Raw genomic sequence first — 57150 nt, 5'->3', positions numbered from 1 at the left:
GCTCGACCTGCCGGACGTCGAGCACGACGCCGAGCCCGTGGTCGTCGGCGACGAGCACCGGCTGCGCCAGGTCTTCGCGAACCTGCTCGCCAACGCGCGCCTGCACACCCCGCCCGGCACCACGGTCACCGTTCAGGTGCGGACCGTGGGGCCCGACGTCGAGGTCCGCGTCACCGACGACGGCCCCGGCATCCCCGAGGAGCTGCGCGACCGGCTCTTCCAGCGGTTCACGCGCGGCGACGAGTCGCGCACGCGCGGGACCGGCTCGACCGGGCTCGGGCTGGCGATCGTGGACGCCGTTGTCGGCGCGCACGCGGGCACGATCACCGCCGACCCGGGCCCGGACGGCGGCACCACCTTCACGGTCCGCCTCCCGGCAGCCTGATCAGCTCGAAGACGTGGTCACGCCGGGCGTGACGAAGTCTTCGACAAGCAGTCCACGCGCTCGAAGGGTCAGAGCGGGAACGCGTTGTACGCGTCGAGGACGTCCGCGACGGCGGTCGTCAGGCGGAAGACGGATGTGCCGTTGGTCCACACCGCGACCCCGGTCCCGTCGCCCGCGTCGTGCACGACGAACGTGCCGACCTTCTCCCCGCCGGCGGTGACCTCGCCCGCAGCCGGGAGGCCGAGCGCCGCGTTCGCGGTCCCGTCGCCCTTGAGCAGCGTCTTCGCGAACGCCGTCGCCTCCTTCGCGGTCGCGAACTGCCCCGCGTCGACCACGAGCGTGCCCGAGCCGCCGTCGGTGTAGGTGTCGGTCACGGCCTCGAGCGCGTCGGCCTTGATCCAGCCGTCGGCCTTCTTCTCCTCGCTGAACGCGTACTGCAGGACGCTCGCGGGCAGCGCGGAGGTGAAGGCCGTGGGGTCCGGGCGCTCGGCGGGCGTCGCCGTGGGCGTCGGGCTCGGGATCACGACGGTCGGCGTGGCGACGGGGGCCGCGGCGGTGTCGTCGCCGCCCGACGTCACGATGGCGACGACGATGCCGCCGACGACCACGACGCCCGCGACGATCGCCGCGGGGATCAGCCAGGCGGGACGGGGCTTCTTCTCGGCCGCGGGGGCGTCGCCCTCGGCGGCCGGCGCAGGCTCAGCGGCGGTCGCGCCCGTCGTCGCCCACGCCGGCTTGTCGGCGGAGGTCGACTCGGGTCCGTCGGTCTCGCTCATCGCTGTCCCCCGTCGTCGTGACGCCCGGCGCGTCCCGGACGTCGGCAGCCTATCCAGCGCGCGCCCGTCAGCCCTGCAGGTCTCGCCGCCGGAAACCCTGCGTGCCGACGAGCACGAGGACCAGCCCCACGACCGTGCAGCCGACCACGGGCGTCCAGGTCATCGGCTCGGCGGGCAGGGCCGGAAGGTAGGTGAACGGGGAGGCCGCGTCGGCGCCGTCGGGCAGCAGGTCCCCGAACATCGCCATCACGCCCACGTACGCGACGTACGCCCACACCGCGGCGAACGCGCGCGGCGCCACGCCGAGGAGCAGCACCGCGACACCGAGCACGACGAGCACCCCGGGGATCGTCACGGCCGCCGCGCCGACGAGGGTCCGGACCTGGGACGGGTCGTCGAGGCTCGCGGCCGCGGTCAGGCCCATGACGAGGCCCGCGACGAGCAGCATGACGACGGCCGCCGCCCCCGCGAGCGCGAGCTGCGAGCCGAGCCAGCGCGCGCGAGAGACCGGCAGCGCGAGCAGCGTCTCGGCCCGGCCGGAGGTCTCCTCGTGCCGCGCGGCGCCGACCGCCGTGGTGACGTACGCGAACGCGAGCACCGCGAGGAAGACGCTGTACAACGCGAACGCCGCCGCGGTCGCTCCCCCGACCCCGCCCGGGAACAGGTCCTCGAGCGAGGGCTGGTCGGCCACGAAGTCGGCGATCTGCGCGGCGAGCACGCCGACGAGCGCCCCGGACAGCACCACGGCAGCGCCCCAGGACCAGATCGCGGTGCGCTGCCGCCGCCACGTCAGCCCGACGACCCCGCGGATCCGCCCGTGCTCGCGGCCGGGCCGCTCGGCGAGCAGGCCGGTCCCGAGGTCTCGTCGACCGGCCAGCGCGAACGCGAGCGCCACGCTCACGGCCGTGGCCGCGACGCCGACGAGCAGCGGCCACCACCGGTCCTCGGTGTACGGCGCCGTGGCCTGCGACCAGCCGAACGGCGAGAGCCACGTCCACACGCTCGTGCTCCGCGGCCCCCGCACGTCGCCGACCGCGCGCAGCAGGAACGCGACCCCGATCGCGGCCATGCCCAGCGACGAGGCCGTGCGCGCGTGCGCGGAGAGCTGACTCGCCACTGCCGAGGCACCGGCCAGGACGAGCGCGACGACGACGACCGACGCGCACATCAGCGCCGAGCCGGCCGGGTCCAGGGACGTCGCGAGCAGCCCGACGAACGTGAGCGTCCCGACCGCGAGCACGGCGAGCGCGGCCGCGACGAGCCCCGCGACCACGGGCGCCGCGGACCCGACGGGCTGCGAGCGGACCAGCTCGAGGCGGCCGTCCTCCTCGGGCGCGCGCAGGTGCCGGGTCACCGCGAGGACCGCCATGATGCCGACCGGCAGCATGATCCACAGCGCGAGCTCGTTGGCCGTCATCGCGCCGATCGTGTAGTCGTCGAGCCCGTAGCCCGGCCCGGCCAGCGCGGTCGCGGCGGGCGAGGCGATGAGCTCGGCGCGGGCCGCGCGCGAGGTGTCGCTCGCGTAGAGGTCGTCGAGCGCGCGCACCGAGACGACGGTCAGCCAGGCGACCGCCACGGCCCAGATCACGATGCGCCAGCGGTCCGCACGCAGCACCAGCCGGACCAGTCCGCGCGTGCCCGCGAGCGCGCCGCCCCGCGCGGTCGCCACGGTGGTGGTCATCGGGCGGCCTTGATCTCGGCCAGCTCCTCGCCGTACTGGCGCAGGAACAGGTCCTCGAGCGTGGGCGGGTGGGCCACGAGCGACGAGACGCCGAAGGCCGGCAGCGCGGCGAGCACGGCGTCGAGCGCGTCGGTGTCGACGTCGAACGTCACGTGGCCGTCGTCGCGCCGCGGGTCGTGCACGCCGGTCGTCGTGCCCAGCGTCCGCACCGCGCCGTCCGCGTCGCGCAGCCCGACCGTGACCGTGGTGCGCGTGAGCGAGCGCAGCTCCTCGAGCGACCCGCTGAGCACCGCCTTCCCGGCGCGGATGATCGTCACACGCTGGGCCAGCGCCTCGACCTCGGCCAGGATGTGGCTCGACAGCAGCACCGTGCGACCGTCGGCCGCCGCCTCCCGGACCACCTCCTGGAACAGGGCCTCCATGAGCGGGTCGAGCCCGCTGGTCGGCTCGTCCATGAGCAGCAGCTCGACGTCGGCCGCGAGCGCCGCGACGAGTGCGACCTTCTGCCGGTTGCCCTTGGAGTACGCGCGGCCCTTGACCTTGGTGTCGAGCTCGAACCGGTCGACGAGGTCCGCGCGCCGCGCCGGGTCGATGCCGCCGCGCAGTCGGCCCAGCAGGTCGATCGACTCCCCGCCGGACAGCGTGGGCCACAGCGTCACGTCGCCCGGGACGTAGGCGAGCCGTCGGTGCAGCGCGACCGCGTCGCGCCACGGGCCGCCGCCGAGCAGGCTCACCTCGCCGCCGTCTGCCCGGAGCAGCCCGAGCAGCACGCGGATCGTCGTCGACTTCCCCGCGCCGTTGGGGCCGAGGAAGCCGTGCACCTCGCCGGTCGCGACCCGCAGGTCGAAGCCGTCGAGCGCGCGCTTCGGGCCGAACGTCTTGACGAGTCCGGCCGCGGTGATGGCGTCGGTCATGGGTGCCCCTCCAGGTACGCGTCGAGGTAGGACGAGTCGGTGAACAGGCCGTAGGTGTAGAGCTCGAGGCCGGGCAGCACGGTCGCCTCGGCCATCGCGACGATGGCCTCGCCGGGGCGGTCGGTGGGCGCGACCGCCCGCCCGGCCGCGGCGTCGAGCTGGGTCATGAGCAGGGTCCCCACGCTGCTCGCGACGAGCGCGCGGGCCCGCCCGTGCGGGTCGCGGCTGGGCCGCACGGTGCCGGCCGCGACGCCCGCGGCGAGGTAGGACTCGGCGTCCTCGACGAGTCCGTCGACGAACTGTGCGGCCGCCGGGCCACCGTCCATGAGGCTGCGCACCATGTAGGCGAACACGGGTGCGTACTGCTCGATCGTCGCGAGCTGCCCGATGACCTGCGCGGGCGACTCGTCGCGCATCGCCTCGCTCTTCGCCCGCCGGATCGTCGCGTGGACGTGAGCGTCGCACGCGGCGCGCAGCGCGTCCTTCGAGCCGTAGTGGTGGATCACGAGCGCGGCGCTGACCTGCGCGTCCAGGGCGATGGCCCGGAGGCCCGCCCCGAACCCCTCGCGCCCGAACCGCGCGATCGCTGCGTCCCGGATCCGCTCCCGGGCGTCGACGTCCACGACTCGACTAAACACCCGTTCAGCCGCCGTGACAAGGCGCGCCCGGAGCGCCGAGCCCGGTCGTGTCGGTGTCGGCGGCTACCGTCCGGGACATGAGCACCACCGCCGCCCGTCGCGCCGAGAAGGCCGCGCGCCCCGGCTTCCGCTGCACCGAGTGCGGGTGGACCGCCGCCAAGTGGGCCGGCCGGTGCGGCGAGTGCCAGGCGTGGGGAACCGTCCTCGAGGACTCCGGCCCGGGTGGCGGCGCCCCCAAGACGGTCGCGGCCGCCCCGACCCGCGCACCCGCTCGCCCGATCAGCGAGATCTCGGTCGAGTCCGCGCTCGCGCGCGCCACCGGGGTCGACGAGCTGGACCGCGTGCTCGGCGGGGGCCTCGTGCCCGGGGCCGTGGTGCTGCTCGCGGGCGAGCCGGGCGTCGGCAAGTCGACCCTGCTGCTCGACGTCGCGGCACGCACCGCCCGCGGAGGTCGCCGGGTCCTGTACGTGACGGGCGAGGAGTCCGTCGCCCAGATCCGGCTGCGCGCGGGCCGGATCGGCGCGCTCGACCCGAACCTGCTGATCGCCGACGAGACCGACCTCGCGACGGTCCTCGGCCACATCGAGCAGGTCGACCCGGACCTGTTCGTCCTCGACTCGGTCCAGACGATCGCCTCCGCGGCGATCGAGGGCACGGCAGGCGGCGTCGCGCAGGTCCGTGAGGTCAGCGCGGCGGTGATCCAGGCCGCCAAGTCCCGGGACATGCCCGTGGTGCTGGTCGGCCACGTCACCAAGGACGGCTCGGTCGCCGGCCCGCGCACGCTCGAGCACCTGGTGGACGTGGTCTGCCAGTTCGAGGGCGACCGCCACTCGCGCCTGCGGATGCTCCGCGCCACCAAGAACCGCTACGGCCCCACCGACGAGGTCGGCTGCTTCGACCTGTCCGAGCAGGGCATCGTCGGCCTCGCCGACCCCTCCGGCCTGTTCATGTCCCAGTCGCACAACCCCGTGCCGGGAACCTGCCTCACCGTCACGCTCGAGGGCCGCCGCCCGCTGGCCACCGAGATCCAGGCGCTCGTCGCCCCCTCGCAGGTGCCCAACCCCCGCCGCACGACGAGCGGCGTCGACTCCTCCCGCCTGGCGATGGTGCTCGCGGTCCTGCAGCGCCGGCTCGGCGCCCGGCTTGCCGACCAGGACGTCTACGTCTCCACCGTCGGCGGCGCGCGCGTCGTCGAACCCTCCGCCGACCTCGCGCTCGCGCTGGCCGCGGTCGGATCGCGGGAGAACACCTCGCTGCCGCGCGGGCTCGTGGCCATCGGCGAGGTGGGCCTGGCCGGGGAGATCCGGAACGTGTCCGGCGTGGGCCGCCGCCTGGCCGAGGCCGCGCGGCTCGGGTTCACCCGCGCGATCGTGCCGCACGCGTCCGTGGCCGGGTTGGCGGTGCCGAAGGGGATGACCGTGCTCGGGGCGTCCGACCTGGCTCGGGCCGTGCAGGTGGCGAACATGACGGACAACGTGGTGCCGATCCGCCGGGGCTGAGGCCCAGCGACGTTCTGGTCGCGTTCGCGAGTCAGCGTGCCCCGCGGCCGAGGTCCCGAGGCTGTCGGCTCGGGCGTCCGCGACCGACGGGTCGAAGCAGACCGAGCGGAGCGGACCGGGCGGCCGCGTGCGTGGCCGCCCGGTCCGCGGGTCAGGGGGCTTCGTCGCCCTCGACGACCTCGGACGTCTCGCCGTCGTCGAGGACCTCGTGCTTGCCGTGCTCGTGGTGCTCGTGGTGCTCGTGGTGCTCATGGGTCGTGGTCTCGCCCTCGACGACGCGCGAGGTCGCGCCGTCGTCGAGGACGTCGGGGGTGCCGTGGCCGCTGTCGGTGCTCATCGTGTACTTCCTCTGTCTCGAAACCGGCGCCCCGGGTGTGAGCGCACTTCAATGTGCGCCCCGCGGGCCGGTCCCGCCCGCCGAGAGCCCTTGTTCGCCCCCGGCGCCGGTGCGAGGGTGGGTCGATGGCACACCCCGACGGGCCGGCCGGGATCTTCGACCGCGTCGCCGACACCTACGACGCCGTGGGCGTCCCGTGGTTCGAGCCGATCGCCGCCGGGCTGGTCGACGAGCTCGCCGTGCGACCCGGCGAGAGCGTGCTCGACATCGGCTGCGGCCGTGGCGCCGCGCTGCGCCCGCTCGCGCTCGCGACCGGCCCCGACGGGCGGGCCGTCGGCATCGACCTCGCCCCCCGCATGGTGGAGCTGACCGCGCGCGACCTCGCCGACCTCCCGCAGGTCACGGTCGCCGTGGGCGACGCCCGCGCGCCCGACTTCGCGGCGGCCTCGTTCGACGTGGTGTCGGCGTCGCTGGTGCTGTTCTTCATGCCCGATCCCGCAGCGACGCTGAGCGTGTGGGCGTCGCTCGTCGTCCACGGCGGTCGCCTCGGGACGACGACGTTCGGAGCCCAGGACGAGCGGTGGCGGCGGGTCGACGAGCTCTTCTTTTCCTACCTGCCGCCCGCCCTGCTCGACGCCCGGACCAGCGGGCGCAGCGGCCCCTTCGCGTCCGACGCGGGCATGGCGGACCTCTTCGTCGGCGCCGGTCTGACGGCGATCCGGACCGTGACCCGCACCGTGGAGGCCGTGTTCCGCAACCCCGAGCATCTCGTGGCGTTCACGCAGTCCCACGGCCAACGGGCCATGTGGGACGCGGTCCCGGCCGACGAGCACGACGCCATGCGCGCCCGGATCCTGGAGCTCGCGGCGTCGATCACCGACCCGTCGGGCCACCTCGCCCTGGCCCAGGAGGTCCGCTACACGCTCGGGGTCCGCGGCCCGTCATAGGCGGCCGGCTCCGTCAGATGTCCGGAGTTCGACCGCCTCGTCGCGGGTCGCATGCCCGCTGCGTCGCCGGGCGTCGTTACGATGCTCGCGTGCCGAACACCCCGCACGCCCCCGACGACCTCATGCGGTCGACCCTCGCTGCCGTCGCGCCCGGCGGCGACCTGCGGGACGGGCTCGAGCGGATCCTGCGCGGACGGACCGGCGCGCTGATCGTCCTCGGCTTCGACAAGACGGTCGAGTCCATCTGCTCGGGCGGCTTCGTCCTCGACGTGGAGTTCTCGGCGACCCGCCTGCGCGAGCTGGCCAAGATGGACGGTGCCGTCGTCGTCGACCAGGACATCTCCAAGATCGTCCGTGCGGCCGTGCAGCTGCTGCCCGACGTGACGATCGAGACCACCGAGTCCGGCACGCGCCACCGCACCGCCGAGCGCGTCGCCAAGCAGACCGGCCTGCCCGTGATCTCGGTGTCCGCCTCGATGCGGATCATCGCGCTGTACGTCGGCGACCAGCGGTACGTGCTCGAGGGCTCGACGACCATCCTGTCCCGCGCCAACCAGGCCCTCGCCACGCTCGAGCGCTACAAGTCGCGCCTCGACGAGGTCAGCGGCACGCTCTCCGCGCTCGAGATCGAGGACCTCGTCACGGTCCGGGACGTGTCCGCCGTCGTCCAGCGACTCGAGATGGTGCGGCGCATCTCCGAGGAGATCGAGGGCTACGTCGTCGAGCTCGGCACCGACGGCCGCCTGCTCACGCTGCAGCTCGACGAGCTCGTGGGCGGCATCGGCTCGGACCGCGAGCTCGTCATCCGCGACTACGTCGACACCATCCGCCGCGACCTCGACTCCGTGCAGGCCGAGCTCGCCGAGCTGGACTCGACCGAGCTGCTCGACATCGCGCACATCGCGCGCGTGCTCGGACTGCCGGGCGGGGGCGACGCGCTCGACGCGGCCGCCGGTCCGCGCGGCTACCGGCTGCTGTCGAAGGTGCCCCGCCTGCCGGGTGCGATCGTCGACCGCCTCGTCGCCCACTTCGGCGGCCTGCAGAAGCTGCTCGCCGCAGGCATCGACGACCTCATGGCCGTCGACGGCGTGGGCGAGCAGCGGGCCCGCGCGGTGCGCGAAGGACTCTCCCGCCTGGCCGAGTCGTCGATCCTCGAGCGGTACGTCTGACGCCTGCGCTCAGCCGAGCGTGAAGACCTCGGGCGCCGCGTTGACGCCCGAGAGCGTGTACGTGGCCGCATAGGTCCCCGACTTGGGGGCCGGCAGGTCCTTGGGGCACTGCTCCTCCGAGCGCACCCGCTTCCACGTGACGGAGTCCTTGACGCTCTCGCCCGCGGCGAGCAGGAGCGGGCGGTACGCGGACGCCTCGCTCGCGCAGTCCTGGCTCGACCAGACCCGGTCGTCGCCCGAGGTGATGACCAGGGCGGCCTCGTCCGTGCCCGCGTCGACCAGGCACGCCTCCTTGCCCTGGTTCGTGATCGTCGTGGTCAGCTTGGGGTTCTGGCCGGCCGCGTACGACGCGTCGTCGGCGCTGACCTTGAGCTTCAGGTCCGTGCAGTCGGGGACGCCGGTCGTGGCGGTGGGGGTCGGCGTGGACTTGGGGGTGGCCTTCGGCGTGGACTTCGTGGTCGTCGTCGCCGTCGTCTTCGGGGCCGACGAGGGCTCGTCGGCCGAGCCGCGGCCCGCGACGAGCCAGACGACCAGCACGACGACGAGCAGCGGGATGCCGAGCACGACGAGCCGGCGACGGCGGTACACGGCCGCCGAGGGGCGGGGTGCGGGCCTGGGTGCGGACACGTTCCACCTCCTTGTTCGATCGACCGTCTCCACGGTACGAGGGGCGGGCGGCCGTCCGGGCGAGCCTGACCGGCGCGCCGCGGGATCCGTTCGCCGCGGACCGCCGGGCGGGGCACGATGCTCCCGTGCCGACCGCCCCCGCCGACCCCGCGCTCGTCGGGACTGTCGTGGCGTGGTTCGACGAGCACGCGCGGGACCTGCCGTGGCGCGCGCCCGACCGCACCCCGTGGGGCGTGCTGGTCAGCGAGGTGATGCTGCAGCAGACGCCGGTCGTCCGCGTCGAGCCCGCGTGGCGCGCCTGGATGTCCGCGTGGCCGACGCCCGCCGACCTCGCCGCGGCCCCGACCGCCGACGTGCTGCGCGCGTGGGACCGCCTCGGCTACCCGCGCCGCGCCCTGCGGCTGCAGGAGTGCGCGCGGGCGATCGTCGCGCGGCACGGCGGCGAGGTGCCCGACGACGAGGACGCGCTGCTCGCGCTGCCCGGCATCGGCTCCTACACGGCGGCCGCGGTGCGGGCGTTCGCGTTCGGGCGGCGGTCGGTGGTGCTCGACACCAACGTGCGCCGCGTCCTGGCGCGCACCGTCGGCGGCTCGGCCCTGCCGGCGCCGTCGCTGACCGCCGCGGAGGTCCGCACCGCCTCGGCACTCGTCCCCGCGACGGACGACGGGGCCGCGCGCTGGGCTGCCGCGTCCATGGAGCTCGGCGCCCTGGTGTGCACGGCCCGCGCTCCGCGGTGCGAGTCGTGCCCGGTCGCCTCGTCGTGCGCGTGGCTCGCCGCCGGGCGCCCGGGCGACGAGCACCACGCGCGCCGACGCACCCAGGCCTGGGCCGGCACCGACCGGCAGGTCCGCGGCCGCATCATGGCCCTGCTCCGCGAGGCCCTCGGGCCCGTGCCGCAGCACGCGGTCGACCAGGTCTGGCCGGACGCGGCCCAGCGCGCGCGGTGCGTCGACTCGCTCGTCGCCGACGGCCTCGTCGCGCGCCACGACCCACCGTCCCCGGACGCCGAGCCCACGTACTCGCTCCCCCGCTGAGCAGCGCGGACGGGGGTCAGCACGGTGGTTCCGCTTCATCACGGGGGTTGCGATCCCCGTGATGTAGCGGGATGCCCGTGATGTCAGCCGCCCCGGGCGCCCGGGCGGACGCGCGGCGGCAGGATGGGGGGATGGAGATCGCCGCGATGCCCTCGTACGCCGTCGAGCGGTTCTCGAGCGTGGGGGTCGTGATGGACGCGCTGCCTCCGACCGTGGACGGGGCGTTGACGCAGGTGCACGTGGCGCGCGTCGCGGCGGGCGGGACCATAGGCCGGCACCCGGCGGTGCGGAGCCAGGCGTTCGCGATCGTCAGCGGCCGGGCGCGGGTCGGGGCGGGCGACGAGAGCCGCGAGGTGGAGCCCGCCGCGGTCGTCGTCTGGCAGCCGGGCGAGGACCACCAGACCTGGGCGCTGACCGACCTGGTGGCGGTCGTCGTCGAGACCGACGGCACCTTCGACCTCACGCACCACACCCCGCTCCCCTGACGGCGCGGCTGGCTCCGTGCCCGGATGGTTGCACCGAACGTTGCAGCCCGCGCGTCGTTGACCAGCGCGTCCGCTGCGACGAGAGCTGCGTTCACGAGATGGACGTCGACGAGATGGCCGCGAGAGCGGCGCTCGCAGGCGGGGGTCGAGCCGCCTACAGCTCGATGAGCATGCGCGTGTTGCCCAGCGTGTTGGGCTTCACGCGCGCGAGGTCGAGGAACTCGGCGACGCCGTCGTCGTGCGAGCGCAGCAGCTCGAGGTAGACGTCCTGCGTGACCGGCGTGCCCTCGATGACGTGGAACCCGTGGCCCTCGAAGAACGGCACCTCGAACGTCAGGCAGAACACGCGGCGCAGGCCCAGCTCGCGAGCCCGGACCAGCAGCGCATCGAGCAGCGCGTGCCCCACGCCGGCTCCCCGCCACGCACGGTCGGCCGCGAGCGTGCGGATCTCGGCCAGGTCCTGCCACATCACGTGCAGCGCACCGCAGCCGATGACCGCGCCGTCCTCGGCCTCGACGACCAGGAACTCCTGCACCGCCTCGTAGTAGCCGACCCACTCCTTGGCGAGCAGGATCCGCTCGGCGGCATACGGCTCGACGAGCCCACGGATGGCGCGGACGTCGGCCGGCAGCGCGGGTCGCACGCGGAAGGTTGAGGTCGCCACCGGGCCAACCTAGCGGCGGCCCGACCGCGAGCAGCCAACCGGCCCGGTCGCCGAGATGGCGCCGGGCCGGTCGTCCTGCGGGCTCAGACTGGGGTGCTCAGACTGCGGGGCTCAGAGAGCGGGCTCCGGCTCCCGAGGAGCGGGGGCGGTCTCGTCGGGCATGCCGTCGGCGATCGCCCACGCCTCCTCGGTGACGCTGCGCGGCCAGATCGCGGCGGCGACGACGTACGCGACGATCGAGGCGCCGAACGCCCAGAACGTCGGCCAGCCGTCGAACGAGGCGTCGACCAGCGTGTTCGGGATGTACCAGACGTCGTTCGGCACGCCGTAGATCGTGGGCGTCAGGACGAACAGCACGATCCGCACGCCGACGCCGATCGACAGCGCCGCGACGGCCGCGCGGGTGCCGCCGCGCTTCCAGAACAGGCCGAGGATGAACGGCACGAGGAGGCCTGCGAGCATGAGGTCGAACGCGAGCGTGAGCAGGATGCCGGTCTGGGCGACCTTGAGCGCGATCGTGATGCCGAGCGCGACGATCGGGACCATCGCGACGCGCGTCCACAGCAGCAGCGGGTCGCGGACGCCCTCCTCCTTCGCGGACACCACGCGGCGGACGCCGAAGATGTTGCGCACGGCCACGGCCGACGTCGCGAGGATCGCGCCCGAGGCGGTCGAGAAGGACGCCGCCACGATGCCGGACAGCACCAGCACCGTCAGGCCGGAGGGCGCGTAGTCGTCGAGCAGCTGGAACAGGATCGGGCCCGCGTCCGTCGTCAGGCCGAGCACCGACGAGGCGGACAGGGCGACCATCGCGAAGGCGACGCCGATGATGGCGGTGCCCGCCGCGCCGGTCAGGCACGACCGGCGGGCGGTCTCGGGGTTGCGCGCGGCGAAGATGCGCTGCATGAAGTCGATCGCGACGATGTCGCCGATGCCGAGCGCGATGAGCGTGGCCCAGTTGATCGGCGCGCCGGCGCTGGTCTGGGTCAGCTGCTCGAGGTCGAACGGGCCCATGCCCTCGTCGACGTGGAACCCGTAGGTGACGCCGAACCAGATCACGAGGCTGACGGTCGCGACGATCGTGATGACGATCTGGATCGCCGCGGTGTAGGCGTCGGAGAACATGCCGCCGCCGATCGTGTAGAGCAGGACGAGGCCGACCGCGATGAGCACGCCCACGGTGTAGTCGATGCCGAGGAAGCGCTCGAGCAGGAACCCGCAGGCCACGAGGTTGCCGGCCATGAGGATCGCGAACGCGAAGATCATGAACACCGACGACGCGACCTCGACGCCCCGCCCGTACCGCAGCCGGTAGAAGTCGGCGAGCGTGAACAGCTTCATGCGGTTCATCGGCTTGGCCAGGAACAGGCCCGTGAGCAGCAGGCACAGCGCCAGACCGAGGGCGAGCGACGCCCCGGCCCAGAACCCGAACGACGCGGTGAGGTCGGTGTTGCCGACCGTCGCGTTGGAGTCGACGGCCGCGGCCATGAGCGAGGCCGCGACGAGCGGCACCCCCAGGCGCCGGCCCGCGACGAGGTAGTTGGCGCTGTCGCCGTCCACCTTGCGCGCGACGAAGATGCCGACGAGGACGACGGCGAGGACGGACAGACCGACTCCGGCGATGATCATGGAGGCTCCGAGGGGAGAGGCGGGCCAGGGGGGACGGACGAAGCGGCCGAGTTTCTGTCGGCCGACAGGTTCATTGACCACCCGAGCCGTGTCGGGCCGGAGGCGCGCACGAAACGCTTGTGTTAAATCCGCGCCTGCAGCACTCGCGTCACCCGCGCCCCCGCGCGCGCGACCCGCGCCCGCCCGATCAGGAGGGCGTCGAGGCGGCGGCGATCTGCGTCGGGGTGCAGCCGATCAGGCGCAGGACGGCGTCGGCGACCGAGCGCTGGACGACCGGGACGTCGAGGTCCGGCGTGTCACGGCGACGCAGGATCACCGACTCGACGAGGCCGAGGACGAGGGCCCCGCGGTCGTCGGCCTCGCTCCGTGCCGCGGCGGCGTCGGCCAGCTCCGAGTAGCGCGCCCGCAGCCGGGCCCGCAGCACGTGGAACGGCGCGAACTGCTCGGCCGCGACCTCGGGCAGCACGTAGAGGACCCCGAGGTTGACCGGGCCGCCCGCGAGCAGCGCGACGTCGGCGTGCACGAGCGACCACAGCCGGGCGGGCGCGGGCTCGGGTGCGGCGACGAGCGCGTCGGCGAGCTCGAGCGACGGCTGGACCGTACCGAGCAGCAGCTCGAGCAGGATCGCGTCCTTGCCGGCGAAGTGGTGGTAGATCGAGGCCTGCCGGACACCGGCGGCGTCGGCGATGGCGCGCGTGCTCGTGGAGGTGAACCCGACCGAGCAGAAGAGGGCCGCGGCGGCGTCGAGCACGTCCTGGCGGGTGTCCCGCTCGCCGTGCGGGTCGCCGCTCGCGCGCGGTCGACCGGGTCTGCGTGCCATAGCCAGCCGAACGTACCAGGGCCCGCGTTACACAAGGTTTACCTCCGGGTGACGGCCGCGGAACCTCGGGCGCCGACGCTGTTTCTGTCAGTCGACAGAAATCGAGGACGCCATGACGACCACCTGCACGGGGACCGGCACCACGGCCGGGGCACGCGCCCACGCCCGGGCCCAGGAGGCGGCCGCGCTCGACGCGACCCCCACGCAACCCACCCGCCCCGCCTCCGCCTGGCCCGCCCCGCCCGAGGGGATCGACGCCACCGCGATGGTGCACGCCGAGGTCGTCGCGGGAGGCGGGTACACGCACCTCGCCGTGGCGCGCGGCACGCACGTCATGCTCACGGACCTGGTCGGCGACGCGTGCGCTCACGTCCTGGCCTACCGCCTCGACCGCCCGTGGGAGCGCCTCAACGTCGCGGACACGGTCAAGGTCCAGTGGCAGGTCTACCTGACGGCCGGGCACCTGCTGCTCAGCGACCAGGGCAGGGTCCTGGCGAGCATCGTCGGCGACACCTCCGGCCGCCAGGACGCGCTGTACGGCACGACGACGAGGGCGCGCAACGAGGAGCGCTACGGCGACGGCGCCGCCCACGGCGAGAGCCCGGCCGGCCGGGAGCTGTTCGCCCTCGCCGCCGCGAAGCACGACCTGGCCCGCCGCGACCTGCCGCCGAGCATCTCGTTCTTCCAGGGTGTCCGCGTCGACGACGAGGGGCGCCCGGTGTTCGAGGGCTCGGCCGGAGCGGGCGCCGCGATCACGCTGCGCGCCGAGGTGCCGCTGCTGCTGCTCGTCGCGAACACGGCCCACCCGCTCGACCCGCGCCCGTTCACGAGCACACCGCTCGAGGTCGTGGCCTGGCGCGGGGAGCCGACGGCCGACACCGACGAGCTCTGGACCGCCACCCCCGAGGGCCGCCGCGCCTTCGTCAACACCGTCACCGACCTCACCGCCCGGGGGATCGCATGAGCCTGATCGACACCGTCGTCCCCGCCCGCGCCCCCTGGTCCGCGGTGGTCCACGCGGGCGAGGTGCTGACGATCATCGACCTCGGCGGCAACCAGGCCGTCGACTTCCTCGTCTTCGACGCCGCCGACCCGAGCCTGCGCTACAGCGCGCCGGACACCATCCAGGGGCAGGACTCCGTGTTCCTGACCACGGGCTCGATCCTGCGCGACTGCGAGTACGGCCCGCTGATGACGGTCGTCGCCGACGAGGTCGGGCGCCACGACACCCTCGGCGGCGCGTGCTCGAAGGAGTCGAACACGTTGCGCTACGGCCAGCACACGTGGGCGCAGCACGCGTGCGTCGAGAACTTCCTCGTCGAGGGCGGCAGGCATGGCCTGGGCAAGCGCGACCTGGTCTCGAACATCAACTGGTACATGAACGTGCCCGTGGACCCGGACGGCGCGCTCGGGATCGTCGACGGCATCTCCGCGCCCGGCCTGTCGCTGTCCCTGCGCGCCGAGCGCGACGTGCTCGTCGTCGTCAGCAACTGCCCGCAGATCAACAACCCCTGCAACGGGTTCGACCCGACGCCCGTCCGGATGGTCGTGACCCGATGACCTTCGACACCCTGCTGGTCGCCAACCGCGGCGAGATCGCGGTCCGCATCCTGCGCACCGCCAAGGAGCTCGGCCTGCGCACCGTCGCGGTCTACTCCGACGCCGACGCGGGCGCCGCGCACGTGCACCTCGCCGACACGGCCGTCCGGCTCGGCCCGGCCCCCGCCACGCAGTCCTACCTGCGCGCGGACGTCATCCTCGAGGCCGCCGCGGCCACCGGCGCCGGGGCCGTGCACCCCGGTTACGGGTTCCTCTCGGAGAACGCCGACTTCGCCCGCGCCGCGGAGGCGGCAGGGGTGGCCTTCGTCGGCCCGACGCCCGCGCAGCTCGAGCTGTTCGGGGCGAAGCACACCGCGCGGGACGCCGCCCGTGCGGTGCGGATGCCCATGCTCGCCGGCACCGGCCTGCTCGACTCCCTCGAGGAGGCGCTCGCCGCGGCCGAGTCGATCGGGTTCCCGGTCATGCTCAAGGCGACCGCGGGCGGTGGCGGCATCGGCATGCGCGCCTGCGCCGGGCCCGACGAGCTCGTCGCCGCGTGGGAGGCGGTCCGTCGCACGGCGGGCGCCGCCTTCGGCTCGGCAGGCGTGTACCTGGAGCGGCTCATCACCGCGGCCCGTCACGTCGAGGTGCAGGTGTTCGGTGACGGGCTGGGCCGCGTCGTCACGCTCGGTGACCGCGACTGCTCGCTGCAGCGCCGCCACCAGAAGGTCGTCGAGGAGGCGCCGGCACCCGGTCTGCCCGACGAGGTCCGCGCGCAGATCGCCACCGCGGCCCGGACCCTGGCCGAGTCGGTCGACTACCGCTCCGCGGGCACCGTCGAGTACGTCTACGACGCCGAGCGCGAGGAGGCTGCCTTCCTCGAGGTGAACACCCGCCTGCAGGTCGAGCACCCCGTCACCGAGGCCGTCTACGGCGTCGACCTCGTCGCCTGGATGATCCGGCTCGCGCAGGGCGACGCCTCCGTCGTCGACACCCCGCTCGTCGCGCGAGGGGCTGCCGTCGAGGCGCGCGTCTACGCCGAGAACCCGGACCGCGACCACCTGCCCAGCGCGGGCACGGTCGTCGCGTTCGAGCCGCCCGCGAGCGCGCGCGTCGACGCGTGGGTCGAGCCCGGGACCGAGGTGTCGACGCACTACGACCCCCTGCTGGCCAAGGTCATCACCGCGGGCGACGACCGAGCGGCGGCGTGGGCCGCGCTCGGCGACGCCCTGGCGGTCACGCGCCTGGGCGGCATCGCCACCAACCTGGGCCTGCTGCGCACGATCGTGCACGCGCCCGCCGTCGCGGCCGCGCTGCACCACACGGGCACGCTCGCCCACCTGCACGACGAGACGCCGCGCGTCGACGTCCTGCGTGCGGGCCTGCTCACCACCATCCAGGACTGGCCGGGCCGCACGGGTCTGTGGCACGTCGGCATCCCGCCGTCGGGTCCGATGGACGACCTGTCCTTCCGCCTCGGCAACGTCGCGCTCGGCAACCCCGAGGGCGCGCCCGGCCTGGAGTGCACGATGGCCGGGCCGGAGCTGCGGTTCGTCACCGGTGCGACGGTCCTGGTCGCGGGAGCCCCTGCGCCGGTCACGATCGACGACCGGCCCGTCCCGCAGTGGGAGCCGGTCGATGTCCCGCCCGGCGGCGTGCTCGCGATCGGCGCCCCGACGGCGGGGATGCGCACGTACGTGCTGGTGCGCGGAGGCCTGGACGTGCCGCTGGTCCTGGGCTCGGCCGCCACCTTCGACCTGGGCAAGATCGGCGGCACCACGGGCCTGCCGCTGCGGCCGGGCGACCTGCTCACGGTCGCCCCCTCCGGCCCGACCCGGCCGCGCGCCGTCCCGCTCGACGACCGCCCGGACATCACCAGCTCGTGGGCGATCGGCGCGCTCGAGGGTCCGCACGCGGCTCCCGAGTTCTTCACGCCCGACGACGTCGCCGAGTTCTACGCCTCGACGTGGGCGGTGCACTTCAACTCGGCGCGCACGGGCGTGCGCCTCGTCGGCCCCAAGCCGACCTGGGCCAGGCCCGACGGCGGCGAGGCCGGCCTGCACCCGTCCAACATCCACGACACCCCGTACGCCGTGGGCGCGGTCGACTACACCGGCGACCTGCCGATCCTCCTCGGACCCGACGGCCCGTCGCTCGGCGGCTTCACGTGCCCCGCCACGGTCGCGCTCGGCCAGCTCTGGAAGCTCGGGCAGCTGCGCCCCGGCGACAGCGTGCGGTTCGTCCCGGTCGACGAGGCGGGGGCCGACGAGCTCCGCCGCCGCCCGCAGGCGATCCCGCTGGTCTCCCGCGCGGCGCACACCGACGGCGGCATCCTGGCCCGCCACGAGAGCGGCGTCACCTACCGCCGCAGCGGCGACGACAACCTGCTCGTCGAGTACGGCGCGATGACGCTCGACCTCGCCTCCCGCATGCGCGTGCACGCCCTCGCGCAGGAGGTCCAGGCCCGCGTCGACCACGACGGGCTGCGCGGCATCGTCGACCTCACGCCCGGCATCCGGTCGCTGCAGCTGCACGTCGACCCGGACCGCCTGCCGCTGCGCACCGCGCTCGACCTGGTGCGCGAGATCGAGGACACGCTGCCGGCGACCACCGACCTCGTCGTGCCGAGCCGCACGGTCCACCTGCCGCTCAGCTGGGACGACCCCGCCACGCGCGAGGCCATCGAGCGCTACATGGCGGGCGTGCGCGACGACGCCCCGTGGTGCCCGTGGAACATCGAGTTCATCCGGCGGATCAACGGGCTGGGATCCGTCGACGACGTCTACCGGACCGTGTTCGACGCGCAGTACCTGGTCATGGGCCTGGGCGACGTCTACCTCGGCGCTCCTGTGGCCACCCCGCTGGACCCGCGGCACCGCCTGGTCACCACCAAGTACAACCCGGCGCGCACCTGGACGCCGCAGAACGCGGTCGGCATCGGCGGGGCCTACCTGTGCATCTACGGCATGGAAGGTCCCGGCGGCTACCAGTTCGTCGGGCGGACCATCCAGGTCTGGGACACCCACGCGCGTCGCAGGCCGTTCGAGCCGGGCACGCCCTGGCTGCTGCGGTTCTTCGACACCATCAGCTGGTACCCGGTCGGCGCCGACGAGCTGCTCGACATGCGCGCCGACATGGCCGCCGGTCGCCTGGACGTGCGGATCGACGAGGGGACGTTCTCGATCGCCGAGCACGAGCGGTTCCTCGCCGACAACGCCGCGTCGATCGACGCCTTCCGCACGCAGCAGGCCCGCGCGTTCGGGGCCGAGCGGGACGCGTGGGAGGCCGCGGGCGAGTTCGACCGGCGCGCCGAGCCCGACGCTCCACCGTCCGCCGGCCCCGGGGTCGCCGTGCCCGACGGGTGCGAGGGCGTCGAGGCGCCGTTCGTGGCGACCGTCTTCCGCGTCGACACCCGCCCGGGCGACCGGGTGGTGCGCGGCCAGCAGCTGCTGGCGCTCGAGGCGATGAAGATGGAGGCGCCCGTCACCGCGACCGTCTCGGGGACCGTGCTCGAGGTGGTCGTCACGCCCGGCGACCAGGTCGGCCCCGGTCAGGTTCTCGTCATCGTCGAGCCGGAGGCGGTGACCACCGCGGCGTAGGGGTCAGGCCCGGGTGCGCGACCGGTGCGGCCGGGCCTGCTCGACCTGCTCGAGCAGCAGCCCGGCCGTGATCTCGTCGACCACGAGGTCCGTGACGACCCCGGCGCGCAGGGCGGCGAGCAGCGGCGCGACCTTGTTGTCGCCCGCCACGACGCACAACCGGCGCGGCACGTGCTCGAGCTGGTGGGGGTCCGGCCCGGTGGCCCGGGTGTTGACGGCGATGTCCTGCCACGACCCGTCCGCCCGCAGGAACACGGTGCAGACGTCGCCGACGACGCCCTCGTCGCGCAGGACCTCGATGTCCGCGTCGTCGAGGTAACCCGCCGAGTAGACGTGCGACGGGACCGCCCCCGCGACGGCCCCGACCGAGAAGACGGCGATGTCCGCACGCTCCTGCATGTCGAGCACGCGGCGTACGGAGCGCTCCCGCCACATCGCCGCCTTGGTGTCCGGGTAGTCGAAGAACGCCGGTACCGAGAAATGGTGCACCGCGGCGCCGAACGCGGTGCCGAACGACGAGATGAGGTCCGAGGCGTACTCGACCCCGCTCGTGCGCATGTTGGCGGCACCGTTGAGCTGCACCACCGCCGCGCCGCGGGTGGGCTTCGGGACGAGGAAGCGCGAGACCGAGGCGAGCGTCGTCCCCCACGCGACGCCCATCACCATGTCCGAGTCGAACCACGACGAGAGCAGCCGCGCGGCGGTCATCGAGACCTGCGTGAGCCGCTCGAGATGGCTCGCGGAGTCCGGGACAGGGACGACGTAGGAGTCGATCCCGAACGCAGCGGCGACCGAACGGCCCAGGCCGGGGGCGCGCGTGCTGGACGGGCGCAGGTTGATCTCGACCAGGCCGGACGCCCGCGCCTGCTTGAGCATCCGGGACACCGTCGAGCGGGACGTGCCCAGGTGCCGCGCGATGACCTCCATCTTGAGGTCCTGCAGGTAGTACATGGACGCCGCGCGGAGCATGTCCTGCTCGCGGTCGAACTCCATGGCTCCTCCTGTGCACGTTTGTGCGTCCCGGTTGCGCATCTGTTCGGACCTGACGACGATAGCCACCAGACACGGCTCGCGCGAACCCCGCAGATCGCGCACCTGAGGAGAGATCGACCCATGAGGACCGCACCGCTCACCGCCCAGGCTCGGACCGACGCGCTCGCCGCCCTGCGCGGCAGCGCGGCTCGCGAGGACGAGCTCGACGTGCTGGTGATCGGCGGTGGCGTCACCGGCGCAGGAGTCGCCGTCGACGCCGTCACGCGCGGGCTCTCGACGGCCATCGTCGAGGCCCAGGACTGGGCGTCCGGCACGTCGTCGCGCTCGTCGAAGCTCGTGCACGGCGGCCTGCGCTACCTGCAGATGCTCGACTTCCACCTGGTGCGCGAGGCCCTGACCGAGCGCGACCTGCTCATCAACCGGCTCGCGCCCCACCTGGTCAAGCCCGTCAGCTTCCTCTACCCGCTCGAGAACCGGGTGTGGGAGCGGGCCTACGTCGGCGCGGGCGTCGCGCTGTACGACACGCTCGCCTCGGTCAACGGCGGCAAGCGCGCGCTGCCCATCCACCGGCACCTGTCCCGCAAGGGCATGGAGCGCCTGTTCCCCGACCTGCGCCACGACGCCGCGATCGGCGCGGTGCGCTACTGGGACGCGAGCGTCGACGACGCGCGCCTCGTCGAGACCCTCGTCCGCACCGCCGTGAGCTACGGCGCGCACGCCGCGAGCCGCACGCAGCTCGTCAACCTGCACACGACGAGCGGGGGCGCGGTCACCGGCGCCGAGCTCGTCGACCTCGAGACGGGCGAGCACTTCGACGTCCGGGCCCGGCACGTCATCAACGCGACGGGCGTGTGGACCGAGGCGACCGAGTCGCTCGCGGGCTCCGAGGGCGGCCTCAAGGTGCTGGCCAGCAAGGGGATCCACATCGTCGTGCCGCGCTCGCGGATCGCCGGCGACGTGGGGCTGATCCTGCAGACCGAGAAGTCGGTCCTGTTCATCATCCCGTGGTCGCGCTACTGGGTCATCGGCACCACGGACACCCCGTGGGAGCAGGAGCTCACCCACCCCGTGGCCACGAGTGCGGACATCGACTACGTCATGGAGCACGCCAACGCGGTGCTCAGCCGGCCGATCACGCGCGAGGACATCATCGGCACGTGGGCCGGCCTGCGACCGCTGCTGCAGCCGGGCACCAAGGAGGGCACCTCGTCGGCCAAGGTCTCCCGCGAGCACACCGTTGCCTCCCCCACCCCGGGCCTGACGGTCATCGCGGGAGGCAAGCTGACCACCTACCGCGTGATGGCCAAGGACGCGGTGGACTTCGCGATCGGCTCGCGTGCCACGTCGCTCCCGTCGATCACGCACGAGGTGCAGCTCGTCGGCGCCGAGGGCCTGCGGGTCTTCCAGCGTCAGGCGCGCGCGATCGGCGCCAAGTACGACTGGGACCGCCCGCGCATGGACCACCTGCTGCACCGCTACGGGTCGCTGCTCGGCGAGCTCATCGATCTGTGCGACGCCAACCCGGACCTGGCCAAGCCCCTCGAGCACGCGAGCGCCTACATCGGCGCCGAGGTCGTCTACGCCGCCAGCCACGAGGGCGCGCTGCACCTGGACGACATCCTCATGCACCGCACGCGGCTCAACTACGAGCAGGCGGACAAGGGCGTGGGCGCGCTCGAGGAGATCGCGGACCTCGTCGCCCCGGTCCTGGGCTGGGACGCGACGACGCGCGCCGACGAGATCGCGGCCTACCGCTCACGCGCCGAGGCGGAGGACGCCGCGGCGGCCCAGCCCGACGACGTGAGCGCCGAGCAGGTCCGCCTCGAAGCCGCCGATCTCGCGCCGATGCGCGACCTCGGCAAGCACGTCGGCGCCGGGGAGAAGCCCGGCTCGCCGGCCGGCAAGGGAACCTCGGGGCCCGCAGGGACCTGACCAAAGACCCCCCGCGCCCGGTGCGCGGGGTGCACGTGACAACGTCGTCCGTACAGAAGGGATAGCTCAGTGAACACACTGATGTCTCACGCGTTCGTCTCCGAGATCCTGGGAACAGCGATGCTGATCCTGATGGGTGCCGGAGTGGTCGCGAACGTGATCCTGCCGAAGACGAAGGGCTTCGGTGGGGGCTGGTTGCTCATCAACTTCGGCTGGGGCCTTGCCGTGTTCGCCGGCGTGTACGTCGCCTTCAAGTCGGGCGCGCACCTCAACCCGGCCGTGACCGTCGGACTCTGGACGTCCGACCAGCCGTTCTACAGCGTCACCGGTCCCAACGGTGTCGTCACCGCATCGATCCTGCCGACGTTCGGCAACGCGCTCTGGTACTTCCTGGCCCAGATGATCGGCGCGTTCATCGGTGCCGTCCTCGCGTTCCTGGCCTACAAGAAGCACTTCGACGAGGACGCCGAGCCCGGCATCAAGCTGGCCGTGTTCTCCACCGGCCCGGAGCTGCGCTCCTACGCGTGGAACTTCGTCACCGAGGTCATCGCGACGTTCGTGCTGGTCTTCGTGGTCCTGGCGTTCGGGGGGACGCCCTCGGGTCTCGGGCCGCTCGCGGTCGCACTGCTCGTGGTCGGCATCGGCGCCTCGCTCGGTGGTCCCACCGGCTACGCGATCAACCCTGCACGTGACCTCGGCCCGCGCATCGCGCACTTCGTCCTGCCCATCAAGGGCAAGGGCGGCAGCGACTGGGCCTACTCCTGGGTCCCCGTGCTCGGCCCGATCGTCGGTGGCGTGCTCGCCGGTCTCCTGGCCAACGCGTACGTGTTCTGACCCGCTCGCACCCGCACCACTGATCGACCCGGACGGGCCGCGCCGCAGGGCAGCCGCGCGGCTCGTCCGGCCCCCAGCAGACCATTCACACGGAGGAAGCCACCATGGCGGACAGCAAGTACGTCCTCGCGATCGACCAGGGCACGACCAGCAGCCGGGCGATCATCTTCGACCACGGCGGACAGATCGTCGCGACCGGGCAGAAGGAGCACGAGCAGATCTTCCCGCGCGCCGGCTGGGTGGAGCACGACGCCGCGGAGATCTGGGTCAACGTCCGCGAGGTCGTCGGCCTGGCCCTGACCAAGGCCAACCTCACGGCGCGCAACATCGTCGCGGTCGGGATCACGAACCAGCGCGAGACCGCGGTCGTCTGGAACCGCAAGACCGGCGAGCCGGTCTACAACGCGATCGTGTGGCAGGACACGCGCACGCAGAAGATCGCCGACGAGCTCGGTGCGCTCGGCGGCGGCGCGGACCGCTACAAGGAGAAGGTCGGCCTCCCCCTGGCCACCTACTTCTCCGGTCCGAAGGTGCGCTGGATCCTCGACAACGTCGACGGCGCCCGCGAGGCAGCGGAGGCCGGCGACCTGGCGTTCGGCAACACCGACTCGTGGGTGCTGTGGAACATGACGGGTGGTGTCGAGGGCGGCATCCACGTCACTGACGTGACCAACGCGTCGCGCACCATGCTGATGAACCTCGACACGCTCTCGTGGAACGAGGAGATCGCCGGCGAGATGGGCATCCCCCTCTCGATGCTCCCGGAGATCCGCTCGTCGTCCGAGGTCTACGGCAACGGCCGCGAGGGCGGCCTCCTGGCCGGCGTCCCCATCGCGGGCATCCTCGGCGACCAGCAGGCGGCCACGTTCGGCCAGGCCTGCTTCGAGGTGGGCCACGCCAAGAACACCTACGGCACCGGAAACTTCATGCTCCTCAACACGGGCACGAAGCCGATCCCGTCGAAGAACGGCCTGCTGACGACGGTCTGCTACAAGATCGGCGACCAGGACGCCGTCTACGCGCTCGAGGGCTCGATCGCCGTCTCGGGCTCGTTGGTGCAGTGGCTGCGCGACAACCTGGGCATCATCTCCTCCGCCCCGGAGATCGAGGAGCTCGCGAAGACGGTCGACGACAACGGCGGTGCGTACTTCGTGCCCGCGTTCTCGGGCCTGTTCGCGCCGTACTGGCGCTCGGACGCCCGCGGTGCGCTCGTCGGGCTCACCCGGTTCGTCAACAAGGGCCACATCGCGCGGGCCGCCCTGGAGGCCACGGCCTTCCAGACCCGCGAGGTGCTCGACGCCATGAACGCCGACTCGGGCGTGGACCTCACCGAGCTCAAGGTCGACGGCGGCATGGTCCAGGACGAGCTGCTCATGCAGTTCCAGGCCGACATCCTCGGCGTCCCGGTCGTCCGGCCGAAGGTCGCCGAGACCACCGCGCTCGGCGCCGCCTACGCGGCCGGCATCGCGGTCGGGTTCTGGTCCGGCGAGCAGGACGTCATCGACAACTGGGCCGAGGACAAGCGCTGGGAGCCGTCCATGGAGGACGACGAGCGCGACCGTCAGTACCGGCTGTGGAAGAAGGCCGTGACGAAGACCTTCGACTGGGTCGACGACGACGTGTCCTGACCCTCCCGGTTCACGACGAGGGCCGCTCCCCCGCCTCGGGGGGCGGCCTTCGTCGTCCCCGCCTCCCCACCCTCGAGACCGTCACTCCCCGGTGAGACCGTTACCCGCAGGTGACGGTCTCACCCGCGGGTCACGGTCTCGGCGGCGGGGTGCGGGCGCGGGGGGACGCGGCAGGGGCGGGCGGGGCGTGGGGTGTGGGTGGATGTCGGTAGCGTGGGCGCATGCTCGTCGCCACGTGGAACATCAACTCGATCCGTGCCCGCACCGACCGCGCCCTGGCGTTCCTCGAGCGCACGGGGGTGGACGTGCTCGCGCTGCAGGAGACCAAGTGCAAGGACGAGCAGTTCCCGCGCGCGGAGTTCGAGGCGCTCGGCTACGAGGTCGTGACCAGCGGGTTCAGCCAGTGGAACGGCGTCGCGATCGCCTCCAAGGTCGGCATCGAGGACGTCGAGATCGGCTTCGAGGGCATGCCCACGTGGGGCGACCCGGCCGCCGCGGAGGCGCGGGCGATCGGCGCGACGTGCAACGGCGTGCGCGTCTGGAGCCTGTACGTGCCGAACGGCCGCGAGATCGACGACCCGCACTACGCGTACAAGCTCGAGTGGCTCGCGCGGCTGAAGGAGACCGCCGGCGGCTGGCTCGAGAAGGATCCGGAGGCGCAGGTCGCGCTCGTCGGCGACTGGAACATCGCACCGCTCGACACCGACGTGTGGGACATGGGCTTCTTCGCGGGCCGCACGCACGTGACGCCCGCCGAGCGCGACGCGTTCACGGCGTTCGCGTCCGCGGGGTTCACCGAGGTCTCGCGCGAGCACATCCCCGCCGAGCACACCTACACCTACTGGGACTACCAGCAGCTGCGCTTCCCCAAGAACATGGGCATGCGCATCGACCTGACCTACGCCTCCCCCGCCCTGGCCGCCCGCGTGCAGGGCGTGACGATCGAGCGCAACGAGCGCAAGGGCAAGCAGCCGTCGGACCACGTGCCGGTCATCCTCGAACTGGCCGACTGAGCGGCCCCGGGTTCGGTAGGTTGCCGTCATGAGCTCCGACCGCGGCGAGTCGCCCGAGCCGAACCCGTTCGCCCCGCCCTCGCTGGCCAAGCAGCCCGAGCCCGAGCGCCCGGCGGCCTCCGGGATGCCGGCCGCGCCGCCGCCGAGCGGGTACGAGGCCGTGCTCCCGCCGCCCCCGCCGGCGGACGGCGAGCGCGACGGCGGGCAGCTGCCGTACGGGCAGCAGCCCTTTGGTCAGCCCGCAGCTGGGCAGCCTGCGTACGGGCATCCCGCGCCGGGCCAGCAGGGCCAGTACGGGCAGGGTCAGTACGGGCAGCCCGCCTACGGCCAACCCGCGCCGACCTCGCCCTACGGGCAGGGACAGGGGCAGCAGTACCCGCCGCCTCCGCAGTCGCCCTACGGAGCGCCCCCGTACGGCGCCCCCCAGTACGGGGCACCCCAGTACGGAGCGCCGACGTACGGCCCCGGCCAGCCCGTGGCCCCGGGCTACGGCTCGGCCGCGTACGGCCCGGGGGTCTACGGCCCGCCCCGCAAGACCGACGGGCTCGCGATCGCCTCGCTCGTCACGAGCGCGGTCGGGCTGACGGTGTTCGCCGCCGTCCCGTGCCCGGTGGGCCTCGGGCTCGGGATCGCGTCGCTGCGCCGCATCAAGAAGACGGGCGCGGACGGCCGCGGCCTGGCCATCGCGGGTGTCATCGTCGGGGCCATCGGCACCGTGCTGCTGCTCGCGTTCGCCGCGCTGATCATCTTCGGCATCGTGTTCGCGGCCAACCACCCCGACGACCCCGACTTCCAGTGGGACGTCGACGACGTGAGCACCACGGCCCAGGTGGTCCCGGGGTTCGACGTCGGTGTCTGACCCCCAGGCCGCCTACCCCGAGGCGTACTACGCGCCGGGCTGGGACCAGCAGCCCCGCCCGGGCACCGACGGCGTCTCGGTCGCCGCGCTGGTCACGGGCCTGCTCGCGCTCGGCCCGGTGGCGCTCGCCCTCGGGCTCGTCGGGCTCTACCGCACCACGAAGCGCGGCACGCGAGGACGAGGGTTCGCGATCACCGGCATCGTCCTGGGCATCCTGGCGACGATCGGCTGGACGATCCTCGTCGTCGTGCTCGTCGTGACGCTCGTCCAGACCCGGCCGCTGCCGTCCGACGTGAGCGAGCCGCGCAACGCGCACGTGAGCCAGCTCGTCGTCGGCAACTGCCTGGCCACGCTGCCCGCGGACGGCACCGTCGACTCCGTCCGGGTCGTGCCCTGCGCGCAGGACCACGAGGCCCGAGTCTCCTCGGAGTACGACTTCGACGAGGACGCCGTGTGGCCCGGCCAGGACGGCGCCGACGCGCGCGTCGCCCGCGCCTGCGTGCTCACCGAGGAGGAGCAGTCGGTGGGCGCGACGATCGTGACCTGGGCGCCGACGAAGGACGGCTGGGACTCGGGAGACCGCACCGGGCTCTGCCTCGTTCGCACCCCCTAGCCCCTTACCGCGTGGTAGGTATTGCGCTACCCTGGCGGGATCCGCAGTTCGCACGAGGAGGTGCCGCATGGTGTTCGACGTCGAACACGTCCTGGCCGGTCTCACGCTGGAGGAGAAGGCGTCCCTGACGTCGGGCTCCGACTTCTGGCACACGCAGGGCGTCGACCGCGCCGGCGTCCCGGCGGTCATGGTGACCGACGGCCCGCACGGCCTGCGCAAGCAGGCGGAGGACGCCGACCACCTCGGGCTAGGCGCCTCCGTCCCCGCGACCTGCTTCCCGCCCGCGGCCGCGCTCGGCTCGACGTGGGACCCCGCCCTGCTGCACCGCGTGGGTGAGGCGCTCGGCCGCGAGACGCGCGCCAACGACGTGGCCGTGCTGCTCGGCCCGGGCGTCAACATCAAGCGCACGCCGCTGTGCGGGCGCAACTTCGAGTACGTCTCCGAGGACCCGTTCGTCGCGGGCGTGCTCGGCACGGCGATCGTGGCCGGCATCCAGAGCCAGGGCGTGGGCACCTCGCTCAAGCACTTCGCGGCCAACAACCAGGAGACCGACCGCATGCGCGTCTCCGCCGACATCGACGAGCGCACGCTGCGAGAGATCTACCTGCCGGCGTTCGAGGCGATCGTCACCAATGCCCAGCCGTGGACCGTGATGTGCTCGTACAACAAGGTCAACGACACGTACGCGTCCGAGAACCACTGGCTGCTGACCGAGCTGCTGCGCGACGAGTGGGCCTTCGAGGGCCTGGTGGTGTCCGACTGGGGAGCGGTCCACGACCGCGTGCCCGCGCTGACCGCGGGCCTCGACCTCCAGATGCCGTCGGCCGGGTCGCGGCCCGACGACGAGGTCGTCGCCGCCGTGCGCGCCGGGACGCTGGACGAGGCCGTGCTCGACGTCGCCGTCCGCCGGGTGCTGCGACTCGTCGAGCGCTCGCTGCCCGGCGTGCGCAGCCAGGACACGTTCGACGTCGACGAGCACCACGCGCTGGCCCGCGAGGCCGCGGCGGACGGCTCGGTGCTGCTCAAGAACGATCCGGTCGACGGCACCCCGCTGCTCCCGCTGACGGGCGATTTCCTCGTCGTCGGCGAGTTCGCCCGCACGCCCCGCTACCAGGGCGCCGGCTCGTCGCAGGTCAACCCCACGCGCCTCGACACCGCGCTCGACGCGCTCGGCGACGTCCCGTTCGAGCCCGGCTTCACGATCGCGGGCGGTCCCGAGGGCGACGACGAGGCCCTGCGCGCGGCCGCCGTCGCCGCGGCGCGCGAGGCCGCGACGGTCGTCGTGTTCCTCGGGCTGCCCGGGCCCGACGAGTCCGAGGGCTACGACCGGCCGCGCCTCGGCCTGCCGGACAACCAGGTGGCGCTGCTCGAGGCCGTCGCGGCGGTCAACCCGCGCGTCGTCGTCGTGCTCGCCAACGGCTCGGCGGTCTCCGTGCCCTGGCGCGGGCACGCCGCGGCGATCCTCGAGACCTGGCTCGGCGGCCAGGCCGGCGGCAGCGCGGTGGCGGACCTGCTGCGCGGCACGCGCACGCCGTCGGGCCGGCTCACCGAGACGATCCCCCACCGGATCACGGACACCCCCGCGTTCGGCAACTTCCCGGGCGAGGCGGGCCACGTCCGCTACGGCGAGGGCGTGCTCGTGGGCTACCGCTGGTACGACGCTCGCGAGCTCGACGTCGCCTACCCGTTCGGCCACGGCCTGTCGTACACGACCTTCGCGTACTCCGACGTCGCGGCGACCGTCTCGGGCACGGGCTCCGACGCGGCCGTGGACGTGCGCGTCACCGTCACCAACACGGGCGACCGCGCAGGCGCCGAGGTCGTGCAGGTCTACGTCCGCGACCCCGAGGCCGCGGTCCTGCGCCCCGTGCGCGAGCTCAAGGGCTTCGCCAAGGTGGTGCTCGAGCCGGGCGCCTCGCAGGAGGTCGCGATCGCGCTCGACTCCCGCGCGCTGTCCTACTGGCACCCCGGGCTGCACCGCTGGGTGGTCGAGGGCGGGACGTTCGTCGTCGAGGTCGGCGCCTCGTCGCGCGACCTGCGCGACAGCGTCGAGCTCGAGGTCGAGGGCGAGCCCACGTGGGGCCCGCTCGAGGCCATGTCCACGGTCGCCGAGTGGTTCGCGCACCCCGTGGGCGGGCCGCTGCTGCAAGCGGCGCTCGTGCCGCCTGCAGGGGTCACGATCGACGACACCATGCAGGCGATGATGCTCGAGATGCCCGCCCTCACGATCGCGGACTTCGGGCTGGCCGGCTTCGACCGTCAGGCCCTCGACCGGCTGGTCGAGCAGGCGCGCGCCGGGAGCTAGCCGACCAGGAAGCTGTGGTGCAGCGCGGCGAGCGCGGCGGACATGTCCACGCGCTCGCCGCCACCGTCGACCTCGAGCAGCCACTGCACCTGCAGCCCGTCCATCGTCGCGATCGTCTGCCGCGCGGCGGTGCGCGGGTCGACGTCGGCGCGCAGCCGCCCGGCATCCCGCAGCGCGACGAAGGCCGTGGTCGCCTTCGCGAGCAGGTCGGCGTAGCGGCGCTGGAAGTAGGCGTGCGCGGGGTGGTCGACCGCGGTCGCCTCGGCCGAGAGGTTGACGAACAGCTCGACGATCCCGGGCCGCGACGCGTTCCGGGCGGCGACCTGCGCGAGCGCCGCGAAGAAGTCGAGCCCCTCGTCGAGGTCCGCCTGCAGGGCGAGCCCGTCGATCTCGTCGCGCCGCTCGAGCACCGCCGCGAGCAGCACGGCCTTGTTCGCGAAGTGGTGCATGAGGCCCGGGTGGGAGATGCCCACGCGGGAGGCCACCTCGCGCAGGGACGCGGTGCGGTAGCCGACCTCGCCGAACAGCTTCATGGCCTCGTCGAGGATGTCCTCGCGCGTGGCGCGCCCCTTCGCGTAGCCGGTTCGGGGCACCTCGGTGGACATGGCGAAAGCATGTCACCCGCAGGCGTCGACTCAGCCCAGCAGCGCGATGAGCTCCTCGCGGTGCCGCTCGAGGTAGTCGTGCACCGGACGGGACGACGTCTCGTCGCGCGTCCCGACCAGCACGCGCGCCTCGTCCTGCGTCACGGTCACGGTGTGGCTGCCGCCCCGGTCGACGACCAGCAGGAACACGATCACCCCGGTCGGCGATGCGGCCGCGAGGCCGCGCAGCAGGTCACCGGTCTGGCGGTGCAGGTCGCGCGGCGGGCGGTAGTCCTGCTGCTCCAGACCGTCCGCGGTCTCGACGATGACGACCCGCACGTTGGCGATGCCGGCGGAGTCCCCGGCGACCGAGCACTCCTGGCGCGACACGATGCGCAGCCACCCCGCGGGGGCGGCGCCGGCGTAGCTCCGGGCGATCTGCTCGACGAGCGCCTGCTGCTCGCCGTCGAGCGTGACGGTCGCGTTCTCACCGGGGTGGTTGGGCATCGTTGATCCATTCGTACTCGAAGGTGTCACCGTCGATCTTCAGATTGACGACGAATTCGTTCGGGCGGGTGGAGACGTTCGTGTCGTAGTAGATCGGCTCGATGTGGATCTCGACGTTGCCGGGCGTCTCACCGCGCAGAGCCTTGCGGATCTTGCGCTCCATGCTCGCCCACTGCCCCTGGTTGAGGTTCGTCAGGCCGTCGTACGGCTTGCCGTTCCCCGGGAGCACGTTGAGCCGGTTGGTCGGGCCACCCAGCGAGTCGGCGATGAGGTGGAACCCGATGTCGTGCGGGAGGCCCTCCTTGCCGATCTCCGCGGTCAGGTCGCTGTTCCGGCCGCCGTCGCCCAGGTTGAGCTTCCCGCTGACGCTGCTGGGGCGGCCGAGCGCGTCGGTCTCCCACGCCACGCCCTTGTACTCGTAGATCGCGTTCGGGTGGGGCACGTTCGCGGCCCGGTTGAAGGCCTCCAGGTCGTCGAACTTCAGGTGCGGGATCGGCACCCCGTCGGCCCTGGCGACGACCTCGAGGGTCGCGTCCAGGGAGCGGAGCTTGTCGATGTCGATGCCGCGCGCCGCGAAGGTCGCGATGTCCTCCGCGGTCAGCGCGCGTCGCGCCCACTTGCCGCCCGCGGCTCCCCACCCGAGGAACGGGATGAGCGAGGCGGACGAGAGGGCCGCGTCGACGGCGTTGCCCTCGGCGGCGTACCAGATCGCGTTGATCGCGTCGGCCGGCTCCCCGACCACCGGGATGAGACCCAGGCCGTCGAAGACGAGGTGCCCGATGTCGGAGAACGGGTTGGAGTCCTTGCGACGCTCCTCGATCTCCGCGGCCTTGATGTCGAAGACCTCGCGTGCGTCGGCCGCGATGTCCGCGCTGATCGTGTCGCCGCCCTCGAACGGCGTGATCGCCGCGGCGATGGCGGCGTTCGAGCCCGCGCCGTCGTCGACCGGCCAGCGCCGCCGCGCGAGCACGTAGTCGAGGAAGCCGTTGACGCTCGCCGACTTCCCGCCGCCCTCGATCGTGATGACCTCGCCGGTGCCGAACAGGCTGTGCGCGGCCTCCGGCGTCCGCCCGACCGCCGCGAGGATCCCGGCCAACGGGTCGTAGTAGTCGGTGTACCCGGTGGGGGCGCCCTCGTCGTCACCCTGCACCGGGTCGACCGCACCGAACGGCTCGCCCAACGAGTGAGAGCGCTCGTACCACATGTCCCGCGTGTCGACCTGGCGCTCGTAGTCGTAGACGTCGTTCGCGACGGTGGTGATGAAGTCGGCCGAGAACGTCCCGCGCGAGAGGACCAGCCCGAGCGCGCTGGCCTGCCCGAGCGTGGCCGGGTTGTCGTCGGTGATGGCCGACGACCACTGCGTGGCGTACCCGGCGGGCAGCGACTGGTCGCCGGTCCCCTGCGTCGCGGTGCCGAACGTCGTCCCCAGACCGTCGAGCAGCGCCTCGTACGCCTCGTCGAACTTCTCGACGTCGTCGATGTCCGAGCCCAAGCTGTTCTGCGCGAGCACCCGGCGTGTGCTCGAGGCGTCGATCACGAGGTCGGCGACGTCCTCCGGCGAGACGTGCGTCGCCAGCTGGTAGGCGAAGTACGGGTCGGAGCCGTTCTGGGTCAGCAGGTCGACGAGCTCGGCGGGCAGGTCCTCGCCGTCGCCGTACTCGTCGATGAGCTTCGCGGCGCGGTCCGCGAGCTCGCGCGCCTCGGCCGGGGTGGTCGTCGGCAGCGTGGACTCGTCGAGCTGCACGTACCCCTGGATCCCGGGGGTCTGCGCCTCGATGTGGCGGGCCAGCGCGAGCCGCCTCCGCACCCCGGGCAGCTGCCCGTCGATCCACGAGCGCACCGCGTCGAGCCGGCGCAGGTCCTCCGAGCCGAGCATCACGCCCTCGAGCCCCGACTGCAGCGACGACGCGTGCGACGTCACGTCGTGGGACGCGTCCTCGAGCGCGCGCACGAGCGCGACCATCTGCGCGAGGTCGATCGACGCGACGCTCACCGCAGGTTCCGCCAGCGGGTCTGCCACGCGCCGGGCTCGACCTTCTCCGGCTGGCGGCGGATCGCGTCGTCGAACGTGGCGATCGCGCCGTCGGACGCCGTGGTCACGCTGCGCCGGTGGCCCGTGAGGTCGGTGTAGAAGTCGTCGGCGGCGCTGCTGACCCACGCGCCGGCGTCCATCGCGCGCACGACCGCGTCGAGGTCGTCCCGCAGGTCCGCGGCCACCGGGACCGCCAGGCCGCGCCGGCTGCGGATCGCTGCCAGGTAGGGGTTGGGGATCTCGTCGGCCACGGGGACCTCACGCCCCCGGGACGGCGCCGTGCTCGGCGACCCAGGTGTCGAGGTACCGCTCGAAGCGCCCGAGCGACTCCTCGTCGTGGATGCCCTGGCTGCGCTTGGGGGGCTCGTAGCCGGGGGTCAGCCGGAACGAGCCGTCCGCGTCGACCGTCAGGTCGAGCGTGGTCCAGCGCGGGCCGGGCTCGGCGGAGAGCTGGTTCAGCCGCGCGACCGCGTCGTACAGGGGCTCGTCGTAGCCGACCTGGCCGTACAGCCAGCGGTCGCCGCCGTTCACCACGGCCGTGGTGATCCAGTTGAGCGTGACCTCGTCGGACCCCGTGGCCTCCCAGCTGCCGACCAGGCGTGCCCAGCCGGCCGGCGCGATCGCCGCGAACCGGCGCACCACCACCTCGACCTGCTCCTGCTGCTCCGCGAGCCCCACGCGTGACCTCCCCCGTCCGGTGCGCCCCATGATGCCAGCGACCCCGCCGGCGCGCGCCCGGTTCGTCCCGGTCAGAGGGTGAGCGTGGCCGACGAGCCTGCGGCGGTGACCGCGAGGTCGGCGGTCGGGCCGTGCGGGACCGTGAGCCGGTAGTCGCCCGCGTACCCGCGCACGACGAGCCGCCCCGCCTCGTCGGTCCGCATCGAGGTCGGCGCCATCCACCACTCGCCGCGCACCAGCCCGTGCAGCGCGTCGTACGCGGCCTTGGGCGTCCCGTCGGCGCGGACGAGCCCTGCCGGCGCACCGAGCCAGCTGCCCTCGTCGGTCAGCCCCCAGTAGGTGATCGACTCGACGGCCGGGTGCCCGACGAGCGAGCGGTAGTGCCGCACGACCTCATCGGCCTGCCGCGCCTCGCCCGCCGGCGTCGATGGCCACGAGGGCACCTGGTAGTCGTTGAGGTCGACGATGTGCGCGGGCATGAGGTCGCCGGACAGCAAGGTGGTCTCCGTCAGCTGCAGCGGGAGGCCGAAACGCGCGAACCGGTCGACGATCGCCAGCACCTGGTCCTCGCCGCGGTAGCCCTGGTGCATGTGGGTCTGCAGCCCGATCGCGTCGATCGCGATGCCGGCGGCCAGGCACTCCTCGACGAGGCGCTCGTAGTCGGGGCCGAGGTCGAAGTCGTTGAGCACGAGCCGCGCCGTGGGGTCGGCCGCGCGGGCCGACGAGAACGCGAGGCGCACCATCTCCACGCGCCCGAGGCGCTGAGCGAGGCGCGTGACGGCGTTCTCCTCCGCGGTGAACACCGGCAGGATCACGACCTCGTTGATCGCGTCCCACTGGTCGACGAGCCCGGCGAAGTCACCGACCTCGCGCGTGACGCGCGCCCGGAGCACCTCCTCGACCTCGTCGTCGGGAACCGCGGACAGCCACGGCGGCGTGAGCGTGTGCCAGACGAGGGGGTGGCCCTTGACCCGCACGCCGCGCTCGACGAACCACCGCGCGGCGCGCTGCAGCCGGGCCGTGTCCGGCGTCCCGCGCACGGGCTCGTAGCCGGCCCAGTAGAACGGCAGCGTCGCGGTGTCGAACAGGTCGAGCCACAGGGCGGCGAGGTGCGCGCCGTGCTCGGCCGACGCGCCGCCGAACACCCCGTCGGGCGCGCGGTCCTCACCGTTCGCGAGCGCGATCAGGTCGAACCCGATGTTGCCGAACCCGAACGCGTGCCGGACCTGCTCGACCGTCACGGGGCATCCGGCGGCCGGCGTCCCGTCCGCTCGCAGGACGGTCACCTCGCAGGTTCCGAGCCGATGCGCGTACGTCATGGGGGACACCTCTTCCTGGTCGTTCGAAAGCCGTTATCGATAACGTTATCGGCACGGTAGGCTCCGGGTCGTGGAGACCGGCGGACGAGTGAAGATGGAAGACGTCGCGCGCGCTGCCGGCGTCTCCGTGGCGACGGTCTCCAAGGTCGTCAACGGCCGCTACGGCGTCTCCCGGGCCACCTTCGAGCGCGTCTCCACGGTGATCGACGAGCTCGGCTACGAGACCAGCCTCGGCGCGCAGAGCCTGCGCAGCCACAAGACCAACGTCATCGGCGTCCTGGTCGCGGAGTTCGAGCCGTTCAGCACCGAGCTGCTCAAGGGCGCGTCGGAGGCCATCGGCTCGACCGGCTACGAGCTGCTCGCCTACTCGGGCGGCCACAAGGGCGGTGCGGTCGGCTGGGAGCGGCGCTCGCTGTCCCGCCTCGGCGGCACGCTGATCGACGGCGCGATCATCGTGACCCCGACCGTCGTCGGCGCGTCCAACGGCGTGCCCGTGGTCGCGGTCGACCCGCACACCGGCCCGTCGGGCATCCCGACGGTCGACTCCGACAACTTCGCGGGCGCGGTCCTGGCCACCGAGTACCTGCTCGGCTTGGGCCACCGCCGCATCGCCCTCCTGGGCGGCCGCACCGACCTCGAGTCGGCCCGGCTGCGCGAGGACGGCTTCCGGCAGGCGATGGCCGCCGCGGGCGTCGAGGTCGACGAGGACCTGGTCCGGGTCGGCGGCTACCGCCCGGAGACCGCGACGGCACCCGCGCGCGAGCTCCTCACGCTCGACGACCGCCCCACCGCGATCTTCGCCGCGAACGACCTGTCGGCCATCCGCACCATGGAGGTCGCGCACGAGCTCGGCCTGCGCGTGCCCGACGACGTGTCGGTGATCGGCTTCGACAACGTGCCCGAGTCCGCGCTGGCCAACCCGCCGCTCACGACCATCGACCAGCCCCTGCAGGACATCGGCGCCGCGGCCCTGCGCATGCTCGTCGAGCTGCTCGAGGGCCGCGAGCCGGAGTCGACGCACGTGCGCCTGCCCACCGCGATGGTCGAGCGCGCGTCCTGCCGCCGGATCTGACTCCCGCACCCGCGGTCAGCGGACCGCGGTGAAGGTCCACCGCTCGTCGGCGATGCCCACCTCGTGCACAGCGCCCGCGAGGGTCACGCTCGCCTCGGTCTCGCGCTCAAGGCACGACGGGCCGACCCACAGCTGCACGTCCCCGGGCTCGACGACGCGCACGCCCGCGCGCCCCGTGAACGCAAGGCGCGTGGTCGGCACGTCGAGGTCGACGACCACGCTCTGCCCCGGCTCGAGGTGCACGCGGCGGTAGCCGAGCAGCTGCGCGACCGGCCGGGTCACGCTCGCCACGACGTCACGCCCGTAGAGCTGGACGACGTCGGCTCCGGCGCGGTCGCCCGTGTTCGTCACGCGGACCGAGGCGCGGATCGAGCCGTCCGTGCTGGCGCCGGGCTCCACCACGAGCTCGTCGTGCGCGAACGTCGTGAACGAGAGGCCGTGGCCGAACGGCAGCGCGGGCACGGAGCTGAGGTTGGTGACGTCGCCGTCGCCGCCCAGCGCAGGGTGCAGGTAGGAGTAGGGCTGCGCTCCGGCCGACCGCGGCAGGCTGACCGGCAGGTGGCCGGAAGGGTTGACGCGACCCGAGAGCACGCCGGCGATCGCGGGGCCGCCCTCCTCGCCGGGGAAGAACGCCTGGACGACGGCGGCCGCGCGGGTCAGCGCCCAGTCGACCGCGTACGGCCGCCCGGTGAGCAGCACGAGCACGACGGGCGTGCCGGTCTCGAGGACCGCGTCGACGAGCGCGCGCTGCACGCCCGGCAGCTCGAGGTCGTCCCGGTCGCAGCCCTCACCCACGGTCCCCCGGCCGAACAGCCCGGCGTGGTCGCCGACGACGACCACGGCCACGTCGGCCGCGCGGGCGGCGTCGACCGCCGCCGCGATGCCCGACGTGTCGTCGTCGTCGACCGCGCAGCCGCGCTCGAAGACGATCGAGGACATGGGCAGCTCGGTGGCGAGCGCCTCACGCACGGTCCGGACCTCCAGGCCGACCTCGGCCTCGGGGTGGTGCGCCAGGACGTGGTTGACGAACGAGTAGCAGCCGAACAGCGCGTCGTACCGGTCCGCGTTCGGCCCGATCACCGCGACGCGGCCCGGTGCGGCGAGCGGCAGCGTGCCGTCGTTGGAGAGCAGGACGACGGACTCCTCGGCCAGCCGCGCCGCGATCCGGCGGTGCTCGGGGCTGTCGAGGTCCACGCCCGTCGGCGGCTCGTCGTCGAACGTGGCGTCGAGCAGGCCCAGCTCCGCCTTCTGCAGCAGCGCTCGCAGCACGGCCCGGTCGACGAGCGCCTCGTCGACCCTGCCCGCGCGCACCGCGTCGGCGAGCGGCGCGAGGAACGCGTCGCCCGTCGGCAGCTCGATGTCCACGCCTGCCGCGAGCGCCTGGCCCGCGGCGTCGCCCAGGTCGGCCGCGACGCCGTGCAGCAGGTGCAGGAACGCGACGCCGAAGTAGTCGGCGACGACGGTCCCGTCGAAGCCCCACCGGTCGCGGAGCACGCCGGTCAGGAGCTCGGCGTTGGCGGCCACGGGCACGCCGTCGATCTCCGCGTAGGAGTGCATGACGGAGCGGACGCCGCCGTCGAGGACGGCCATCTCGAACGGGGGCAGCAGCACGTCCGCGATCTCGCGCGGGCCGGCGTGCACGGGCGCGAAGTTGCGGCCCGACTGCGAGGCCGAGTACCCGACGAAGTGCTTGAGCGTCGCGTGCACCCCGGCCGACTGCAGGCCGCGCACGTAGGAGGTGCCGAGCGTCCCGACGACGTACGGGTCCTCCGAGATGCACTCGTCGACCCGACCCCACCGCGGGTCGCGGATCACGTCGAGCACGGGCGCCAGTCCCTGGTGGATGCCGAGCGCGCGCATCGAGCCGCCGACCGCGGCGCCCATCTCGGCCACGAGCTCGGGGTCGAACGACGCGCCCCACGCGAGCGGCGTCGGGAACGTCGCCGCCCGCCAGGCCGACAGCCCGGTGAGGCACTCCTCGTGCACCAGCGCCGGGATGGCGAGCCGCGTCTCACGGACCAGCCGGCGCTGCTGGCCCCAGAGCCACCGCGCACGCTCGTCGGCGTCCACCGGCCGCGTGCCGTACGGCCTCGTGAGGTGGCCGAGCCCGTGCCGGCTGACCTCGTCGAGACCCTGCTCGACGTCGAACACGCCCTGCAGCGGGGCGACGGCCTCGCCGTCGCCCTTCTCCCAGAAGCCGACGAGCTGCGCGAGCTTCTCCTCGAGGGTCATCTGCGCGAGCAGCTCGGCGGCGCGGCCGTCGGCGCTGGGAACCGGGATCCCGGTGGGGCGGGACGTCTGAAGATCCGTCACGGGATCGTTCTCCTTCTGGGGAATGACGGGAAGCGAAGGGGGCGGGCTCAGCCCTTGACGGCGCCCTGGAGCCCGCCGACGATGCGCTTCTGCAGGGCGAGGAAGAAGATCAGCGCGGGGATCATCGCCAGAGTGGTGAAGGCGAACACCCCCGCGGTGTCCGAGGCGTGCTCCGACGAGAAGTCGGCGACACCCAGGGGCAGGGTCTTCATGTCGTCCTGCAGCAGGAGCAGCGGGAGCAGGTAGGCGTTCCACGAGCCGACGAAGGCGAGCACGCCGACGGTGACCATGCCCGGGCCGGACAGCGGCACGAGGATCCGCCAGAAGAAGCCGATCCGGGACGCCCCGTCGAGCAGGGACGCCTCCTCGAGCTCCTTGGGCAGCGCCATGAGGAAGGGGCGCAGGATCACCACCGTCATCGGCAGCGCGAACGCGGCCTGCGGGAGCGCCACCCCCCACCAGGTGTTCCCCATGTGGAGGTCCTTGGTGATGAGGATGAACAGCGGGATGATCGCGACCGTCGCGGGGAACAGCAGTCCCAGGACGAACACCATGAACAGCGGCTCGCGCCAGCGGAACTGGTAGCGGGCCAGCGGGTAGGCCGCCATCATCCCGAAGACGACCACGATCGCGGTGGTGAGCACCGCGATGACGGTCGAGTTCAGCGCGTACTGCCAGAAGTCCGGGTTCGTCAGCACGCCCGTGTAGTTGCTCAGCACCCACGGGCTCGGCAGCGCGGCCGGCTTGTCCGCGAGCTGCGCGTTGGTGCGGAAGCCGCCGAGCACGCCGTACAGCACGGGGCCGACGGTGAACGCGACGACCACCAGCGCGATGAGGTAGACGAGCGGGTTGCCGCCGCCCTGCCGCTTGCGCCGGGGCGTGTGCGTCGCCTGCCGCGTCGTCGGGGTGATCGGCGCCCCGGTCATCGTGCCCGCGCTCATCGCTTGGCCTTCTTCCGGGGGGTGTCGTGGACGTCGCGTCGCAGGATGAAGAACTGGTACAGGAGCGCCATCACGAGCGCGACGACGAAGAGGATCACGGAGGCCGCCGAGGCGATGCCGTAGTTCGACCGCTTGGTGCCCTCGTTGACGAGGAAGGTCGCCATGGTCGTGGTCGCGTTCGCGGGACCGCCCTGCGTGAGGATCCAGACCATGTCGAACAGCTGCAGCGAGCCGATCATCGACAGGAAGGCCCAGGTGCGGACCGTGGGGCCCAGCAGCGGGATCGTGATCTTGCGCTGCACCTGCCACCAGGTGGCGCCGTCGATCTGCGCGGCCTCGTAGAGCTCCTCGGGCACGCCCTGCAGGCCGGCGAGGAACAGGATCACCGCGAGGCCCAGGTACTTCCAGGTCAGCACGGCGATGACGGTGTAGAGCGCGACGTCCGGCGTGCCGAGCCAGCCCTCCTCGGGCCCGCTGATCCCGACCGCGGACAGGATCGTGTCGATCACGCCGTACTGCGGCTGCAGCAGCTGGAACCACACGACGCCGGCGATGACCTCGGCCAGCACGTACGGGACGAAGATGATCGTGCGCAGGACGCCCTGGCCCCACATCTTGCGGTTGAGCAGGAGCGCGATCGCCAGGCCCAGCGGGAGCTGGATGAGGATCGAGAGCACCACGATGATGATGTTGTGCGTGAACGCGCCGGTGAAGACGTCGTTCTGCAGCACGCTGGCGTAGTTCTTGAGGCCGACGAAGTCGACGAGCGGGCCGTAGCCCTTCCAGCGGTACACGGAGAACTGGACGGCCTTGATGATCGGCCACACCACGAAGAAGAGGAACACCAGCAGGGCTGGCGCCACGAAGAACAGGATCTCGAGGCGCATGCGGACCGAGGACCTCGACCGGCGGCGCCCACCCGGGCCCGGGCCGGCCGGCCGCGCCGAAGCGCGACCGGCGGCCGGGGCCTGGGGCTTGGACGTCGCAGGCGAGACGGAGTCGCCGCGCAGGGCGGTCGTGTCGTCTGCCACGTCGGTCACTTCTCCGCGTCAGCCGCCGCCTGGGTGGCGTCGACGATGTCCTGCGGGCTCGCCTTGCCGGCGAACATCAGGGCGATCTCGTCGTTCATCGCGCCACCCACCGAGGCACCGAATGCGGTGTCGAAGTAGAGCTGGACGTACGGCGCCGAGTCACGGACCTTGAGCAGCCCAGCCAGGGCGGGGTCCTTGACGAACTCGGAAGCCGTCGAGTTCGTCGGCAGGCCCATGTCCTGCTCGGCGAAGCCCTTCTGCACCTCGTCGGACAGCAGGTACTTGACGAAGTCGACAGCCTGGTCGGGCGCCTTCTGGGACACGGCCCACGCGTCGCCGCCACCGAGCTGGGCGGCCGGGTCACCCTGGCCACCCGTGACGGTCGGGAACGAGAACCAGCCCGTGTTGTCCCCGAGGCCCTTCTTGTCCTCCGTGAGGCCCTGCATGACGCCGGGCTCCCAGTGGCCCTGCATCTCCATGGCGACCTTGCCGGTGGCGAGCAGGCCCGAGGCGCTGGTCGCGCCCGTCTGGGCGGGGGTGGACAGGAAGCCCTTGTTGAACGGCTTGTCGGCGATGACCTTCTCCAGGTCCTCACCCGCCTTGACGAAGCACGGGTCCGAGAACTCGAGGCTCTTGACCGCGTCGGTCAGCACCTGCTGGGAGCACTCGCGCAGTGCGAACTGGTACCAGTAGTGCGCGGCGGGCCACTTGTCGCCCGCGCCGACCAAGATCGGCTCGATGCCGGCGGCCTTGATCTTGTCGATGTCCGTGTACAGCTCGTCCCAGCTCGTGGGCGTGGACGTGATGCCGGCCTGCTCGAAGAGCGCCTTGTTGTACCAGAAGCCCACGACGCCGACCGAGAACGGCAGCGCGTAGGTCTTGCCGTCGACCTGCCAGCCGGCGACCGAGCCACCGATCTTGCCGATCTCGTCCTTGGCGGCGTCGGAGATGTCCTTGGTGAGGCCCGCCTCGACGTGGTCGGCGAGCTCGCCGCCACCGCGCTCCATGTAGACGTCGGGGGCGTCGTCACTCTGGAAGGCGGCGTCGAGCTTGGTGAGCATGTCCTCGTGCTGCATGGCGCTGATCTCGACGGTCACGCCGGGGTTGGCTGCCTCGAAGTCCTTGGCGACCTTCTCGTAGTAGCCCTTGCCCGGGTCGGTGTTCGAGTTGTGCCACCACGTGATGGTCACGTCCTTGGCGCCGCCGGAGCCGGACGAGCTCGGGTCTGCACCTTCGTTGTTGTCGCCCGAGCTGCACGCTGCGAGCAGTGCGAGACCCGTGGCGACGGCCAGGGCACGCAGGACTGGCGTCCTCTTCATCGTTGAACTCCTCGTCGTCACTGAGAGGGATGGACGACGCAACGTTGACAGCCGCGTGGCTGGTCTGTCAATCGTTAGCGATAACGTTATCGAACCGTTGCACCGCCGCACCGATCGTCGTCCCCTCGATGGAACCCGCCCGCTTGGTGTCAGTTCGATAACGTTATGGGTAACGTTATCGAACTCTGTCCGGATCACACGTAACCTCCCGGTCGGGGTGGGACCCGAATCGCGCAAAGGAGCGCTGATGAGATCGGTACGTTCGCATCTGAGGATCGGCACGGCGGCTGTGGTGCTGGCCGTGGCGGTAGGGACAGGCGGGTTGACGGCCGTGACAGCCGCAGCCGACGAGGGGCCGACGACGCTCATCTCGAACGACTTCGAGTCCGGCGCGACCACCCCCTGGGGACCGCGCGGACCCGTCACGCTGGCGACCGTCGACACCGACGCGCACGGCGGTGACCGCAGCATGCTGGTCAGCGGTCGCACCGGGGACTGGAACGGCCCGGCCACGGACGTCGTCGGCCTGTTCCCGGCCGGCTCCCCCGTGACCGTCTCGGCGTGGGTCAAGCTCGCGCCCGGGACCACGGGCTCGTCGGCGATGCACTTCACGGTGCAGCAGAGCCCGGCGGACAACCAGTACGCCTGGGTCGGCTCCGCGGTCACGGCCACGGCCGACGGCTGGGTCGAGCTGACCGGCACCTACACGCGCGCTGCCTCCGTCACGGCGGCCACGCTCTACCTCGAGGCCGCGCCCGTCGCGGGCGTCAACCCCAGCTTCCTCGTCGACGACGTGCTCGTCACGACGCCGGGCTCGGTCGACCCCGACCCGGACCCCGATCCCGACGTCGTCCCCGGAGGTGCCGTGGACCCGACCACGACTCCCGTCTCGGCAGCACGCGGCACCGGCGACGTCGCCGCGCTGACGTTCGACGACGGCCCCAACGGCGCCACCACCGGCGCACTCCTCGACTTCCTCGAGGAGCAGGGCATCCACGCGACCTTCTGCGTGATCGGCCAGAACATCCAGGCACCGGGCGGCGCGGACGTGCTGCGCCGGATCGTCGCGGACGGCCACACGCTGTGCAACCACTCGACCTCGTACGCGGACATGGGCAGCTGGACCCCGGCCCAGGTGCGCGCGGACCTCGTCGAGAACCTCGCGATCATCCGCACCGCGCTCGGCGACCCGCAGGCCAAGGTGCCGTACTTCCGGGCGCCGAACGGCAGCTGGGGCCAGACGGCCGCGGTCGCCGTGTCGCTCGGCATGCAGCCGCTCGCGGTGACCAACACCATCAACGACTGGGCGACGCAGGACGTCCCGACGCTGACCACGAACCTGCGCGCGGCGATGAAGCCCGGCCAGGTCGTGCTCACGCACGACGGCGGCGGCGACCGCTCGGGCACGCTCGCGGCGGTCCGCACGGTCGTGACCGAGCGCCTCGCTGCGGGCTGGTCGTTCACGCTCCCCGCGGGCGGCGCATCCGACGACGGCCCCGCCCCGACGGCGCTGTCGACCGGGTTCGAGGACGGCCTCGGCGTCTGGGGCGCGCGCGGCAACGGCACCGCACCCGTCGTGGCGATCTCCGACGTCGCCCACGGCGGCGTGCAGTCGGCGAGCGTGACCGGCCGCACCGACGGCTGGCACGGGCTCGGCGCGACCGTCACGGACGCGTTCGTCAGCGGCCGGACGTACCAGATCTCCGCCTGGGTCCGGCTCGCGGCCGGCGAGGCGGCACCCGCCGACGTGCGCGTCAGCGTGCAGCGGGACAACGGCGGCACCTCGTCGTACGACACCGTGACCACCGCGGCGGCCGTCACGGCCGACGCCTGGGTGCGTCTGACCGGCAGCTACACGATGACGTCTGCCGACTCGGCGCTGCTGTACTTCGAGACGGCGTCCGGCACCGCGTCCTTCCTGGTCGACGACGTCGTCGTGACCGGCTCGACCGCGCCGCCGGTCCAGCAGGACATCCCCTCGCTCAAGGACGAGCTCCCGTGGCCCGTCGGCGTCGCGATCGACGAGCGGGAGACCGCGGGCCCGGGCAAGGAGCTGGTCACCAAGCACTTCGACCAGTTCACGCCCGAGAACGTCATGAAGCCCGAGGCGATCCAGCCGACGGAGGGCACCTTCACCTTCGAGGCCGCCGACCAGCTCGTCGACTTCGCGATCGCGAACGGCCTGCGCGTCTACGGGCACACGCTCGTGTGGCACAGCCAGACGCCCGCGTGGTTCTTCCAGCACGAGGACGGCACGCCGCTCACGGACAGCGCCGACGACCAGGCGCTCCTGCTCGGCCGCATGAAGACCCACATCGAGACCGTGGCCGACCACTTCCGGACCACGTACGGCGAGTACGGCACGGCCGGCAACCCGATCGTCGGGTTCGACGTGGTGAACGAGGTCATCGCCGAGAGCGAGAGCGACGGCCTGCGCCGCAGCGAGTGGTACCGGACCCTCGGCCCGGCCTACATCAAGGACGCGTTCGACATCGCCTCGCAGGCGTTCAACGACGGCGACGTCAACGGCCCGGTGAAACTGTTCATCAACGACTACAACACCGAGCTGCCCGCCAAGCGGCAGGCGATGTTCGACGTCGTGGACGGGCTGCTCAAGGCCGGCGCTCCGATCAACGGCGTGGGCCACCAGTTCCACGTGAGCCTCGCGCAGCCGGTCGACCAGATGCGCGTGACCCTGGAGAAGTTCGCCACGCTGGGGCTGCTGCAGGACGTCTCCGAGCTCGACGTGCAGATCGACGGCACGGTCACGCAGGAGAAGCTCGTCGCGCAGGGCTACTACTTCGCCGACGTGTTCTCGATGCTGCGCGACTTCCCCGACCTGTTCTCCGTGACGGTCTGGGGTCCGTACGACAGCCGCAGCTGGCGCACGGGTGCGCCGCTGGTGTTCGACGACGACCTGCAGGCCAAGCCCGCGTACTGGGGCATCGTCGACCCGACCGAGCTGCCCACGCTGACCCGCACGGCCAACGCGCAGCAGTCCTCCGGGTCCGCCGACTGGCGGCTCCTGCCGGACGTGGAGATCAACGCGTCGGCTGGGTTCCAGCTCCGCTGGTCCGGCGACCACCTGACCGCGCGCGTGCACGTGGTCGACGCGACGGACGACGCCGACGACTCGGTCACGCTGTTCGGCGGCGGCGACCCGGTCGTCGTCAAGCGGAGCGAGGCGACGTCCACCGCCGAGGGCTACGACGTCGTGGCGAGCCTGCCCCTGGCCGAGGCCGGGGCGGTCGGCACGACGGTGCCGTTCGACGTCCGCGTCACCGACGGCAGCGGCAGCACGACCTCGTGGAACGACCTGTCGAACCACCAGGAGACCGGTGGGGCGCTCGGCGTCGTCACCCTCGTCGGGCCGATCGCCTTCGTCTCGGTGCCCCGCGCGGCGACGGCACCGACGATCGACGGCGAGATCGACGCCGCCTGGGCCTCCGCACCGAGCGTCCGGACGGACGTGCAGGTCGAGGGCTCGGAAGGCGCGACCGCGAAGGTGCGGCTGCTCTGGCACGACGACTCGGTCGACGTGCTGGCCGAGGTCACCGACCCGCACCTGGACGCCACCAGCTCGAACGCGTGGGAGCAGGACTCGGTCGAGATCTTCCTCGACCCGGCGAACGCCAAGTCCGGCGCCTACCACCCGGCCGACGGCCAGTACCGGATCAACTACCTCGGTGCGCAGTCCGTCAGCGGCGACCTGTCCGTGATCGGCGGGCGCCTGACCAGCGCGACCAAGGTCGTCGACGGCGGGTACGTCGTCGAGGCCTCGCTCAAGCTCGGCCACGCGGTCACGCCCGGCGACCTCGCTGGCCTGGACTTCCAGGTCAACGACGGCACGGCGGGCGTGCGGAACGCGGTGCGGACCTGGTCCGACCCGACCGGCCGCTCGTACCAGGACACCAGCCGGTGGGGTGTCGCCGAGCTCGTGGAGCCGGTCGGCCCGCAGCCGACGGCCCCGGCCGTCACGAAGCAGCCGGCCTCGGTGACCGGTGCTCTCGGAGCGACCGTGACCCTCACGGCCTCGGCCTCGGGCGTCCCTGCTCCGACGGTGAAGTGGCAGCGCCTCGGCTCGTCCTGGGCCGACGTGCCGGGCGCGACGAGCACGTCGCTCGCGGTCAAGCTCTCCGCGAGCACCGACGGCGCCCGCTACCGGGCGGTGTTCACCAACGCGAGCGGCGTCGCCACGACGACGACCGCCACCGTGACCGTCAAGGCCCAGGCCCCCCGCGTGACGACCCAGCCCGGGTCGACGCAGGCCAAGACCGGGAAGTCGGTCACGCTCAAGGCCGTCGCGAGCGGGTACCCGACACCGACCGTCCGCTGGCAGCAGCGGGCGTCCGGGTCGTCGACCTGGCGTGCCATCTCCGGGGCGACCCGGACGTCGCTCACCGTCAAGGTCGGCGCCAAGCCGGTCGCCTACCGGGCGGTGTTCACCAACCGCGGCGGCACGGCCACCACGAAGACGGCCACCGTGACTCCGACCCCGGTCAAGCCGCGGATCACGGCCCAGCCGCGGTCGGCCACGGTGGCCGCGGGGAAGTCCGTCCGCTTCTCGGTCACCGTGACCGGCACGCCCGCGCCCACGATCCAGTGGTACCAGCGGGTCGCCGGGTCCTCGAAGTGGAAGGCCGTGACGGGGGCGACGGGCCGCACGCTCGTCGTGAAGGCGACCACCGGCAAGAACGGCAACGCCTACCGCGTCGTCGTGAAGAACAAGGCCGGGTCGGTCACGTCTCACTCGGCGGTGCTGAAGGTCAAGCGCCGCTGATCCAGACCGCCGGGGGGCACGGGCGACTCCCACCCTGCCCCGTGCTCCCCGGCTCTTGACGACGACGGGCGGTCCTCATCTCGAGGGCCGCCCGTCGTCGTGCTCGGTCCGATGCTCAGGCCAGTGCGGCGCGGACCAGCGTCGAGAGCTTCTTGCCGTCGGCCGACGCACCCGCGCGGGCGGTGGCCTCCTTCATCACGCCGCCCATGTCGCGCATCGACGTGGCCCCGGTGTCAGCGATGACGGACGCGACCAGCGCGGCGAGGTCGTCGTCCGAGAGCCGGGCCGGGAGGTACGTCTCGAAGAGGTCGGCCTCGGCGGTCTCGATCGCGGCGCGCTCGTCGGCGCCGGCGTCCGTGTAGATCTGCGCGCTGTCGCGGCGCTTCTTCACCTCGCGGGACAGCACCTTCAGGACCTCGTCCTCGGACAGGTCCTTCTCGACGGGTCCGGCCTTCGCCTCGGCCCGCACGGCGCCGATGGCCTGGCGGATCGTGTTGGTGCGCACGGAGTCGCGCGCCTTCATGGCGGTGGTGAGGTCGGCGGTCAGCTGGTCGAGAGTGCTCATGCGCCCATCATCCTCGTCGGCCCGGGCGGGCGCAGCGGCTTTCCGCGACCGCTGCGTCCGCCCGGCCCGCGTGCTCAGTGGACCTTGACGGAGATGATGCTCCCCGCGCCGAACACGTCGGTCGAGACCCAGAGCTTGCCGTGGGCCCACTCGACGCCCGCCGGCTGGGTGAGCGTGAGCAGCGGCCGCACCGTGCCGCGCTTGTCGATCCACGACACCGCGTTGCCGTTCAGCTGCGCGACGTAGACCGTGCCCTTCGGCCCGACCGCGAGGCCTGTGGCCCCCGCGAGGCCCTTGGCCACCGTCAAGACCTTGCCCGTGCGCGGGTTGACCTTCACGACCTGGCCGTTGGCGCCGAGGCTGCCGTCCTCCGGACCACCGGGGAGGAGCGAGACGTAGAGCCAGCCGTCGCGGCCCTGCTCGACGTCGGTCGGGACCGGCTCGAACCAGTACTTCTTGCCAGCGACGCAGGCGGGCAGCCCGAGGGCGGCGGCCGCGGCGGCCGGCACGACGACCGGCACGGCCTTGAGCACGGCGACGGTGCTGACCTTGCCCTTGGCGCTGACCTTGAAGATCGCGTTCGCGCCGGCGTCGGCGACGTACGTGGCGCCCTGGGCGTGCAGGGTGCCGTACGCGTGCGAGTCGACGCCGCCGGTGTAGCTCTGGAACATCGGGTCGAGCTGCGCGGCGCAGGCGGCGTCGAGGTTGCGGAACCCGTAGGTGCTCTTCTGGTCCGGGTTGGCGGTCTGCTCGTAGGCGAGCAGGTCGACTGTCGTGGCGCCGTCGCGCGTCTGGCGGTGGAGCAGCGAGGCGGTCGGAGGGGCACCGGGTTCGCCGGCCCGCTCGGTCCACGTGAGCGCGCCGCGGGAGACCTCGACGCCGGCTGCGTCGGCGCCGGGCGTGGCGGCGCCGACGACGGTCGGAGCGCCGGTCTTCGGGATCTTGGAGACGATCCCCGCGAACGCCTGCCCGACGTACAGCGACTTCGCGCCGACGCCGAACGTCAGGGGTCCAGCCAGGCCGGTCGCCACCGTCGTGGGCGTCCCTGCCCGGGGCGCGTGGTGGGACTTCACCGGATGGCGGTGGTCGGGCAGCGAGACGCCGTGCCCGTAGTGGGCCACGCGCGCGAGACCCGAGGTGTGGTGGTCGGACGAGCGGGCGGTGGCCGGGGCGCCGGCGATCACCAGCCCGGCGACCGCGAGTGCCGAGACGGCACAGGTGCGAAGCCGCATGCGGATCCTCCTCGTCGAGGTGCCCGGCCTGCGGCGCCTCGTCGACGCCCGTCCAGAACCGGACAAACCGCCCGAAGGCGGCATCGAACACTGTGCTCCCGCTGTGAGCCGGGCGTCCACCCCTTTCGGGTGAACGCCCGGCTCTCTCGTTCAGCTGGCGGTCAGCTCGCCGTGATCGTCAGGTGCTCGTCCGCGCGGTCGACGGTCACAATCTGGCCGTCGCGGATGTCTCCGCTCAGCAGAGCGCGGGCCAGGCGGTCGCCGATCTCGCGCTGCACCAGCCGGCGCAGCGGCCGGGCGCCGTACGCCGGGTCGTAGCCCTCGAGCGCGAGCCACTCGCGCGCGGCCGGCGAGACCTCGAGGGTCAGCCGGCGCTCGCGCAGCCGAGACGCCAGGGACGCGACCTGGATCTCCACGATGTGCCCGAGCTCGCCGATCGACAACGGGTCGAAGAGCACCACGTCGTCGAGCCGGTTGAGGAACTCCGGCTTGAACGCGGAGCGCACCGCGCTCATCACGGCGTCGCGCTTGGCGTCGTCGGACAGCGTGGGGTCGACGAGGAACTGCGAGCCCAGGTTCGACGTGAGCACCAGGATCACGTTGCGGAAGTCGACCGTGCGGCCCTGGCCGTCGGTCAGGCGGCCGTCGTCGAGCACCTGGAGCAGCACGTCGAACACCTCGGGGTGCGCCTTCTCGACCTCGTCGAGCAGCACCACGGAGTACGGGCGACGACGGACGGCCTCGGTGAGCTGGCCGCCCTCCTCGTAGCCGACGTAGCCGGGAGGGGCGCCGACGAGCCGGGCGACCGAGTGCTTCTCGGCGTACTCGGACATGTCGATGCGCACCATGGCGCGCTCGTCGTCGAACAGGAAGTCCGCGAGCGCCTTGGCCAGCTCGGTCTTGCCGACGCCGGTGGGGCCCAGGAACAGGAACGAGCCCGTGGGGCGGTTCGGGTCGGAGATGCCGGTGCGCGCGCGGCGGACCGCGTCGGACACCGCGGAGACGGCCGTGCGCTGGCCGATCAGCCGCTCGCCGATCACGTCCTCCATGCGCAGCAGCTTGGCGGTCTCCCCCTCGAGCAGCCGGCCCGCGGGGATGCCCGTCCACATCGCCACGACCTCGGCGATCTCGTCGGGCCCGACCTTCTCCGCGATCATCGGGGTGCCCTGGGGCGCCACCTCCTCGTCCACCGCGGCCTCCGACTCCTCGGCGCGCTGGATCTCGGCCTGCAGGGCCGGGATCTCGCCGTACTGCAGGCGCGCGGCGGCCTCGAGCGACCCCTCGCGCAGCAGGCGCTCGGCGTCCGTGCGCAGGGTGTCGAGCTTCGCCTTGAGGTCGCCGACGAGGTTGTGCCCCGCCTTCTCCTTCTCCCAGCGGGCCGTGAGCGAGGCGAGCTCCTCGCGCCGGTCGGCGAGATCGGCACGCAGTCGCTCGAGACGCTCGGCGGAGGCCTCGTCGTCGGACTCCGAGAGCACGACCTCCTCCATCTCGAGGCGCGTGACGGCGCGCTGCAGCTCGTCCACCTCGACGGGGCTCGAGTCCAGCTCCATGCGCAGGCGCGAGGCGGCCTCGTCGATCAGGTCGATCGCCTTGTCAGGGAGCTGGCGGCCGGGGATGTACCGGTCGGACAGGCTCGAGGCCGCGACGAGCGCGGCGTCGGAGATCGTCACCTTGTGGTGCGCCTCGTAGCGCTCCTTGAGCCCGCGCAGGATCGCGACCGTGTCCTCGACGGACGGCTCCCCGACGTAGACCTGCTGGAAGCGGCGCTCCAGAGCGGGGTCCTTCTCGATCCGCTCGCGGTACTCGTCGAGCGTGGTGGCGCCCACCAGGCGCAGCTCGCCGCGGGCCAGCATGGGCTTGAGCATGTTGCCCGCGTCCATCGCGCCCTCGCCGCCGGCACCCGCGCCGACGACCGTGTGCAGCTCGTCGATGAACGTGACGACCTCGCCGTCCGAGCTGGTGATCTCCTGCAGGACGGCCTTGAGCCGCTCCTCGAACTCGCCGCGGTACTTCGCGCCGGCCACCATCGCGGCCAGGTCGAGCGAGATGAGCCGCTTGCCGCGCAGGGACTCCGGGACGTCGCCAGCGACGATGCGCTGGGCCAGGCCCTCGACGACGGCGGTCTTGCCGACGCCGGGCTCGCCGATCAGCACGGGGTTGTTCTTGGTCCGGCGCGAGAGCACCTGCACCACGCGGCGGATCTCCGAGTCGCGGCCGATGACGGGGTCGAGCTTGCCGTCGCGCGCGCGCTCGGTCAGGTCGACGCCGTACTTCTCGAGCGACTTGAACGTGCCCTCGGGGTTGGGGCTGGTCACGCGCGTGTTGCCGCGTACGGCCGGCAGAGCAGCGGCCAGCGCGTCGCGCGAGGCGCCCGCGGCACGCAGGGCGTCGGCGACGCCGGACTGGCCCGTGGCGAGGCCGAGCAGCAGGTGCTCGGTCGAGACGTAGTCGTCGCCGAGCGCGCGGGCCTCGGTGCTCGCGGCCTCGAGGGCCGCCGACGTCGCGCGCGAGGCGGTGGGCTGGGCCATGGTCGAGCCCGAGCCGGCGGGCAGGCCGACGAGCACCGCGCGCGTGGAGCGGCCGAGCGCGGACCGGTCGGCGCCGACCGCGTCGAGCAGGGCACCCGCGACGCCGCCCTCCTGCTGCAGCAGCGCGTTGAGCAGGTGGGCGGGCTCGAGCTGGGGGTTGCCGGCCGCGGACGCCTGCTGGATGGCGTCGCCGATGGCCTCCTGGGACCGGGTGGTGAACTTGGCGTCCACGTGACCTCCTGAGGGTCGAGAACGGATGTCTACCTGGTGCAACCCTAGTCAGACTTGAGCCTATTCCGCTCAACTCTGGCGACCGGGTGATTCTCGCCCGATCCCGCCCCGACCATGGCACGATCCCGTCATGGCTGACGACACCGACGTGCTGGGCGCGGGCTGGACCGCCACCACCCTGCCGTTGCGGCCCGACGGCGTGGAGCCGGACCCGGTCGCGACGCTCGTCCGACGGGTCGCCAGCCCCTCTCGTCGGGCCGTGCTGTACGTGCACGGCTTCGTCGACTACTTCTTCCAGACCCACGTCGGCGACGCGTTCGTCGGCGCGGGCTACGACTTCGCCGCGCTCGACCTACGCGACTTCGGTCGCTCGATCCGCCCGGGCCGCCGGCCGAACTCCCCCACCGACCTGGGGCGGTTCGCCGAAGAGATCGACGCGGCCGTCCGCATCCTGCGCGCGGACCACGACGAGGTCGTGCTCATGGGCCACTCGATGGGCGGGCTGGTCAGCGCGCTGTGGGCCGACGCGCGCCCGGGGGTTATCGACGCCGTGGTGCTCAACAGCCCGTGGCTCGACCTGCGGGGGAGCTGGTTCGAGCGGACCGTCGCGACTCGCCTGCTGGACCTCGTCGGGCGCGCGGCGCCGTCCCTTCCCGTCGCCAAGCTGGGCCAGCACTACGGGCCCGCGCTGCACGCGAGCACCGGCGGGGAGTGGGACTACGACCTGGCCTGGAAGCCGTTCGAGGGGTTCCCGGTCACGGCGGGCTTCATCCGCACCGTCCGCCGCGGGCACGCGCGCGTCGCCCGGGGACTGGCGATCGACGCGCCCGTGCTCGTGCTCGCCTCGGACGCGAACGGGCCGGACGACCGGTGGCACGAGCAGCTGGTGACGACCGACTCGGTGCTCGACGTGTCCCACATCGCGGCCCGGGCGGTGCTGCTCGGGGACGACGTCACCTTCGTCGAGGTCCCCGGCGGCGCGCACGACCTGGCGCTGTCGCCGAGCCCCACGCGCGAGCGGTACCTCGACGAGGTGCTGCGGTTCCTGGGCGCGCGGCTCGGCTGATGCGTCTCGCCAACCTCCGCGAGCGCGGCCTGGGCTTCTGGGACTCGATCCGCGAGACCTGGGTCGGGCGGCTGCTCGAGCGCATCGTGCGGGACCTGGCACGGCTGGAGGTGTTCGACCGCGCGATGACCCTCGCGGCGCAGGCCTTCACCTCGATCGTGCCGCTCATGCTCGTCGCCTCGTCCCTGCGCCCGCAGCATCCCGGCCTCGGCTCGGTCGTCGCCGACTCGCTGAGCCTCTCCGAGGAGACCCGCGCGACCCTGGCGGGCTCGATCCCGGCCGGTGCGACCGCGGCCGGGTCGATCGGGTTCTTCGGCATCGTCGTCGCGATCTTCAGCGCGACGTCGTTCTCCCGCGCGCTCGAGCGCGTCTACCTGCGCACGTGGGACGTGCAGAAGGCCAGCGTCCGGACGGCATGGCGGTGGCTCGCGACCGTGCTCGCCGTCGTGCTGGCCGTGCTGATCGTCGCCTTCACGAAGTCGGTGCTCGAGGGAGCGATCTGGCGGGGCACGCTCGCCGTGCTCCTGCAGATCGCGGTGTGGACCGCGGTGTGGACGTTCGTGCCGTGGATGCTGCTGCAGCGCCAGGTGGCCGTGCGGGTCCTCGCCTTCACCGCCGCGCTCACGGCCGTCTGCATGGGCCTGCTCAGCGTGGCGGGCGGCATCTACCTGCCGATCGCCATGGAGAGCGGCGCGCGGCAGTTCGGCGTGCTCGGGCTCGTGTTCGCCTACATCGGGTGGCTGTTCGCGATCGCCTTCGTGCTCGTCGCGACCACCGTCATCGGCCGGGCGTGCGCCGAGGCGGACGGGCCGATCGGCCGGGTGATCCGGGGCTCCGAGGTCACGCCGGCCTGACCTCGCTGCCCTCCGCGGCGTGCGGCATCCGCTCGGGGTCGATCAGCTCGCGGCGGTTGGCGACCATGAGCCACGCGCCGAGCGACGAGAGCACGAGGATGGGCAGCAGGTTCGCGTCGGGCACCGCCGCCAGCGCCATGAACAGGCTCAGCCAGCCGCTGCGGGCGACCACCACGAGGATGCCGACGCACGCGGTGGACACGGCGAGCGGGAGCGAGACCGAGGGGAACGACTCGTGGATAGCGAAACCGAGCGCGACGCCCGCGAAGAGCGCGGGGAAGATCCGGCCGCCGCGGAAGCCGCTCGTCGAGGCGACCAGCAGGGCCACGATCTTGATCAGCCCGAGGCCCAGGAAGCCCAGCGCGGAGAGCGTGCCGATCTGCGCGGGCAGCTCCTGCATCTCGTGCAGACCCTTGAACAGCGAGAGCGGGCCGCCGATCGCGCCGATGACGCCGAGCAGCAGCCCGCCGACCGTGAGCATCAGCAGCGGGTCATTGATGCGCCGGAACAGGCGGTGCAGCGGTACGAAGACCCACACGCCGATCAGCCCGATGCCGGCGGTCACCACGGAGATCAGCAGGCCGATCGCCAGGTCACCCGGGTGGAACTCGTAGCCCGGCAGGTCGATGGCCAGATCGAGGTCGGACAGCGACAGCATGACGATCGAGCCGGCCGTCGCGGAGACCAGCGGCGAGAACAGGCGGTCCCACAGCGGGATCTTGGGGTTGCCGACGTTGAGCTCGGAGAACATCAGGGCGGCGGCGACGGGCGTGCCGAACATCGCGCCGATGGTCCCGGCCGTGGCCAGCGCGACCCACTGCCCGGCACCGACGCGCGGCAGGTAGCGCGCGCCGAGCCAGACCACGAGCGCTCCGTTGATCGCCATGATCGGGTTCTCCGGCCCGAGGCTGACACCGCCCGCCAGCATGAGCACGAGCGCCAGGGCGAGGCCCGGGGTCACGGACGGCTTGAGCGGCGCCTCGACCAGCCCGTGCGCCGCGGGGTCGGGCCCGGCGTGGCCGGGGACGTACTTCACGACGAGCCCGACGAGCACTCCCGTGAGCGTGAGGACGCTGATGATCCACCACGCGGAGTCCGGGTCCACGCCCATCGCGGAGCTCAGGTCGTCCCACACCAGCTCCTGGAGCCGCTCGGCGAGCCACGAGAGCGCGATCAGCAGCAGCGCGCACAGGGCGCCGACGAGCGCGGACGGGACCACCATCCGCAGCAGCTGCTGCACGGGGATGTGGGGTGTGCCGCCCGAGTCGGTCGGGGCGGGCGCCTCGGCGGGGGGCTGGTCGTCGGCCGGGCGTTCGGTCATGCGGCACCACCGGGTTCGAGGGAGGCCTCTTCGGGCTCGGACAGGGACAGGATGGCGCGGACGATCGCGGGGTGGGTCGCGATCCGCCGCTCGAGCTGCGCGAGCAAGTGGGACGCCTCGGTCTCGCCGGGGTCGCCCTGCAGGTCGACGGCCGCCACGAGCGACAGCTGCTGCGCGCCCACGTACTGCAGGCTGAGCGAGGTGACGCGCGCGATCTCGGGCTGCTCGAGCAGCTGGCCGACGACCGCCGCGCTCACCCGGGAGTCCGCGTACTCGCCCACCAGGAACCGCCGGTTGCGCTGGATCAGCACCACCGCGACCACGCCGAGCAGCACGCCGACCAGGATCGACCCGATCGCGTCGGGCACCGCCGAGCCCGTCGCCTGGTGCAGCCCGATGCCCGCCGCCGCGATGACGATGCCGACGAGCGCCGCGGCGTCCTCGAAGAAGACCGCCCTCACCGTGGGGTCGGAGGTCGCGAGGATGTGGTCGAGCAGCTCGGTCTCGCGCTCCTTGGCCTCGCGCCGCGCCTGCCGGTTCGCCTGCAGGAACGAGGTCCCCTCGAGCAGGAACGAGACGGCCAGCACGACGTAGGCGACGAGGAAGTCGCTCGCGGGCTCGGGGTCGATCAGCTCCTGGACCCCGTGCGTCACCGAGACACCGGCGCCGACCGCGAACAGCCCGATCGCCGCGAACATCGACCAGACGTAGACCTCGCGCCCGTAGCCGAGCGGGTGCGTGACGTCCGCGGGCTTGGCGGCCTTGCGCTGCGCGACGAGCAGGAAGACCTCGTTGCCCGTGTCCGCCCACGAGTGCGCGGCCTCGGCGAGCATCGACGCGGCGCCCGTGAGGATCGCCGCCGCGGTCTTGGCGATCGCGATGAGCAGGTTGGCGCCGAGCGCGATGACGACCGTGAGCCCGCTCTCGCCGCCGGGCTTGGCGCCGGCGGGAGGTGCGTCGTCCGAGGTCATGTGACGTGAGTAGCACACCGCCCCCCTCGGTGTCTGCGCCTGACCACCGCGAACACCTGCCGTCGGCCGGGTCGCGGAGGCGCGACGTCCGGGTGTGGGATGGGGCGATGACCACCCACTCCGAGCGCTGGCCGGCGGGCACGCCCGCCTGGGCCGACATCACCGTCCCCTCGCTCGACCAGGCGTGTGCCTTCTACGGTCCGCTGCTCGGGTGGGAGTTCGAGGTCGGCGGGCCCGAGACCGGCGGGTACACCGTCGCCACGGTCGGCGGCCGCCGCGTGGTGGGCCTCGGCGAGTCCGCGACCGACCAGCCGAGCGATCCCCAGTGGTGCCTCTACCTCGCGACCGACGACGCCAACGCCACGACCACGCGGGTCGCCGCGGCGGGCGGGCGCGTGGTCGTGAGCGCGACGCCGCTCCCGGGCATGGGCACGATGGCCATCGCCGCCGACCCGACGGGCGCGGTGTTCGGGCTCTGGCAGAGCGGCAGGCACACCGGCTGGGACGTCACCGGCGAGCCGGGCACGGTCGCGTGGACCGAGGTGATGTCGACCGACCAGCCGCAGGCACTGGCGTTCTACCAGCACGTGCTCGAGCTCGACGTCATGGACGCGGGCGGCGACGGCTTCGTCTACGCGGTGCTTCGACGCGGCGACCTCTCCGTCGCCGGGGTCGGGCAGACCGAGGCGAACTCCGCGTGGACGCTCTACCTCGAGGTGGCCGACGTCGACGCGACGATCGAGGCGGCCACCGGGCTCGGCGCCACCGTCGCCGCCGGGGCGGCCGACTCCCCCTACGGCCGCGTCGCGCGCCTGCGCGGGCCGTTCGGCGAGACCTTCGCGATCATCACGCCCGCCTGGCATCCGTAGGCTGGGGCCTCGTGACCCTGCCCTCCGACGCGTTCCGCCTCACGGCGATCCGCGCGCACGAGCCGTTGCGGACGTACCACCCGCGCCGCTCGCCGCTCAGCCAGGACCGCGAGGACTCGCTCGAGCGCCTGTGGCCGCTGTTCGGCTTCTCCGTGCACGACGACGAGCACCCGTACCCGACGACGCCCGACGGCCTGCTCGACACGGTCGCCCTGTTCGGCCGGGCGGCGCCGCTCGTCGTCGAGATCGGGTCCGGCATGGGCGAGACCACGGCAGCGATGGCCGCCGCCGATCCCGGCCGCGACTACCTCGCGCTCGAGGCGCACCTGCCGGGCATCGCGAGCCTGCTGGGCTTCGTCGGGCAGGCCGGGCTGACGAACGTGCGCGTCGGCCACGGCGACGCGCTGGACCTGCTGCGCCGCGTGGTCGCCCCGGAGAGCCTCGACGCGGTGCACGTCTACTTCCCGGACCCGTGGCCCAAGAACAAGCACCACAAGCGCCGGCTCATCCAGCCGATGCACGTCGACCTGCTGCGCAGCCGGCTGCGCGTGGGCGGCACCCTGCACTGCGCGACCGACTGGCTCGACTACGCCGAGCAGATGCGCGACGTCCTCGAGGCAGACCCTGACATGGAGTCGAGCGGGCTGGTCGCGCGCCCCGCCCACCGCCCCGTCACCAAGTTCGAGCAGCGCGGCCTGGACCTGGGCCACGCGGTGCACGACGTCATCGCCCGGAGGATCCGATGAGCTTCCGCATCCTGCTCGTGCCCGGGGTGAACCCGGACCGCTGGCTGCGCGTGTGGGCCGAGCGACTGCGCGACGTGCCCGCGACGCTCGTGCACGCCGATCCCGCCGATGCCGTCGCGCGGGTGCGGGCCGGCGAGGCGGACGTCGCGCTCGTGCGGCTGCCGGTCGACCGCGACGGCCTCGCGGTCATCCCGCTGTACGAGGAGACGACGATGGTCGTCGTCCCCAAGGACCACGTGGTGACGGTCGTCGAGGAGGTCCCGGTCGCGGACCTGGCCGACGAGACCGTCATCGTGCCCGACGACGACCTGCTCGGCTGGACCTCAGCCCCCGGGACCGCGTTCACGGGCGGCGAGGTGGCGACGACCGCGGACGCGATCGACCTCGTGGCGGCCGGGGTCGGGGTCGTCTACCTGCCGCAGTCGGTCGCGCGGCTGCACCAGCGCCGCGGCCTCACCGTCCGGGCCGTGCCGGAGGCGCCGACCTCGTCGGTCGCCCTGGTGTGGGTCGACGAGCGGTACGACGAGCTCACCGAGGAGTTCATCGGGATCGTCAAGGGCCGCAAGGCGTCCTCGTCGCGCGGCCGCGGTGCGACGCCCGAGCCGCCGGCCAAGGAGAAGAAGAAGCCCCGCCCGGCCCCGAAGGCCAAGCCCACGCCGGGCGCCTCGGGCCGCACCCCCTTGGGCACCAAGGGCACCCGCCGCCCGCGCAAGCGCTGAGTCAGTCCTTGGCGGCCTGGGCCGCGCGGCGGTCGGCCTCGCGGGACTCGAGGCGGCGCTCCTCGCGGCGGACCTCCTCGTACGTCGCGCGCTCCTGGACCAGCCACTCGGGCGGGTCGGCGATGAGCGCGGAGATCTCGTCGGTGGTCAGCGGGTCCGTGATGCCGGCCCGCGCGAGCCCGCTCGTCGAGACGCGCAGCCGTGCTGCGACCACACCTCGGGGGTGGGGGCCGTTGCGGCGCAGGTCGACCAGCCACTGCGGCGGGGTCCGCTGCAGCTCGGTCAGCTCGTCGCGCGTGACCGTGCTGTTCTGGAACTCCTCCGGGGTCGCCGGGAGGTACACGTCCAGCTTGGCGGCGGCGGTGGACGCCTTCATCTCCTGCGACTTCTTGGTGCTCACACCGCTCACCGTAGTTCCCCGCGGGCCTCGGCGGACACTCGGGGCGTCCGGGGGGCGCCGTGGAGCGCTGGCGCGCGGTCGTCCGGGGCGGTGAGCGGTTGGGTGTGCGACACGCCGCGCGGACCCCGGCGTGTCGCACACCCAACCGCACC

Annotated in this window: 49 protein-coding genes (1 of these 49 only partly in view); 23 read left to right on the top strand and 26 right to left on the bottom strand. The window is 72.9% G+C overall.

The window, feature by feature from the left end:
- Positions 1–385: the 3' end of a sensor histidine kinase gene (locus D1825_RS16640; protein WP_118768561.1), read on the top strand. 1091 nt of this gene lie to the left of the window's left edge; 385 of the gene's 1476 nt are visible here — the last part of the coding sequence; its start codon lies off the left edge, out of view; its stop codon occupies positions 383–385.
- Positions 386–453: 68 nt separating this feature from the next.
- Here D1825_RS16640 and D1825_RS16635 read toward each other — a convergent pair whose 3' ends face one another.
- The 4 genes from D1825_RS16635 to D1825_RS16620 form a co-directional block, all read right to left on the bottom strand.
- On the bottom strand, positions 454–1161 hold the full coding sequence (locus D1825_RS16635; protein ID WP_118768536.1) for a hypothetical protein: 708 nt from the start codon (positions 1159–1161) through the stop codon (positions 454–456).
- Between the two features lie 67 nt (positions 1162–1228).
- The gene (locus tag D1825_RS16630) at positions 1229–2842 is read right to left on the bottom strand and encodes an ABC transporter permease (protein ID WP_118768535.1); all 1614 of its coding nucleotides are present in this window, start codon (positions 2840–2842) and stop codon (positions 1229–1231) included.
- Positions 2839–3756, bottom strand: a complete 918-nt coding sequence (locus D1825_RS16625; protein ID WP_118768534.1) for an ABC transporter ATP-binding protein — start codon at positions 3754–3756, stop codon at positions 2839–2841. The genes D1825_RS16630 and D1825_RS16625 overlap by 4 nt, the downstream gene beginning before the upstream one ends.
- The gene (locus tag D1825_RS16620) at positions 3753–4379 is read right to left on the bottom strand and encodes a TetR/AcrR family transcriptional regulator (protein WP_199721629.1); all 627 of its coding nucleotides are present in this window, start codon (positions 4377–4379) and stop codon (positions 3753–3755) included. Before D1825_RS16620 ends, D1825_RS16625 begins: the two co-directional genes overlap by 4 nt.
- A gap of 92 nt (positions 4380–4471) precedes the next feature.
- Between D1825_RS16620 and radA the strand changes: the two genes are divergently transcribed.
- Positions 4472–5893: a DNA repair protein RadA gene (gene radA / locus D1825_RS16615; protein WP_118768532.1), complete on the top strand. Its 1422-nt coding sequence runs from the start codon at positions 4472–4474 to the stop codon at positions 5891–5893.
- A gap of 151 nt (positions 5894–6044) precedes the next feature.
- Here radA and D1825_RS16610 read toward each other — a convergent pair whose 3' ends face one another.
- Entirely contained in the window at positions 6045–6230 is a 186-nt protein-coding gene (locus D1825_RS16610) for a hypothetical protein (protein ID WP_118768531.1), read from the bottom strand.
- A gap of 125 nt (positions 6231–6355) precedes the next feature.
- On the opposite strand from D1825_RS16610, the gene D1825_RS16605 reads away from it, so the two are divergent.
- Together D1825_RS16605 and disA are read left to right on the top strand one after the other, a co-directional pair.
- Positions 6356–7177, top strand: a complete 822-nt coding sequence (locus tag D1825_RS16605) for a class I SAM-dependent methyltransferase (protein ID WP_118768530.1) — start codon at positions 6356–6358, stop codon at positions 7175–7177.
- Between the two features lie 122 nt (positions 7178–7299).
- Positions 7300–8346, top strand: coding sequence for a DNA integrity scanning diadenylate cyclase DisA (gene disA / locus D1825_RS16600; RefSeq protein ID WP_407643344.1), 1047 nt, complete (start codon positions 7300–7302; stop codon positions 8344–8346).
- Positions 8347–8355: 9 nt separating this feature from the next.
- Here the strand turns inward: disA and D1825_RS16595 are convergent, their stop codons facing one another.
- A complete protein-coding gene (locus D1825_RS16595; protein ID WP_118768528.1) occupies positions 8356–8973 on the bottom strand; it encodes a hypothetical protein in 618 nt (205 codons plus the stop codon).
- A 125-nt stretch (positions 8974–9098) separates the two neighbouring features.
- Here D1825_RS16595 and D1825_RS16590 point away from each other — a divergent pair, with 125 nt between their 5' ends.
- Both D1825_RS16590 and D1825_RS16585 read left to right on the top strand, forming a co-directional pair.
- Positions 9099–10007, top strand: coding sequence for an HhH-GPD family protein (locus D1825_RS16590; RefSeq protein ID WP_118768527.1), 909 nt, complete (start codon positions 9099–9101; stop codon positions 10005–10007).
- Between the two features lie 131 nt (positions 10008–10138).
- On the top strand, positions 10139–10492 hold the full coding sequence (locus tag D1825_RS16585; protein ID WP_118768526.1) for a cupin domain-containing protein: 354 nt from the start codon (positions 10139–10141) through the stop codon (positions 10490–10492).
- A 154-nt stretch (positions 10493–10646) separates the two neighbouring features.
- Here the strand turns inward: D1825_RS16585 and D1825_RS16580 are convergent, their stop codons facing one another.
- From D1825_RS16580 to D1825_RS16570, 3 genes are all read right to left on the bottom strand, one after another.
- A complete protein-coding gene (locus D1825_RS16580) occupies positions 10647–11156 on the bottom strand; it encodes an amino-acid N-acetyltransferase (protein WP_118768525.1) in 510 nt (169 codons plus the stop codon).
- Positions 11157–11267: 111 nt separating this feature from the next.
- A complete protein-coding gene (locus D1825_RS16575) occupies positions 11268–12785 on the bottom strand; it encodes a sodium:solute symporter family protein (RefSeq protein WP_118768524.1) in 1518 nt (505 codons plus the stop codon).
- Positions 12786–12972: 187 nt separating this feature from the next.
- Complete coding sequence (locus tag D1825_RS16570) at positions 12973–13605, bottom strand: TetR/AcrR family transcriptional regulator (RefSeq protein ID WP_118768523.1); 633 nt, start codon at positions 13603–13605, stop codon at positions 12973–12975.
- Positions 13606–13717: 112 nt separating this feature from the next.
- Between D1825_RS16570 and D1825_RS16565 the strand changes: the two genes are divergently transcribed.
- Genes D1825_RS16565 through uca form a run of 3 tightly spaced genes read left to right on the top strand, consistent with a single transcriptional unit; the run spans position 13718 to position 18743 of the window.
- On the top strand, positions 13718–14569 hold the full coding sequence (locus tag D1825_RS16565) for an urea amidolyase associated protein UAAP1 (protein WP_118768522.1): 852 nt from the start codon (positions 13718–13720) through the stop codon (positions 14567–14569).
- On the top strand, positions 14566–15165 hold the full coding sequence (locus tag D1825_RS16560) for an urea amidolyase associated protein UAAP2 (RefSeq protein ID WP_118768521.1): 600 nt from the start codon (positions 14566–14568) through the stop codon (positions 15163–15165). Before D1825_RS16565 ends, D1825_RS16560 begins: the two co-directional genes overlap by 4 nt.
- Entirely contained in the window at positions 15162–18743 is a 3582-nt protein-coding gene (gene uca, locus D1825_RS16555) for an urea carboxylase (RefSeq protein ID WP_118768520.1), read from the top strand. Before D1825_RS16560 ends, uca begins: the two co-directional genes overlap by 4 nt.
- Positions 18744–18746: 3 nt before the next feature.
- Here the strand turns inward: uca and D1825_RS16550 are convergent, their stop codons facing one another.
- A complete protein-coding gene (locus D1825_RS16550) occupies positions 18747–19736 on the bottom strand; it encodes a sugar-binding transcriptional regulator (protein WP_118768519.1) in 990 nt (329 codons plus the stop codon).
- A gap of 120 nt (positions 19737–19856) precedes the next feature.
- On the opposite strand from D1825_RS16550, the gene D1825_RS16545 reads away from it, so the two are divergent.
- The 7 genes from D1825_RS16545 to D1825_RS16515 all read left to right on the top strand — a co-directional run bounded on the left by D1825_RS16545 (position 19857) and on the right by D1825_RS16515 (position 28920).
- Complete coding sequence (locus D1825_RS16545) at positions 19857–21668, top strand: glycerol-3-phosphate dehydrogenase/oxidase (RefSeq protein ID WP_118768518.1); 1812 nt, start codon at positions 19857–19859, stop codon at positions 21666–21668.
- Positions 21669–21749: 81 nt separating this feature from the next.
- On the top strand, positions 21750–22502 hold the full coding sequence (locus tag D1825_RS16540) for an MIP/aquaporin family protein (protein ID WP_118768560.1): 753 nt from the start codon (positions 21750–21752) through the stop codon (positions 22500–22502).
- A gap of 104 nt (positions 22503–22606) precedes the next feature.
- Positions 22607–24130, top strand: a complete 1524-nt coding sequence (glpK, locus tag D1825_RS16535) for a glycerol kinase GlpK (RefSeq protein ID WP_118768517.1) — start codon at positions 22607–22609, stop codon at positions 24128–24130.
- Between the two features lie 221 nt (positions 24131–24351).
- A complete protein-coding gene (locus tag D1825_RS16530) occupies positions 24352–25143 on the top strand; it encodes an exodeoxyribonuclease III (protein ID WP_118768516.1) in 792 nt (263 codons plus the stop codon).
- Positions 25144–25171: 28 nt separating this feature from the next.
- Positions 25172–26002 carry a DUF4190 domain-containing protein gene (locus D1825_RS18745; protein ID WP_118768515.1) on the top strand — a complete coding sequence of 277 codons (831 nt, stop codon included), beginning with the start codon at positions 25172–25174 and terminating at the stop codon, positions 26000–26002.
- On the top strand, positions 25995–26615 hold the full coding sequence (locus D1825_RS16520; protein WP_233549953.1) for a DUF4190 domain-containing protein: 621 nt from the start codon (positions 25995–25997) through the stop codon (positions 26613–26615). Before D1825_RS18745 ends, D1825_RS16520 begins: the two co-directional genes overlap by 8 nt.
- Positions 26616–26682: 67 nt before the next feature.
- Positions 26683–28920 carry an aryl-beta-d-glycosidase gene (locus D1825_RS16515; RefSeq protein WP_118768514.1) on the top strand — a complete coding sequence of 746 codons (2238 nt, stop codon included), beginning with the start codon at positions 26683–26685 and terminating at the stop codon, positions 28918–28920.
- Here the strand turns inward: D1825_RS16515 and D1825_RS16510 are convergent.
- The 6 genes from D1825_RS16510 to D1825_RS16485 all read right to left on the bottom strand — a co-directional run bounded on the left by D1825_RS16510 (position 28917) and on the right by D1825_RS16485 (position 34040).
- The gene (locus D1825_RS16510; RefSeq protein ID WP_118768513.1) at positions 28917–29525 is read right to left on the bottom strand and encodes a TetR/AcrR family transcriptional regulator; all 609 of its coding nucleotides are present in this window, start codon (positions 29523–29525) and stop codon (positions 28917–28919) included. The two genes, D1825_RS16515 and D1825_RS16510, sit on opposite strands and share 4 nt — an antisense overlap.
- A 30-nt stretch (positions 29526–29555) precedes the next feature.
- Positions 29556–30011, bottom strand: a complete 456-nt coding sequence (locus D1825_RS16505; protein ID WP_118768512.1) for a hypothetical protein — start codon at positions 30009–30011, stop codon at positions 29556–29558.
- Entirely contained in the window at positions 29992–32031 is a 2040-nt protein-coding gene (locus D1825_RS16500) for a DNA/RNA non-specific endonuclease (protein WP_138067701.1), read from the bottom strand. The genes D1825_RS16505 and D1825_RS16500 overlap by 20 nt, the downstream gene beginning before the upstream one ends.
- Positions 32001–32294: a hypothetical protein gene (locus D1825_RS16495; RefSeq protein WP_118768510.1), complete on the bottom strand. Its 294-nt coding sequence runs from the start codon at positions 32292–32294 to the stop codon at positions 32001–32003. The genes D1825_RS16500 and D1825_RS16495 overlap by 31 nt, the downstream gene beginning before the upstream one ends.
- 7 nt (positions 32295–32301) lie before the next feature.
- The gene (locus D1825_RS16490) at positions 32302–32721 is read right to left on the bottom strand and encodes a hypothetical protein (protein WP_118768509.1); all 420 of its coding nucleotides are present in this window, start codon (positions 32719–32721) and stop codon (positions 32302–32304) included.
- Between the two features lie 71 nt (positions 32722–32792).
- Positions 32793–34040 carry an endo-1,4-beta-xylanase gene (locus D1825_RS16485; RefSeq protein WP_118768508.1) on the bottom strand — a complete coding sequence of 416 codons (1248 nt, stop codon included), beginning with the start codon at positions 34038–34040 and terminating at the stop codon, positions 32793–32795.
- 94 nt (positions 34041–34134) lie between these two features.
- Between D1825_RS16485 and D1825_RS16480 the strand changes: the two genes are divergently transcribed.
- Complete coding sequence (locus tag D1825_RS16480; protein ID WP_118768507.1) at positions 34135–35112, top strand: LacI family DNA-binding transcriptional regulator; 978 nt, start codon at positions 34135–34137, stop codon at positions 35110–35112.
- Between the two features lie 15 nt (positions 35113–35127).
- Here the strand turns inward: D1825_RS16480 and D1825_RS16475 are convergent, their stop codons facing one another.
- From D1825_RS16475 to D1825_RS16460, 4 genes are read right to left on the bottom strand one after another with little or no spacing between them, the layout of a single operon-like run.
- Positions 35128–37425: a beta-xylosidase/alpha-l-arabinosidase gene (locus tag D1825_RS16475; RefSeq protein WP_407643343.1), complete on the bottom strand. Its 2298-nt coding sequence runs from the start codon at positions 37423–37425 to the stop codon at positions 35128–35130.
- Between the two features lie 47 nt (positions 37426–37472).
- Positions 37473–38366, bottom strand: coding sequence for a carbohydrate ABC transporter permease (locus D1825_RS16470; protein WP_118768506.1), 894 nt, complete (start codon positions 38364–38366; stop codon positions 37473–37475).
- Positions 38363–39397, bottom strand: coding sequence for a carbohydrate ABC transporter permease (locus tag D1825_RS16465; protein WP_233549952.1), 1035 nt, complete (start codon positions 39395–39397; stop codon positions 38363–38365). Before D1825_RS16465 ends, D1825_RS16470 begins: the two co-directional genes overlap by 4 nt.
- 5 nt (positions 39398–39402) lie before the next feature.
- A complete protein-coding gene (locus D1825_RS16460) occupies positions 39403–40716 on the bottom strand; it encodes an ABC transporter substrate-binding protein (protein ID WP_118768504.1) in 1314 nt (437 codons plus the stop codon).
- A gap of 331 nt (positions 40717–41047) precedes the next feature.
- Here D1825_RS16460 and D1825_RS16455 point away from each other — a divergent pair, with 331 nt between their 5' ends.
- Positions 41048–45496: an endo-1,4-beta-xylanase gene (locus D1825_RS16455; RefSeq protein WP_158580765.1), complete on the top strand. Its 4449-nt coding sequence runs from the start codon at positions 41048–41050 to the stop codon at positions 45494–45496.
- A gap of 115 nt (positions 45497–45611) precedes the next feature.
- Here the strand turns inward: D1825_RS16455 and D1825_RS16450 are convergent, their stop codons facing one another.
- The 3 genes from D1825_RS16450 to clpB form a co-directional block, all read right to left on the bottom strand.
- Positions 45612–46061, bottom strand: a complete 450-nt coding sequence (locus D1825_RS16450; RefSeq protein ID WP_118768502.1) for a GatB/YqeY domain-containing protein — start codon at positions 46059–46061, stop codon at positions 45612–45614.
- 74 nt (positions 46062–46135) lie between these two features.
- Positions 46136–47293: a ScyD/ScyE family protein gene (locus tag D1825_RS16445; RefSeq protein ID WP_118768501.1), complete on the bottom strand. Its 1158-nt coding sequence runs from the start codon at positions 47291–47293 to the stop codon at positions 46136–46138.
- 161 nt (positions 47294–47454) lie between these two features.
- A complete protein-coding gene (gene clpB / locus D1825_RS16440; RefSeq protein ID WP_118768500.1) occupies positions 47455–50052 on the bottom strand; it encodes an ATP-dependent chaperone ClpB in 2598 nt (865 codons plus the stop codon).
- A gap of 130 nt (positions 50053–50182) precedes the next feature.
- Here clpB and D1825_RS16435 point away from each other — a divergent pair, with 130 nt between their 5' ends.
- Complete coding sequence (locus D1825_RS16435) at positions 50183–51118, top strand: alpha/beta hydrolase (protein ID WP_118768499.1); 936 nt, start codon at positions 50183–50185, stop codon at positions 51116–51118.
- Positions 51118–51972, top strand: a complete 855-nt coding sequence (locus D1825_RS16430; protein WP_118768498.1) for a YhjD/YihY/BrkB family envelope integrity protein — start codon at positions 51118–51120, stop codon at positions 51970–51972. The genes D1825_RS16435 and D1825_RS16430 overlap by 1 nt, the downstream gene beginning before the upstream one ends.
- On the opposite strand, the gene D1825_RS16425 is transcribed toward D1825_RS16430, so the two are convergent.
- Both D1825_RS16425 and D1825_RS16420 read right to left on the bottom strand, forming a co-directional pair.
- The gene (locus tag D1825_RS16425) at positions 51959–53293 is read right to left on the bottom strand and encodes an ion channel protein (RefSeq protein WP_118768497.1); all 1335 of its coding nucleotides are present in this window, start codon (positions 53291–53293) and stop codon (positions 51959–51961) included. The genes D1825_RS16430 and D1825_RS16425 overlap by 14 nt on opposite strands.
- Positions 53290–54264 (bottom strand): cation diffusion facilitator family transporter, encoded by a 975-nt coding sequence (locus D1825_RS16420; RefSeq protein ID WP_118768496.1) that lies wholly within the window; start codon positions 54262–54264, stop codon positions 53290–53292. Before D1825_RS16420 ends, D1825_RS16425 begins: the two co-directional genes overlap by 4 nt.
- Positions 54265–54371: 107 nt before the next feature.
- Here D1825_RS16420 and D1825_RS16415 point away from each other — a divergent pair, with 107 nt between their 5' ends.
- The 3 genes from D1825_RS16415 to D1825_RS16405 are packed head-to-tail and all read left to right on the top strand — an operon-like array spanning position 54372 to position 56598.
- Positions 54372–55133, top strand: coding sequence for a VOC family protein (locus D1825_RS16415; protein ID WP_118768495.1), 762 nt, complete (start codon positions 54372–54374; stop codon positions 55131–55133).
- An 11-nt stretch (positions 55134–55144) separates the two neighbouring features.
- Entirely contained in the window at positions 55145–55879 is a 735-nt protein-coding gene (trmB, locus tag D1825_RS16410) for a tRNA (guanosine(46)-N7)-methyltransferase TrmB (RefSeq protein WP_118768494.1), read from the top strand.
- Positions 55876–56598: a LysR family transcriptional regulator substrate-binding protein gene (locus D1825_RS16405; RefSeq protein WP_118768493.1), complete on the top strand. Its 723-nt coding sequence runs from the start codon at positions 55876–55878 to the stop codon at positions 56596–56598. Before trmB ends, D1825_RS16405 begins: the two co-directional genes overlap by 4 nt.
- 1 nt (position 56599) lies before the next feature.
- On the opposite strand, the gene D1825_RS16400 is transcribed toward D1825_RS16405, so the two are convergent.
- Positions 56600–56998, bottom strand: coding sequence for a DUF5997 family protein (locus tag D1825_RS16400; RefSeq protein WP_199721628.1), 399 nt, complete (start codon positions 56996–56998; stop codon positions 56600–56602).
- Positions 56999–57150 lie beyond the last annotated feature (152 nt).

Origin of the sequence: Cellulomonas rhizosphaerae (assembly GCF_003470205.1) — a bacterium.
GTDB lineage: Bacteria > Actinomycetota > Actinomycetes > Actinomycetales > Cellulomonadaceae > Cellulomonas > Cellulomonas rhizosphaerae.
This window is presented reverse-complemented; position numbering and strand designations above follow the sequence as displayed.

What these genes read in the sequence shown, in the direction of transcription:
- D1825_RS16510 (WP_118768513.1), bottom strand. Translation starts at nt 29,525, where the DNA reads ATGTCCACCGAGGTGCCCCGAACCGGCTACGCGAAGGGGCGCGCCACG.
- D1825_RS18745 (WP_118768515.1), top strand. Translation starts at nt 25,172, where the DNA reads ATGAGCTCCGACCGCGGCGAGTCGCCCGAGCCGAACCCGTTCGCCCCG.
- D1825_RS16540 (WP_118768560.1), top strand. Translation starts at nt 21,750, where the DNA reads ATGTCTCACGCGTTCGTCTCCGAGATCCTGGGAACAGCGATGCTGATC.
- D1825_RS16505 (WP_118768512.1), bottom strand. Translation starts at nt 30,011, where the DNA reads ATGCCCAACCACCCCGGTGAGAACGCGACCGTCACGCTCGACGGCGAG.
- D1825_RS16635 (WP_118768536.1), bottom strand. Translation starts at nt 1,161, where the DNA reads ATGAGCGAGACCGACGGACCCGAGTCGACCTCCGCCGACAAGCCGGCG.
- glpK (WP_118768517.1), top strand. Translation starts at nt 22,607, where the DNA reads ATGGCGGACAGCAAGTACGTCCTCGCGATCGACCAGGGCACGACCAGC.
- D1825_RS16445 (WP_118768501.1), bottom strand. Translation starts at nt 47,293, where the DNA reads ATGCGGCTTCGCACCTGTGCCGTCTCGGCACTCGCGGTCGCCGGGCTG.
- D1825_RS16405 (WP_118768493.1), top strand. Translation starts at nt 55,876, where the DNA reads ATGAGCTTCCGCATCCTGCTCGTGCCCGGGGTGAACCCGGACCGCTGG.
- D1825_RS16425 (WP_118768497.1), bottom strand. Translation starts at nt 53,293, where the DNA reads ATGACCGAACGCCCGGCCGACGACCAGCCCCCCGCCGAGGCGCCCGCC.
- D1825_RS16570 (WP_118768523.1), bottom strand. Translation starts at nt 13,605, where the DNA reads ATGGCACGCAGACCCGGTCGACCGCGCGCGAGCGGCGACCCGCACGGC.
- D1825_RS16630 (WP_118768535.1), bottom strand. Translation starts at nt 2,842, where the DNA reads ATGACCACCACCGTGGCGACCGCGCGGGGCGGCGCGCTCGCGGGCACG.
- D1825_RS16610 (WP_118768531.1), bottom strand. Translation starts at nt 6,230, where the DNA reads ATGAGCACCGACAGCGGCCACGGCACCCCCGACGTCCTCGACGACGGC.
- disA (WP_407643344.1), top strand. Translation starts at nt 7,300, where the DNA reads ATGCGGTCGACCCTCGCTGCCGTCGCGCCCGGCGGCGACCTGCGGGAC.
- D1825_RS16480 (WP_118768507.1), top strand. Translation starts at nt 34,135, where the DNA reads ATGGAAGACGTCGCGCGCGCTGCCGGCGTCTCCGTGGCGACGGTCTCC.
- D1825_RS16450 (WP_118768502.1), bottom strand. Translation starts at nt 46,061, where the DNA reads ATGAGCACTCTCGACCAGCTGACCGCCGACCTCACCACCGCCATGAAG.
- D1825_RS16430 (WP_118768498.1), top strand. Translation starts at nt 51,118, where the DNA reads ATGCGTCTCGCCAACCTCCGCGAGCGCGGCCTGGGCTTCTGGGACTCG.
- D1825_RS16435 (WP_118768499.1), top strand. Translation starts at nt 50,183, where the DNA reads ATGGCTGACGACACCGACGTGCTGGGCGCGGGCTGGACCGCCACCACC.
- D1825_RS16460 (WP_118768504.1), bottom strand. Translation starts at nt 40,716, where the DNA reads ATGAAGAGGACGCCAGTCCTGCGTGCCCTGGCCGTCGCCACGGGTCTC.
- D1825_RS16485 (WP_118768508.1), bottom strand. Translation starts at nt 34,040, where the DNA reads ATGACGTACGCGCATCGGCTCGGAACCTGCGAGGTGACCGTCCTGCGA.
- D1825_RS16550 (WP_118768519.1), bottom strand. Translation starts at nt 19,736, where the DNA reads ATGGAGTTCGACCGCGAGCAGGACATGCTCCGCGCGGCGTCCATGTAC.
- D1825_RS16515 (WP_118768514.1), top strand. Translation starts at nt 26,683, where the DNA reads ATGGTGTTCGACGTCGAACACGTCCTGGCCGGTCTCACGCTGGAGGAG.
- D1825_RS16565 (WP_118768522.1), top strand. Translation starts at nt 13,718, where the DNA reads ATGACGACCACCTGCACGGGGACCGGCACCACGGCCGGGGCACGCGCC.
- D1825_RS16605 (WP_118768530.1), top strand. Translation starts at nt 6,356, where the DNA reads ATGGCACACCCCGACGGGCCGGCCGGGATCTTCGACCGCGTCGCCGAC.
- radA (WP_118768532.1), top strand. Translation starts at nt 4,472, where the DNA reads ATGAGCACCACCGCCGCCCGTCGCGCCGAGAAGGCCGCGCGCCCCGGC.
- D1825_RS16420 (WP_118768496.1), bottom strand. Translation starts at nt 54,264, where the DNA reads ATGACCTCGGACGACGCACCTCCCGCCGGCGCCAAGCCCGGCGGCGAG.
- uca (WP_118768520.1), top strand. Translation starts at nt 15,162, where the DNA reads ATGACCTTCGACACCCTGCTGGTCGCCAACCGCGGCGAGATCGCGGTC.
- D1825_RS16415 (WP_118768495.1), top strand. Translation starts at nt 54,372, where the DNA reads ATGACCACCCACTCCGAGCGCTGGCCGGCGGGCACGCCCGCCTGGGCC.
- D1825_RS16575 (WP_118768524.1), bottom strand. Translation starts at nt 12,785, where the DNA reads ATGATCATCGCCGGAGTCGGTCTGTCCGTCCTCGCCGTCGTCCTCGTC.
- D1825_RS16530 (WP_118768516.1), top strand. Translation starts at nt 24,352, where the DNA reads ATGCTCGTCGCCACGTGGAACATCAACTCGATCCGTGCCCGCACCGAC.
- D1825_RS16625 (WP_118768534.1), bottom strand. Translation starts at nt 3,756, where the DNA reads ATGACCGACGCCATCACCGCGGCCGGACTCGTCAAGACGTTCGGCCCG.
- D1825_RS16560 (WP_118768521.1), top strand. Translation starts at nt 14,566, where the DNA reads ATGAGCCTGATCGACACCGTCGTCCCCGCCCGCGCCCCCTGGTCCGCG.
- D1825_RS16545 (WP_118768518.1), top strand. Translation starts at nt 19,857, where the DNA reads ATGAGGACCGCACCGCTCACCGCCCAGGCTCGGACCGACGCGCTCGCC.
- D1825_RS16470 (WP_118768506.1), bottom strand. Translation starts at nt 38,366, where the DNA reads ATGAGCGCGGGCACGATGACCGGGGCGCCGATCACCCCGACGACGCGG.
- D1825_RS16585 (WP_118768526.1), top strand. Translation starts at nt 10,139, where the DNA reads ATGGAGATCGCCGCGATGCCCTCGTACGCCGTCGAGCGGTTCTCGAGC.